Below are 57,671 nucleotides of genomic sequence, written 5' to 3' on the forward strand. Positions count from 1 at the left end.
TTCGGGATGAAAGGAAGCGATCCCGTTTTCGGTGGCCATCCACAAAGTTCCGTTTCGATCGGGTACGATGGTGAATAGCATGTCGCTGGGCAAGCCGTCGTTTTTGGTCCATACCCTGAATGCCATGCTGTCGGCAGTATCGATGTTGTATTTGACCATGGCCAGGCCACCACCCAGCGACGACAACCACACCTGTCCGTTGGTGTCGGGATAAATCCAGAATAGGTCGTTACTGTGTAAGCCGGTGGTATTCGAGCTGTTATAAAAAGAAAAATTGAAGGGCTGCGTCCCGGTTTCTTTGAGCAACAGCATGCCGCCGGTTGTACCGGCCCACAATGAACCATTATGGTCGCATACCACATGGCGCACTCTTTTTGCCTTTTCATCGTCGATGTGATACAAGCCGTTACCCGGATGATGAAATTTACTTCCATCTTTAAGGTTGAGTCCACCGCCATAAGTGCCAATCCAAATTCGATTTTGCAGATCTTCGGTGATTGAATAAATGTTGTTGCTCGAAATGGAAAACGCCTTGTTGCTTTCATGGGTATAATGAACAACATCAAATTCGAGTTCCCCCTTTGGAGTAAGTTGAAAAAGTCCGTTTCCTTTTGTTCCCAGATAAATCATTCCCCTGCTGTCCTCAAACAGGGCATAAATGCGTCCAATTGCTTGATTGTTGAGGGTGTTGATCCGCTTTAACAGCTTAAAATAACGATCGAAAATGAATAATTCCTGATTTTTGCTTGCCATCCACAGCTTGCCGTTCCGGTCTTCGAGCAGGGCGCGCACTTCGTTGGCAATGCTGAAATTTGATCTCGACTCGGGCTGAATCAGGCGGAAGCGCTGATCAACAAAGGTTATTTTATCGATGCCTTTAAAATAAGTGCTCAGCCAGAGTACCCCGTCGGGATCTTTGTAAAAGCAATTCACAAAATTGGAGATTTTGCTTTGAGGGTCATTGGGCCGGTTGTAAAAATAAAGCAGCTCATCGCTGGCTTCATCGTAATAGCCAAAACCGCCACCTTTCAATGTCAACCAAACCACCGATTGGGCATCCTCCATGATTCCGCACTGAGCTGTAGTCCGCACGTCGGGGTGAACGGCCAGTTCCTGTGTATAGCGGCGATGGATTCCGGTATTCAAATCGATTTTTGAAATCCCGGCGGTATTGGTTTCAACCCACAGTCGCCTTTGTGAGTCGGCAAACATCTTTAAAACCACCTCCATTTCGGCAAACTGAAATTGACTTGTAAGCTTGGCCTCTTTTTCATTGTAAACAAAAATGCCCGACCCGCGTGTGCCAATATAAATTTCACTTCCTGAACTTCCATCGATGCTTGAAACAGCATGATCCGAAACTTCCAGCAATTCGGCAGCATCTGTTTCGGGCTTGTAGGTAATCAGACGGCCATTGTCTGTTCCAAAATAGCAAGATGCAGGCGATGCATAAAATGCAGTGATCCGGTTTTGCTGAAAAAGCAAGCGGGATAAATTCTTGCTTTCTTTCCGGTAATAAGCATCGGAGCTTTCATCGTAGGCAAGACAATGCATGCCTTTGTTGCTGCTGATCCAAACATTGCCAAAATGATCAGGACTGACCCCGTAAACATGCTTTCCAATCAAAGCCTCTGGCAGATTGTCGTTGATGCTGATTGTTTTAAACTGATTGCTCAAGGTATCGGTAACAATTCTGAAAACCCCTTTTTTATTCGTTGCAATCCAAACATCGCCGCTATTCAGCGGAAAAACGCCCACCACTGCATTGTTGGTCAACGAATCGTTGATGGCAGGCAAGGGTTCAAACTGTTCACTTTTACGGTTCAACCTGAAGGTTTTCGCATCGTAGGTGAGCACCCAGATATTGCCATGAAGGTCTTCCCAAAATTTTTCAATACGGTTGGAGCTGCCGCTTTCTGCTGTTGCATCCGATGGTTTAAACGTTTTGAATTCATTTCCATCGTAACGGTTGATCCCATCCCAGGTGGCAAACCACATGAAGCCACGGCCATCTTTTAACATGGCGGATACACTGCCGTGTGAAAGCCCGTCGTCGGTCGACAGGTGGTCGAATACACAGTCGTGCCAGGCTGCTTTTAACTGGCTTGTTAAAAGTATAAAAATTACCACCCAAAATATTCGAACTTTCATCATGAAGCAAGTGACCCGTTTACAACAAAAGTAAGCATTTGACAACAATAAAAACCGGTAAATATTTCCCGAATAGCGAGCCAAAGGCCAAATGTAAGTGCAAGAACACGACACCTGCTATCCATGCAAAACACAGATTAGCAGGCCTGAATCGTCGTTTTATGAACTTGTTGTTCACTTACCCGCTCAACTTTGATTCATTCGGTAATAATTACCTGTTCTGCGGTAAATTTTCCAGGCCGCTTGTTGCCGGCTCCACTAAATTTACCACTCAATGACTAACACACAATTAAATACATTACTATGAAACAAATCAGTACAATCTTATTCATGGCCATCATGCTGGCATTTACCAGTGTAAGTGCTCAGATGGCCGGCACCTACTCGTACGACTTCAGAGATGGTACCATCATCAGTAAGGGGCAGAGCGACGATGGCAAGCTCAGCCTGACGGGAAACTACAGCCACCACGGAGATAAATATGGCCTGAACATGAAAGTAGACGGCACCATCGACATTGTGGTCGATGGCAGCAGTACGCTTCAATTTCTGGGCTCCGCTTATTCGTCACTCAACATGGTGGGGACCGCCGCCACCGAAGGAGACCTCGGAACACAAAATACGAAAGTGGCCAATGACCTGAGCGACACCTACAATTTTGTTTATTCGGGTGGAGAAGCCACGCTTCATTTCAAAACCATTGCCGGATCGGGCAACGATTTGTATCTCCCCCTGATCGACATCATTCCCGCACAGGACGGAAGCCTGGCAACAGCAGCCGAAAAAGACATTATTTATTCCTTCGATTTGCGGAATGGAAGCATAATTCCCAACGAAACCAGCCTGAACGGCAATTACACCATTGAAAAGGGCTTGTTTAAAATTGAAAGCGGATCGAGCAATGCCTACGGTTACAATGGCGATCAGCACGGATCAATTCTTAAAACCGGAAACCAGATTACCTTACAGCTGGCTGGCAACTCCTACATAAAAATAGGCGGCTGTCAGTATTCTAACGGAAGCATCAGCGTGAGTGCCGAAAACGGGGCATTTGATGTAAACAGTCAGCCGTCGCAAACTGCTGAATGCTATCACAACGATGGCTCAAGCATCGACTTTCTGTATGCAGGCGATGCAGGATCGGTTGTACTGACCTTCGAAGGTACCACCTACATCCCGCTCATCGAAATTGTTCCTGTTCCCTTTGAAGTAACATTCGAAGCGTGGGTGCAAAAAACAGGAACCATCAGTATTAATGAAACGGTCATTAGCTATACTGCCGGCGAAAAATCGACCGACAATCCGACAGTAAGTGTAAGCGAAGGCACCGTGATCAGCTCGACTCCCGAAAGCGCATCCCTACGCATTGATCTTGCGGGCCAGGCACTTTCGGCTTACAGCCCAACCGTGTCGGGTGATATTGCAAAGGCTGAAATCTCGGGCGATTCGATCTTTCTGACTTTTAACGACGAAAGCACAAAGCCTGCACACTATTTACTGCTCGTTGCCGACAACAGCCAAACGGTGAAGGCTGAAGCAGGAAAGACCTATATATACAATTTTGCCGATGGCAGCGTGCTTCCTCAAACCAGCTACAAAAGCCTGCGCTACACCACTTTTGTAAGCAGTGACGGCCTGCTCACCTTGAACAGCAATACCGACAACGAAGCGGGTCAATATGGTTATCACGACGCTTCGCATGGTGCCGTGTTCTTTTCCGGAAATTCAATGGACATTGTTGTTGCAGGCAATGCCACCATCAGTTTTATCACCTGCACCTACGGTTCGGCTGTTGATGCTATTTTCGAAATAAGTGATGCTTCAGGCAAGGTGCTCGGATCGGCAGCTGCACAGAATATTGGCGGCAACGACGGTGCAGCCAGTAGTTTTTCGTACACCGGGAATGCCGGTGTACTTACCGCCACTTTAAAGAGTGCCGAATTTCCAACAGCTGAAATTTACATCCACGGTGTGACCATCGAAAATGCAGCTGAAATTATTTCGTCAAATGGTAAGGCCGATGTTTGGGACTTTGGCGCAGAACAACTGGACACCAGCCTATACAATAACCTGCTCGATGAAGCAGCCATCAATGCCTGGTACGATGAAGCCGTGACGAAGGGTAGCAGCGGAAATAACCTTCCTTCGTTCACAGCCGGTGTGTTGAGCTGGGTTGGAGGCGGAAACGACCGCCTGCGCACCTCCAATACCAAGCTGACCCGCTACGACGAGAATCTCTCGGGTGTTGAAGGATATACCGGAAGAATCTATGTGAACTCGGCAGCCAATTCGGGCCGGTTCATGAGTCTTACCCTCAGTGAAGACGATGAGCTCACCGTGATGGCGCTTTCTCAGTCGGCCGGAGGAAAACTGACCTTCGAATATGTGCCTGATCCTTCATCCCAAACCGATGTGCTGGATCTTCCCGGCGAGCTCACCGAACTCCAATATGTGGCCAAACAGGCAGGAACCTATCACATTTACGACAGTCAGGACAAACCCAGCTATTATCGCATCTATCGTCGCGATGCACGATACATTGCACTTTCGGGAAGTATTGATGTGAGCAATGCAGCAGGTATACCCGACAACTACAATGTGGTTTTCACCAACCAGGCTGGAAAAAGCTGGAAAGCCACCATGAGCGGCAATAACTACAGCCTAAAACTTCCATTGGGATTCAGTTATGAACTGAGTCTCGAAAATGCCAATGGTTACATTATCAGCAATGAAAACACACTGAGCATCGATGAGAACACCAATAAGCACGATGTTGTCATTCAAAAAGTAGCACTTTATACTGTTAGCGGTTCAATTAAAGGACTCGACGGACATCTTGGAGCACTCACGATGGAATTTGTTCCCGACCCGGCTGCCAACAAGCTCTTTGTGCCTCAGCCACAAATCGACGCCGAAAATGCAAGTTATACCGTTCAGCTTGAAGCCAACTGCACCTATACCGTTGAGGCCTTTGGTGTCAACGACTTTTTCCTTCCTGTAAATACCATCGAGATTGAGGAGGCCGATGCGACCATCGATCTGACTTTCGAAGCTAAACCTGTGTATGCTGTTTCAATCGAAGCCAATGGTTTAAATGAAGAGCAAAAAGCGAAGCTGGGATTAACTTTTACCCATCTCAACGAAGAAGCCTATCAGTATACTTTTGCCAACATCACAGACATTGCCCTGCGCGACGGTGTTTACAGCATTGCTTACAGCGGGCTCGACGAGTATCCTGTGAAGCTTGGTTTGAGTTCCAACCTGACCGTGGCCGGAGCTGCCACCTCCAAAACACTTCAATTTGAAGCCATCCGGAAATGGAGTTTTGATGACAAGGTAATCGAAAACGGCAGCGCCGCCTACAATGGACTACTATTTAGCGGATCGGTAAAGAATGAAGTAGCCAAGGGGCACCTTGCTGCCGGTGGAGGATCGACCATCCGGGTTCCGGTGAATGCAGGCGATAAGATGAGAGTAACTTTCTACTATTCGGCCGATTTCACCATCAACGAGACCGATCATTACAGCACTTCAAGCGGAAGCACCAGCACGCTCGAATATGCCGAATACACCTATGCCGGAGCCGACAAGGGCTACATCAGCATTGCTTTCGGAGCCGATGCAGGCACCTCGTACCTTACCGAGATCATGGTGGACGAAGCCGTTGCCTATCAGGCCGAGCTGTATGTTGGAAACGACAAAGCTTATCAAAGCATCAATGCAGCCCTCGATGCCGTGCGGAAGATGGTGCGCACAAACAACGAAAGGGTCAGCATCCTTATCGATCCGGGCAATTACGAGGAAATGCTGGTCATTGATGTCCCCAATGTAAGTTTGAAGAATGCATCGGATTCACCAGGCATTGCCCTGAAAAACAAAGGAGTCGATATTGACGAACAGGCCGTTCGTATCACTTCGTACTATGGCCATGGTTATAGCTATTACAGTATGGCTGACAATCAGAAATGGGATGCCGACGTACTCAGGGTGAACAAGGAGAATGGTTATCTTTCGTATGAAAACAAAGGATCAGGTACTACCAACGGTTCGTTCTGGAATGCCACCGTTGTTGTCAGTGCCGAAGGTTTCGAGGCCGATCATATCATCTTTGAAAATTCATTCAATCAATACATTTCGAAAAAGGAAAGTGAAGATGTGGTGGTGATGTGGGAATCGGGTAACAAGGGCGAACGCCCGGTGGATGTTGGTAATACCAGCGTTCAGAACAAAAGCTTTGTAGAGCGTGCAGCCGCCATTGCCATTACCAACAATGTCGATAAAGTGGTACTCAATCAATGCCGTGTTGTTGGCCGTCAGGACAGTTTCTTTGGAGGCTATAACAGCCGCGTGGTAGTGTATAAAGGCGCCATGATGGGTGGAACCGATTATTTGTTTGGCGGAATGAATGCCGTTTTCTACAAAAGTGACCTGGTGATGAATACCAGCGACGACAGCAACGACCGTAGTTACATTACCGCTGCACAGCAAGGCGAAGGTCGTGGCTATCTGATGTACGAATGCCGGGTAACATCGGCTGAACCCGAAACGGAAACGGCTTCAGTTTATCGTTCAAAACCAGGTTACTTTGGCCGTCCGTGGCAGGCTAGCACCAGCGAAGTGGTTTTCTACAATACCCAAATCGAAAGCTCGAACTATCCGGGTTACGAAGATCAGTCGCTGATCATGCCCATTGGCTGGCTCAGTTCACTGGGAGGTGAATCAACAAAGATGTACGAGTATGGTACCACCGAAGTTTCAGGCGAAGACAACCAGACGGCGAGGGCTTCATGGGCAACGCTGCTTGAGGAAGCAAAACTGAACGATGGCACCGAAATCACCACTTTCAACTTTACAAAAGGAAACGACAACTGGGACCCGCTACCCGCACTGATCGAGGCCGACAAAACAGGGACTCCCTTTGTTCCGTTTTCAAATACGATTAAAGTGTATGCCTTTGGTGAAAAGGTGCATGTAAGCAATGTTAAATCGGAATGCAGCATCCATATCTACAACATGAGCGGCCGGCTGGTTTATTCAGGCAAAAGCAAAGAGGACACACAAATAAGCCTTGAACAAGGACTGTGGATTGTGAAGGTGCAGGACAACAAGGGCATAAAAGCCGTTAAGCTGAGTACCAGCCATTGAGTTTAACTGCTTCATTAGGTGAAGAAAATACTTCATAAGTTGAAGGCCGATTGAATAGTTAGTTCATAGAAGGATAAGGGTACCGGCTTATGGTACCCTTATTTACTTTATCTCTGCTTAATATTGACTATTAATTTTTTATAAATTGTGCATTTTGAAAAATTAATTTATCTTTGCGCCGCTAAAAGCGGGCGTGGCGGAATTGGTAGACGCGCTAGACTTAGGATCTAGTGTCTTTGACGTGGGGGTTCGAGTCCCTTCGCCCGCACACCAACAAAACCTAACCGTTTGGAACCATGTTTAGGATCCGGACGGTTTTGAATTTATTAGAGAAAAAGGAAGCCAATTTAGCTTCAACAACAAAAATTTTAACTTGCTAGTTATATGAATATTACCAGGGAAAACATCGATGAGCTGAACGGAATCATTCGCGTTTCCATCGAAAAAGCTGATTACGAATCCAAGGTAGACGAAGTCCTGAACGACTATCGTAAAAAGGCCAACATGCCAGGTTTCCGTCCCGGAAAAATACCGCTGGGCCTTGTAAAAAAGATGTACGGCAAAGCCGCCTTGGTTGAAGAGGTAAACAAACTTCTTAGCAGCGAACTTTCGAAATACCTTGTCGAAGAAAAACTGAACATCCTTGGAGAACCACTTCCCAACGAAGAACTACAAAAGGACATCGACTGGGAAAAGGATGCCGATTTCGAATTTGTATTCGACATTGGTTTTGCCCCCGAGGCCAAAGTAAGCCTCGACAAACGAAGCAAATATACCCAGTATAAAATTGCCGTTTCCGACGAAATGATCAACGAACAGGTGGAGGCTTACACCAATCGTTTTGGTGAAAGCAAGGCAGCCGATACAGTGAGCGATAAGGGAACCGTAAGAGGCGACATTGTTCAGCTCGACGAAAACGGAAACGAAAAGGAAGACGGTCACAAAGTGGACATGGCACTCATTTCGATTGAAGTGATCAAAGACGAAGAGATCAAAAAGAACTTTGTTGGTAAAAAAGCCGACGACGAAGTGGTTTTCGACATCCGCAAGGCCTATCCCAACGACACAGAGCTTTCTTATCTTCTGAACATCGAGAAGGAGAATGCAGCCGAAATCAGCGGAGATTACAAAATCACCATTAAGGAGATCAATCAATTCGAGCCCGCTGAGATCAACGAAGAACTTTTCAAAAAGATTTATGGTGACGATACCGAAATCAAGGATGAAAAAGCCCTGCGTGAGAAGGTTCGGGGAGAGATCACCGATGCTTACGTACCCTCGTCGGACTATAAATTTGCACTCGATGCCCGCGACACCCTTGTAGCCAAGGCAAAAATGGATTTTCCCGAAGCATTCCTTAAGCGCTGGCTCAAGGCTACCAACAAGGAGCTGAGCGAAGAGCAAATCGAGAAAGACTTCGAGCACTTCCTGGCCGACCTCAAGTGGCAGATTATCAAAGACGACCTCATTAAAGAGAACGATCTGAAGGTTGATGAAGCCGAGGTCAACGAGCTGGCCATTGAAGTAGCTGCTGCCCAATTCCGTCAATACGGCATGTTCGATGTTCCTGAAGAACACCTGCAGGGTTTTGCCCAGCAAATGTTAAGCAAGGAAGAAGACCGTAACCGTTTGTTCAGCAAAAAAATGGAAGACAAGATCATGGAAGTGATCAAGTCGAAAGTGAATGTTGAAGAAAAAGAAGTAGCGAAAGAAGAATTCGACCAACTTTTTGAATAGACAAAAAGCAAAATACAATTTATATGAAAGAGACTGCCCTGTACGGGTGGTCTTTTTTGTTTCTTAGCTTAAATGGGGTGCTATGGCTGTCAGATCATGTCCCTCCGCTGTCAGCTTCGTTACCGGCTATGCCGGATGATGTCCCTCCGCTGTCAGCTTCATTGACCGCTGTGCCGGATGACGTCCCTTCTCTGCCGGGTTTGTTTCTAAGCCTGCCGGATAAAGTCCCCTTTCTGCCGGATGAAGTCCCCACGCTGTCAGCTTCGTTCCCCGCTTTTCAGCATGAAGTCCCCACTTTGTCAAATTCATTACTAATTCTGCCGGAGCGGATCCCCACTTTGTCGGCTTTGCTTCTATTGCTGTCGGATGAAGACCCCACGCTGATGTATTGCTTTCGGGCTTTGGCGGATATTGCAATTTTTTTGTCGGATGAGAATGTGTAGTTTCGGTTTACGGAATGGGTCTTAGGTAAACGCGGGATAACCGCAGAGGACACAGAGGAAACCACAAAGGACTCGAAGGAAAGCACGAAGGACACGAAGAAAAATACGAAGGATGTGGGCGTATGACTGAGAGTGGTGATTCATCGCTGGTAAATAACGAAGCATCGTAGCCAGGCGGAATTGGAACTACTTTCGCGCTCTTTTGCGTGGCGGGGGCAAACTTAGGCTGGCAATTACAGCAAAAGCCTTATTTTATGAATTAACCTTAGTAGTCCATAACAATACCAGAAGATTTAAGCTTATTAAGCAGTCAATATTTTTCTATATCCCGCTGGTGCGGAACACAGCGGGATTTTATCGCCATCGGCTCAAAGCGCAGCAGCCACTGCGAATTTGGGGCATATCCTGATAATCGGGTGTCGTTCTATTCGGGGCTTGTTTCGGTTCCACTTGTCTTCGTGCTTGTTCCAAGATTGGAAAGTACTTTTGCAAAGGTAAACTGTTCTTTTTTTAATGGTTCGTACTGGTAGTAGCTGGATGCTTTCTTGCAAATTCCAATGATCTCGTCGTAAATGAGTTCAAACGCATCGGCCAGCTCTTTTGTGATTTCTTTGCTTGCTCCCTTTAATGCTTCCTGGCTTACATTGGCTTGTTTAAAGCTGTCGGCATATCCAATGATCTTATCGAGCAGGCTTGGGTTGATGCCTTTTGCCGTGATTTCCTGACGCAAGGTTTCGGTCATGTTGGTTTTGAACTGATAAAGCAGTTGGATGAGCGCTTCCTGATTGTCTTTTTGTACATCACGCAGGTGTTTTGTAAAACCGAGCGTTTTTAGAATTTCGTCTCTTTGGGCTGTCTCTTTCTTAAAATCATCATCTATTTGTGTTTTAAAAAAGGAGACATCCCGTTTGGCCGGTACCTGAATGGCAATCAGGGAGGATGTTGCATCCCGCAGGCTTTTTTTGGCATCAATACCCAGATAGCTTTCAATTGCATCATCGATTTTGTTTCCTAAATCGTTTGCATACTGTTCTGTCCAATCGGTGCGGGTGGTTGAAAGTTCTGAAATGTTCGTTTTGAAACTTTCGGCGATGGTTTTAGATGCCATTAGCATCTCAACATCTTTACAATTGTAACTACGATTTTTAGTCATGGTGAATTAGTTTTTGATTTATTAATGAAAGATTAAATGTTTGAAAACAGGAAGTAATTTACGAAATGTATTTTAATAATGCATACAAAATTCTGTTAAAAAAATCATCAAAAAACTTCATAAGTGTATTGATGTCAGGGTGCTGTAATTTACAGTTTATACCATGAAATCAAAAGCAAGCTGACTATAATTATGTATAATATACTGTTTCGCCTGTAATAAAAGGCAAAGGACGGCTTTGATTTGCCTGAAGAAATAAGCTATTGGACAGGAGATAAAAAAATAAGCTATATTTATACTTTTAATGGAACAAAAATGACAGCAAAAGTAGAAGATAATGGGACCATTACCGAAACTGCTTATTGTGGTCCGTTTGTGTATGATGCTTCAGGCAGCACACTCAGTTTAAAATACATTGTTACTCCCGAAGGCCGTGTTGTTAAAAACGGTAGCACATGGGATTTTGAGTACAAGCTTACCGACCACCTTGGCAATACCCGGGCAGTAATCCATAAAGGCAGCAACGGTTTGGCCGAGGTGATACAGGAATGGCATTATTATCCGTTTGGTATGGAGATGAGCGGCCTCACTGCTGGCACAAGTTCTAACAAATATTTATATAACGGCAAGGAGTTGCAAACCGATTTTGACCTTGATTGGTACGATTACGGTGCACGTTTTTACGACCCCGCTTTAGCCCGCTGGCACAGCATAGACCCGCTGGCAGAAGATTATTATTCACTTTCTACTTATAATTATGTTGCAAACAATCCTTTGAAATTTATTGACCCCAATGGTATGTCCATAGATAATTATGGGGTTCATCAAAATGGAAATGTTACTTTGTTAGAGGCGACAGAAGATAATTATGATGTATTGTATGCTGTTGATGAAAATGGACAAAAGCAAGATACGAACGGAGATAGTCAGGTGAGCGAATCTGATGGTCAAAAAGTCAATGATCAATCAATTTTACCACAATTAGCAGAAAACAGAGGTGGTAATAATGGACAATATGCAATAGGCAGCTCATTAGAAGACATTGGAAATATATTTCTTTTTGCTTCAAAGAACACCAATGTGGAATTTGGTTTTTCTTCATTCAAGCAAAATAAAAGTGATATTTACATTGTAAATACTAATCACACCATTGATCATGTAAGTAAACCTTTTAAACTTGGATATAGCGAGTTTGATTTAAGGTACCATTTGCATTCTCATCCAGGAATGGAAGCTTATGGTGAATGGTATGATGGTACGAAAGGTGGATCCTCAGGAGATATGTCAAAGCTTGGAGTATATTATAATAATTGGATTGCTAAAGGTAATAATCCCAGTGCATTTCCAAAACATGGGGTATTCCATAAATCAACCAGTACTATTTATTATTATACGCCCTGGAAAGAGAGTATAAAAGGACATACTTTTAAATAATTTTGAATTATGAGAATGTCACTTATATTCATAGCAGTATTGCTTGCGAGCTGCATGTCAACAAATAAAGTTACAACAACAGCAAGCCCCAAAGATTATTATCCAATTAACAATAATCTTCAGACTGAAATCTCTTCATTTAGTGATTTTATTGATCGCTTAACTGCAGAAAATTTTTTTTTAGATTCAAACATTATATCTGTTGAATTTAAAAAAGATAAAGGAGAATGTTTTGTTGTGATTGGAACTACGGATATATACAATTCTGAGTTAATGGAAGGTTATATTTTATTCGGAAATAAAATGGTAGTATTTTATGAATCCGATAATGCTTGTGCATCTGACTTAGTAAATTTTAATAAACTTAAACATAGGCTTTTGGATGGATATAATGATCAAAATTCAAAAGAAGCTCAAAATATCTTTGATCCATTTGGCAGAAAATTTAAAATCAAGAAGGACAACTCCTTAGAATTAGTATATGAAGGTTTCTATTAATCTATTACAAAGAAAAAGCCCGGCAAGATGCCAGGGCTTTTATTTTAACCTCATACTAATCGGAATGTTGGCAGCGGCTGCTGCGGTTTTACCTAAGGGTGATTCCGCTACCCGGAACTTCACATTCGTTTGTTTTCGATTGTAAACCGCGTCTTTGAATTTGTAAATCCATGTCCGCACCGCTGGTAAAGTTATAGCTGCCGCTGTTTTTCGGCTGCAATTATCCGATAGACAAAGCGGTCAAACCCAAATTAATGTATACTTTTGGCTGAACGTTCTTTGAGTACAGGCAGTTGTTGAACCGGGAAGCAGTGCCGGATATGCCAATGTATTGCAGAAACCAACTATTTTCAGCATGAAATCCAGGGTGTAACCCAATGGCAATATCAGTATTTTCTAAAAGACCTTCCGATAACTATCGGAATGGGCAATACCCGTGTAACGTTTAGTGTTGATCATTATACCAAAAATGCTTATGTTACTCAAACTTGTCAATATTATCCATTTGGCATGGCATTTAATAAAAATGACTATTATCCGGGCATCGATAATTACAACGTGAACCGTAACTTGTATAATGGTAAAGAACTCCAGGACGATAATCTAGATGGTGTAAGTTTGAATTGGTATGATTACGGGGCAAGGTTCTATGACCCCTTAATCGGTAGGTTCCATACGCAAGATGCTTTTGCAGAGAAATATTATGATTTTTCTCCATATCAATACGGTGCGAATAATCCAATTGCTAATGTTGACATAAATGGAGATTCAATTTGGTTCACACAAACAGACAATGCTTACACCATGCATGTTTCTGGAAAACTTATTAATATGTCTGACAATAATGTCAACATGGGAAAGGCTTTAAAAGGGATTATATCTCAATTACAATCAACTTTTTCTGGTGAAGTAGATGGAATGACTTTTAACACAGAGGTTGATTTATCAGTTGCTGAAACTATGGATGATGTTTCAGAAAGCGACCATCTTTTTGTACTATCTGAAATAACCAATGATAAAATTGGAGGAGCTGCAAATGACTTTGGAGGCAAAGTTGCCTTTCTGGATGCAGATTACTTTACTGGTCCTTTTGATGCAACAATAGGGAATGTAGGAGAAAAGTTGGCAGCACATGAGTTCGGACATTTGTTAAACTTAAGACATTTTGACGGGAATACGAATATTATGAGAACAAAAGAACAAAGCGGATGGTATTCGTTTGCAACAAGAACTACATCAAGACAATTAAACCAGACAATGGGAAGTTACAATGCAGGTGCACTCAATCAAGGAAGTCCATTTGGGATTATGGGATTACCTAATACAGGGAAGGTATCAAGCATCATACGCCTAAGACAAATAGAGCAAAAAAGAAGAAAAACATTCAACTTCCCCGGTATTAATTAAATCGAAAAATCATGAAGCGGTTAAAAAAAATCATATATGTAATACTTTTGGCTATAGTATTGTATCTGATAGGGTTTGAGGTTTTTTATTATGTCAAAAATAAGGGGAACGTTATATTTTACGTAAGCAATCAATCTGCTCTAGTTGATACAGTTGACATAAGAGTTATCGTGGATGGGAAAGAGGTTGTAAATGGCACATTCATAGCAGGTAATCTACATAACTTTGAAAAACATACTATTAAGCTACGCCCTTTTAGTACACATGGAATTGAGGTATACTCTGATAAATTGCATGTAAAAACAAAAAATGAATTTAGGTTCTATTTTGTAACCTGGGTATCAATTAATTTTTGGGATGAAAAGCAGAAAAATATACCAATATATTGGTTCTCAGTAAGCAGGAGTTTACGACCTTTGATATTTATGTGAACATATGGTGTCAAATAATAAAGAAGCCCGGCAATTGCCGGGCTTTGCTTTTTATAAAAAGATGTTTTAATGTACCAGTTTTTGCCCTGCTCTTCTGGATATGCAGAATGATGGCAAGCGGCTGGTGGCGATTTACCTAAGGGTGATCTTCGATTGCAATCGCCTCCTACAGGCACGGGATTTTCAATCCCGTAATTAAATATTTTCCTTATTTTTACATTCATGAAAACCCTATAAGGGAAGAAATAGTGCCAAATCCGGTTGATTATTTGTACAGTTCAGCACGTGATTGCGCAGGAGAGAAGGGGTTGGTTGATATAGAGCTTGCTTAATGTAAAAGGATTATAAATCCTAAGCCAAGAAGCGCGGTATTTACTTTTTTACAGAGCAAAATATATATCAGATTTAAAGGCCGAGACAACAACATATTAGCAACGAATGATAGTTGTGAACTATTTACCATAGAAAAACAAATCGGAAGTAGATTCATAATTGAATAAAAATATGTTTTTGTGAAAAAAGGAAAAACCTTCCGAATTAGGAGGTTTTTCCTTTTTTATGGAATCAGCTTAATAAGTTCCGTGATTTCTTTATCGGAAAGGTTTTCAATGTCGGATTTATCGTAAATGGCAAGCAGGGAAACGGTATCATCCTTAAAAAGCACATGGGTTATAATGCGTGAACCGCCCGATTTGCCTTTGCCCTTGCTGGCAATGGCCATGCGTATTTTATAACAGTTGTGGCCAATGGAAGTCCCTTTTTCCGGTTCTTCTTTCAATTCAGAGATAAGCGTTTGCAGTTCCTTTTTGAGCGACGGGAATTTTTTCACCAGTCGTTTGGCCTGGCGTTCAAAAACGGATATGGTCTTAACCTTAAAGCTCATTGAGAAAATCTTCGGCGTTGCGGGCTTGTAACTTGCCGTTCATCACCAGTTTCATTTCTTCAACAGCCTCGGCTAACTCAGCCATAAATTGTTTTTTATTCCTTAAGCGGTCGAGCTCTTCAAGGTCTTTTTGAATCTTTTCCCAATCTTCTATGGGGAGCTGCACTGCATTTTTATGCCCTTTTTTATCTGTAATATACTGTAAGTTCATCGTGCTTGTTTTTAATGTGTTGCATAAGCCTTGCGGGTCTTGAAATCCCTGATCAGAGCATCAATGACCATGAACACTTGTTTCTTTTCATCCGCAGGCAGTGTCGAAACATCCTGTACTCTGCGGAGTGTATCCTTGTCCAGTTCAAAATCTGATTTACCAACCATGTAGTCGATCGACACTTCGAGTGCATCGGCAATTTTTATAATCACCTCGATCGAAGGTTTTACTTCGTCCCGTTCATATCGTCCGATAATATCGCCCGATGTTCCCGCTTTCTTCCCAAGCTCGCTTTGTGAAAAACCTTTGGCCTTCCTTAAAGCGGTAATATGTTGTCCCAGCGTCATACCTATGTGTCTTTAAAACGACTTAATTAATATGTTTTGTGCAAAAATAGCTGATAAATAGGTCAGAAACAAGCCTTATGCTTCTTTAAATTCTCTGATCTGTATTTTAGATTTGTGATAGATATATCAGAAAATAATTATTTGGGAATATTTATCAACTATGAAGATTCCCGACATTAAGGCAAGTTTAAGCATCCAAACTGTACTCCAACTGCGAAAATATTAAGTACAGCTTGCACCACTTGTTCCAGTCGGTTCGAAAAACAAAGCCGGAGACCGGTAGTGCAAAACAGATAAGGGCAAGTGTGATCACTTACAGGCTAAAAACTACAAAATCCGGCATGTTCTATACATAGCCGACCATGAACAAGTAAGCAGCACCGAAAGGTGCCAGTTGAACAACCTGGACAAGCTGCAGGAAAAGATTGAGAAGAGACATCCGTTAAACCACAAACAAAACTAAATATTAATCGTTATTTTTGTATTGCATAAAAGATGGAAGTCATGAGTTTAGAAGCAAGGAAAATTAATCTTATTAACTGGATATCATCAGTGCAAGAGACAGATATTATTGATAAGATAGAAAAGATACAAAATGAAAAAACGGATTGGTGGGATACCATCAACAGAGAAGACAGGCAGGCAATAGAAGAAGGGCTTGAACAGCTTGACAAGGGGGAATTTTTAACCCGTTCCCAGGTTAGAAACAGGATTAAAGAGAAATTTAACTTTTAGAGTATGCCTTATCCTGTCCGCTATTCCACCCGGTCTTCCGAGGAATACGAAGAAATCCTTGATTACGTTTTTAATAAATTTGGTGCAGCCGTGGCAGCCAAAGTTGATATGTGTTTTGAAAAAGTAATTGACCAAATTGCGATAAACCCCAATCTTTATCCTTACTCAGATAAGAAAGAAAATCTGAGGCGTTGTGTTATCAGTTCACAAACAACATTATATTATCGTTTTAACGGAACGAATATCGAGTTGGCCAGTTTTAGGGGAAATAGGATGAACCCGGCAACGCTCGGCTTATGAATTATCAGCTGGTATTTCAACTTGGGGCAATCAGTATACAGGTAATATTTCGGCCATTAAATGGAACACTGTTAATGAAAAATAAGGGGCTATGGATTTTCATACGACGATGCTAACCGTTTTAAATCAAGCTCGTATGCCGAAGGTAGTGCATTAAATAAAAATAACAATTTATTTGTTGAGCGCGTTTTTGAGTATGATAATAATGGAAACATAAAACGCATGGTAAGGAATTACGATGGAGTGACAGTCGATTACCTGTGGTTCACTTATAACACTAAATCGAATCAGATCAAAAGCATTAGCGATGGTGGAATTAATGAACCAGATTTTGACGATTACCTACGCAGATCAGTGTCGGATTATAGTTATGATAGTAATGGTAACATGCGTTTTGACCCTGGTAAAAATGCCACAATATATTACAATCACCTGAACCTGCCACAAATTGTTAACTTACCCTACTACAATAAAATATTTTATCATTACGATGCAAGCGGTAATAAATTAGCACAACACATCGATAGCGATAATAGCGATAATATGATAACCCGCCAATACACAGCCAACGCGATGTATACCGATGGCGATGTTTCGTTTTTATATTCCGACGAAGGCCGTGTGGTACCGCATGAAATCCAGGGTGTAACCCAATGGCAATATCAGTATTTTCTAAAAGACCTTCCGATAACTATCGGAATGGGCAATACCCGTGTAACGTTTAGTGTTGATCATTATACCAAAAATGCTTATGTTACTCAAACTTGTCAATATTATCCATTTGGCATGGCATTTAATAAAAATGACTATTATCCGGGCATCGATAATTACAACGTGAACCGTAACTTGTATAATGGTAAATTGAAGCGTAGCGGAAATCCCGATCCTTCGGGAGAACTCCAGGACGATAATCTCGATGGTGTAAGTTTGAACTGGTACGATTACGGGGCCAGAATGTATGACGCAGCTTTAGGGCGTTTTCATACAGTCGATGCGTATGCCGAGAAATATCTGAATTTATCTCCTTATCAATATGGAGCCAACAACCCTATATGCAATGTTGACATAAATGGAGATAGCATATGGTTTACAACGCAGTACGATGACAACCATGAACTTATTGGTGTTACCATGAATATTACAGGTAAGGTCATTAATACTTCTGAAAAGAATGTTAACATGGAGGTTTTTGCAAACACTGTTAATGCTCAAATGGCAGAATCTTATAGCGGAGAGTTTGATGGAGTCAAATTTAGTACCGTTTCTAACTTTGAAGTTGCAGAATCAACTGAAGATATTAGTAGTAGTGATCATGTCATTGCAGTTGCTGATTTTGATGATGTTGGTAGATCTGAGTCTAGTGATGGTTCTTCTATAGATTATAAAGGATATTCTCCTGTTTCATATGGTAAACTGTCATTTGTTGATTCTGATCATTTTTTGTTTGGTATACCTGCTCCAACATTTTCTGCAGCAAGAACCGCTACACATGAAATGGGGCATAACCTTATGGGGTCTGGTCATGTTGACGGCTCAAGCAATATGTCATGGTGGAATCGCTATAGTAATTTAATGAATCAAGGTGGCAATGGAGTTAGTGTCACATCTGGTCAACTGGGATCTATCTACAATAATAGGAAGATTCTTAATCAAGGGACAACAATTAATTATGGTAGGATATTTAATCCAAGGGTTAAAATTCTTAATATACCATACCCAAAAGGAAGAAAATAGTATATTATGAGAAAGAGAATAAAGTTATTATTGTTTTTTGGTCTTCTTATTCTGATGCTATTTGCTATTTACAGAGGATATTTTTCAGCGCATAATACTTATGTATATGTATGCAATGAGAATGATGCATCTTATGACAGTATCGACTTTGTTGTTCTTGTCGATGATTTAGAAATATTGCAAGACACGTTGTCCGACAATTCTGATTGGCATTTGGGGAAAATATATCCAATAAAATTATCTCCTGGTCATCATAATATTTGCATTAACTCACAGAGCCTTGAATATAGTAACTGCAAAAGAGTATTTACTTTTTTACAGAGCAAAATATATATCAGATTTAAAGGCCGAGACAAGAACATATTAGCAACGAATGATAGTTGTGAACTATTTACCATAGAAAAACAAATCGGAAGTAGATTCATAATTGAATAAAAATATGTTTTTGTGAAAAAAGGAAAAACCTCCCGAATTAGGAGGTTTTTCCTTTTTTATGGAATCAGCTTAATAAGTTCCGTGATTTCTTTATCGGAAAGGTTTTCAATGTCGGATTTATCGTAAATGGCAAGCAGGTAAACGGTATCATCCTTAAAAAGCACATGGGTTATAATGCGTGAACCGCCCGATTTGCCTTTGCCCTTGCTGGCAATGGCCATGCGTATTTTATATCAGTTGTGGCCAATGGAAGTCCCTTTTTCCGGTTCTTCTTTCAATTCAGAGATAAGCGTTTGCAGTTCCTTTTTGAGCGACGGGAATTTTTTCACCAGTCGTTTGGCCTGGCGTTCAAAAACGGATATGGTCTTAACCTTAAAGCTCATTGAGAAAATCTTCGGCGTTGCGGGCTTGTAACTTGCCGTTCATCACCAGTTTCATTTCTTCAACAGCCTCGGCTAACTCAGCCATAAATTGTTTTTTATTCCTTAAGCGGTCGAGCTCTTCAAGGTCTTTTTGAATCTTTTCCCAGTCTTCTATGGGGAGCTGCACTGCATTTTTATGCCCTTTTTTATCTGTAATATACTGTAAGTTCATCGTGCTTGTTTTTAATGTGTTGCATAAGCCTTGCGGGTCTTGAAATCCCTGATCAGAGCATCAATGACCATGAACACTTGTTTCTTTTCATCCGCAGGCAGTGTCGAAACATCCTGTACTCTGCGGAGTGTATCCTTGTCCAGTTCAAAATCTGATTTACCAACCATGTAGTCGATCGACACTTCGAGCGCATCGGCAATTTTTATAATCACCTCGATCGAAGGTTTTACTTCGTCCCGTTCATATCGTCCGATAATATCGCCCGATGTTCCCGCTTTCTTCCCAAGCTCGCTTTGTGAAAAACCTTTGGCTTTCCTTAAAGCGGTAATATGTTGTCCCAGCGTCATACCTATGTGTCTTTAAAACGACTTAATTAATATGTTTTGTGCAAAAATAGCTGATAAATAGGTCAGAAACAAGCCTTATGCTTCTTTAAATTCTCTGATCTGTATTTTAGATTTGTGATAGATATATCAGAAAATAATTATTTGGGAATATTTATCAACTATGAAGATTCCCGACATTAAGGCAAGTTTAAGCATCCAAACTGTACTCCAACTGCGAAAATATTAAGTACAGTTTGCACCACTTGTTCCAGTCGGTCCGAAAAAACAAAGCCGGAGAGCGGGAGTGCAAAATAAATCAGGGCAAGTGTGATCACTTACTGGCTAAAAACTTACAACCTCAGACAAGTACAATATTTTGCAGGCTATAAATATGTAAGCAGCACCGAACGTTACCAGTTTAATAATTTGGATGAGCTGCAGGAAAAAATCGAAAAGTTACATCCATTGAATAACGCGGACTGAATACATCACGCAGTGCGTGGCGAATTAGAAACAAACTTGGTATCACAATTTGTGATTCTAAAACAAGGAAAAGGAAATTACTATTTCTGAAACCATAAAATCAAATGTAATGGCAGAAAACAAGGAAAACCAAATAATGTTACCTGACGAGGTAATCACCAGTAAGATCTACTTCATCCGAGGTGAAAAAGTAATGCTTGACCGGGATTTAGCGGAACTTTATGGTGTTGAAACCAAATACCTGAAACGTCAGGTCAGAAGAAACATATTACGATTCCCGGAAGATTTTATGTTTGAATTGACGCAGGAAGAACTTCAAATTTGGAGGAGCCAATTTGGCACCTCCAATCCAGAAAAGATGGGTTTGCGTTATCCTCCTTTTGCATTTACTGAAACCGGAGTTGCTCAATTATCAGGGGTTTTGAATAGCGAAAAAGCAATTTTGATCAACAACCAGATCATGATTTTATAAAAATGCGATCCATGCTTATGGATACACTAACCTTGAAACTGGACATTGAAGAGATCAAAAAGAAACTTACCAACCAGGACAAAAACATCGAACTGGTTTTTAATTATCTGGACGAATTAATGGAGAAACAAGAGAACCCAAAACCCAGAAAAGGATCGGCTTCCTACGGGACGACGAAGGATAAGCACACAAACCCTACACACCCCAGCACAGCCCGCCCCTCTGCATAAATTTATTGTCATGTTTTTTGCAGTTTCCCCAGGCGCCACGCTGGCAAAAAAACACGCCATTAAATTTTATGCCCCAAGCTATTGTAACATAGTGCGTTATTATAGGACCAAAACACCTTTAGCGGTGTAACCGAATCAATCATTTTGTACTATGATCGCACTATATTAAATAGCCACACGCCCCCGCCCGCAACCACATCAGCCAACATACACGTCCGACTCCACCTTCGTTTGAGCGAAGCGGCAACGAGAGGTAAGCAGCAACTCGTCTTTGACGAGAGGGATATAAGGAATAAGAATAAAAGTTCATTTATAATTATTCTCCAACCAGCTAGTCAGGATGTTCGTTTGAAGCTGCTGCTGCGTTTTTACCTATGGGTGATTCCGCTACCCGGAACTTCACATTCGTTTGTCTTCGATTGTATACCGCGGCTTTCCAATAGTGGATTGGTACCTCCATGTTCTTTTATGTGCTTGTATGTTTCTGTTTACAGCTTTCCCAGTTGGTTCGAAAAACAAAGCCGGAGAGCGGGAGCTCAAAACAAATCCGTGCAAGCGTGATCACTTTCTGGCTGAAAACTTACAACCTCAGACAAGTACAATATTTTGCAGGCTATAAATATGTAAGCAGCACCGAACGTTACCAGTTTAATAATTTGGATGAGCTGCAGGAAAAAATCGAAAAGTTACATCCATTGAATAACGCGGACTGAATACATCAAGCAGTGCGTGGCGAATTAGAAACAAACTTGGTATCACAATTTGTGATTCTAAAACAAGGAAAAAGAAATTACTATTTTTGAAATTATAAAATCAAAAACAATGACAGAAGGAAAAAACGAAAGCCAGATTATCATCACAGATGAAATGGTAATGACCAAAATATTTTTTATACGTGGACAAAAGGTAATGCTTGACCGAGACTTGGCCGAACTTTATGACGTAAAACCAACAAGGTTGCGTGAGCAGGTCAAAAGGAATATTGAAAAGTTTCCTGCTCATTTTATGTTCCATCTGTCAGAAACAGAAACAAATGCTATGGTGTCGCAAAATGCGATACCTTCCAAACAGCACTTAGGCGGTTCTCTTCCATATGTGTTTACAGAACATGGAGTTTTACAACTGGCCAATGTTTTAAGAAGCGAAAGGGCAACGCAAATGAGTATTAGGATAATCGAGGTCTTTGTAAAAATGCGTGAAATGCTCACCGACACGTTAAGCCTGAAACTGGATATTGAAGAGATCAAACAGAAGCTTGTTAACCAGGATAAAAACATCGAACTGGTCTTTTACTACCTGGATGAATTAATGGAGAAACAGGAAAATACAAAGCCCAGAAAAAGAATAGGTTTTATACGAGACGACGAAGAATAAACACACAGCCCTCCCTTCCGCATAAATTTACTTTCATGTTTTTGTTTACACCTTTTCCAGTCGGTCCGAAAAACAAAGCCGGAGGCCGGTAGCGCAAAGCAGATAAGGGCAAGTGTGATCACTTACAGGCTGAAAACTACAAAATCCGGCACGTTCTATACATGGCCGGCCATAAACAGGTAAGCAGCACAGAACGGTACCAGCTGAACAATTTGGATAAGCTGCAGGAAAAGATTGAGAAGAGACATCCATTAAACCACATCCCAAATGAATTTTAATCGTTATTTTTGTAAATGATAAAACAATGGAAGTTATGAATTTACAAACTAAAAAACTGGAATTGGTCCAGTTGATATTAAATACAGACAGACCGGCATTATTGGATAAAGTCAGTCAATTACTAAAACAAGAAAAAGAGGGTGAATGGTTGGAGGAAATACCCGAAGCAGTACAGGAGTCTATCGATATAGCATTAAAGCAAGCAGATAATGGCGAGCTGATCCCGCATCAGGATGTTATGAAAGAAGCAAGGGCAAAGTATCGTGAATGACCATATTGATTAAACGGACTCACTACTTGAAAGTATAGCTGAAAATCCTCAGATGTTTGTTGAATCCACCAGAAAAAAGAATGTACGCAAGGGGTTTGTGACAAAACACAACAGCTTGTTTTACAAGATAGGACCCCGAAAGGAAGAAGTAATACTGTTGACATTCTGGGACAAGCGAAAAGACCCGAAGAAACTCCCTTATTAATTATACAACCCAGCAACGCATTAATTAACAGCTGTTTATCGAAGTGTAGCGAGAGGTAAGCAACAACTCGTCTTTTGACGAGAGGGATATAAGGAATAAGAATAAAAGTTCATTTATAAACTATTGATATTTTGAGCATTGGAGGTGTTTAGTTCAATCCAGATGGCTATTGTGACTGCAATGTAGAGCGTTTGCAAGCAACGCTTAATTGAAAGCTAAGTGTTAAGGCCAGGCTTTATTTTATCATTTTCAAATAATGATCCGCTGTCATAACGGGCAATTTTGAAAGTTTAAAATCTTTAAGGTTTCTGGTAATTATAATATCTTGTTTATTTTCGATTGCAGAGAAATATTGGATTGCATCCTCAAAGTCCTTAAAATCAGAATTCAATGACAAATCAATTATCTTATCATCGATCGGCAAGACTTTAACCAGGAGTTTGAATTTTCTTAATATCTCTTTTGCTGTTTTTGAGTCCAGATCTCTTGAAAGCAGGTAATATATATTTGCAAAAGTTAAAGATGAAACTGAAAGTTGGACTTTTTTATTATCAGCGAATGTAAATAGCTTACTCGCCGGGGCATAAAATTCATGTCGTTTTGTTAAAAGATCGACAACTATATTTGTATCAACCAAAACTTTATCCATTATTTATATTTGTCAGATAAGTAGTCGGTATAATCTTTTTTATAATTTGAATCAAGCGGTTTGATCACACCAGATATACTTTCAACAAGTGGAGAAACTGCATCGTCTTTCTCTTGTTTGTTTGTCAAGGCTTGTAAATAGTTTTCAATCATTTTCGAAAGGCTGGTCTCTCGCTCTTTTGCGTATCTTTTAGCGCTTTCAATTGTTGATTTGTTTATTTTCAAAGTCAATTTAGTGTCCATCTTTTCATCTTTTTGTCCGTACAAATATATTAATATCATACGTCTTTGACAAGTGTTTTAGCCTGGCGTTCAACTTGTTTTTATTGCTCGCTTCGCCGTCTTTTTTGAATTTTTTTTGTTCAGCACAGTGTTGTCGGTAGCATACATTTAGTGAAGCTTTTAATGTAAAGTGGTGATGGTATTCTTCCATTTTCCTTAAGCAGTACAGAGCGGTACCAGTTGAACAACCTGGACAAGCTGCAGGAGAAGATTGAAAAGTTACACCCTTTGAATCAATATTAGAAATATGAACCAATAAATTAAAACCAGATGAATAGAAATATCGTTACTTTTGTGGAGAACATAAACAGATAAGTCATGGATGTTATTGAGTTAAGAACGGACTTGCACAATATGATCGATAAGATTACAGATAGTAATGTTTTACATGCAATAAAAACGTTATTGTCAGATAAGTCTGTATCGCAGGAAGACTGGTGGGACACGATAAGCGAAGAAGAGCGAAAAGGGATCGAACAGGGACTTGCTGAGGCTGAAAGAGGAGAAGTTATCCCACACGAGGAAGTAAGGGCAAAATATGACAAATGGCTATAAAGATCCTCTGGTCAAAACATGCGGAACAAGGCTATGACAATATTGTAAAATACCTTGAAAATGAATGGACAGATAAAGAAGTAGGAAGGTTTATCAGGGAAACAAACCGTTTCTTTGAACTACTAAAGCACAACCCCAAAATGCTGGAACAAAGCCAAAGTCGCAAAAACCTTTATCGTGGTCCGATTAACAGTTTGACGATGTTGACTTACAGCTACCAACCGAAAAAGAAGGAAATCACACTGGTAAACATCCGAAATACCAGGAGAAAGCCATTGAAATAAACTTCACCATCCCGAGTACATCCGACACAGCCCTCCCCTCTGCAAAAATATACTATCCTGTTTTTTACTTATTTTTTCTACCTTTGCCCTTTAATTGTAATTGCAGAAAAAGAAGTATCAACTCCAAATTAGGATAACGATGGATCACAAAAACGAATTTCAAAAATACGCCACAGGGCACAGGGGAATCAGCAGTTTGTCGCTCGACAAATACATCAGCTCGGCCTATGGCAGCTACATTTCGCCCACCATTATCGAGGAGCGTCAGCTCAATATTGCCACCATGGACGTGTTTTCACGACTCATGATGGACCGCATCATCTTTTTGGGTGTTCCCATCGACGACTATGTGGCCAATATCATCCAGGCTCAGTTGCTCTTCCTCGATTCAACCGACCCGGGTAAGGACATCCAGATTTATTTCAATACGCCCGGCGGATCGGTACATGCAGGACTGGGAATATACGACACCATGCAGTTCATCAGTTCCGACGTGGCCACCATCTGCACCGGAATGGCTGCCTCGATGGGAGCCGTGCTGTTGACCGCCGGTGCCAAAGGCAAACGTTCGGCGCTGACCCACTCGCGTGTAATGATTCACCAGCCAATGGGCGGCGCACAGGGACAGGCCAGCGACATCGAAATCACGGCCCGTGAAATCATGAAGTTGAAAAAAGAACTTTATGAGATCATTGCCAAACATTCGGGCAAAGAGTATGAAAAAGTTGAAAGTGATTCTGATCGCGATTACTGGATGACCGCTGCCGAAGCAAAAGAATATGGAATGATTGACCAGGTGCTGGTCAGCAATAAAAAATAAGAAAGGATAAGAATGGACAAGTGTTCGTTTTGTGGAAGAAAAAAAGATGAGGTAGAATTGCTGATTGCCGGAATGGATGGTCATATTTGCGACCGCTGTATCGAGCAGGCTCATGCCATCATTGAAGAAGAACTGAAGAGCAAAGGTTCCTTCGACATCCGGTCGATCGAGCTACTTAAGCCCCGGGAAATCAAAGCATTTCTCGATAAATACGTCATCGGGCAGGATCATGCAAAAAAGATCCTTTCGGTGGCCGTTTACAACCATTACAAACGATTGGGACAAAAAGTAGATGATGATGAGACCGAAATTGAAAAGTCGAACATCATTCTTGTAGGTCCTACCGGTACCGGTAAAACTTTGCTGGCGCGTACCATTGCAAAAATGTTGCATGTGCCCTTCACCATCGTCGATGCCACCGTACTGACCGAAGCCGGTTATGTGGGCGAGGACATTGAAAGCCTGCTCACCCGACTGCTGCAGGCAGCCGATTACAACGTGGAAGCAGCCGAGCGGGGCATTGTTTTCATCGACGAAATTGACAAGATTGCCCGCAAAGGCGATAATCCTTCGATTACCCGTGATGTTTCGGGCGAAGGAGTCCAGCAGGGCCTGCTGAAGCTGCTCGAAGGTTCTATTGTAAATGTTCCGCCTCAGGGAGGTCGTAAACACCCCGAACAAAAAATGATTCCGGTGAATACCAAGAACATTCTCTTTGTATGTGGCGGAGCTTTTGATGGCATCGAGCGTAAAATTGCCCAGCGGATGAATACGCAGGTAGTTGGCTTCAATGCCGCTGAAAAAACAAGGTCGGTCGATCGTAACAACCTGATGCAGTACATTGCACCCATGGATCTGAAATCATTCGGACTGATTCCCGAGATCATTGGCCGATTGCCCGTGCTTACCTATCTCGATCCGCTCGATCCTGATGCCCTGCGCCGCATTCTTACCGAACCCAAGAATGCCATCATTAAGCAGTACAGCAAGTTGTTTAAGCTCGACGACATTGAATTGAGTTTCTCCGACGAAGCACTCGACTATATTGTACAAATTGCGGTTGAATTCAAGCTGGGAGCCCGCGGATTACGTTCCATCTGTGAAACCATCATGGTAGATGCCATGTTTGACCTGCCTTCGAAAAACGAGAAGACCTTCACCATTTCAGAACAGTTTGCCCGTGAGAAAATCGACAAGGCAGGAATGGCCTTGTTGAAAGCCAGCTGACAAAATAAAAAAGAATAAAGAAAGCCGGACCAGTGTGTTCGGCTTTTTTATTAGCAAATGTCCACACTTACAAACCAATTTTCCACTTTTCTTCAAGGAGCTGAAACTATCTTTGCGCACAAGCAAGCTCAATATTCTAAAAAATCATAAGAACGATGCCGGTAAAATTCAGAATAGCTCAAAAATTAAAGATCCTTTTTTTCGGTACCATCACTTTGCTGTTTGTTAGCGTCGGGCTGGCGCAACCACCAGCACACGACCCTTCGGCGATGATTCAGAACGTCGATGGTCGTTACTGGGTTTTTACCACCGGCAACGGGGTTTCAGCTCTTTCGGCTTCCGATAAGGAATGGAACAACTGGCGTTTTGAGAAACCGGTATTCCCGAATGCCCATCCATCGTGGATCAACAGCATTGTTAGCGACTTTGAAGGTCATTTCTGGGCTCCCGATGTGATCAGGATGAATGGTGCCTTTTACATCTATTATTCGGCTTCGTCGTGGGGAACTACGCGATCGGCCATTGGTGTGGCACGCACCACCGATCTGAGCAAGCCCTTCACCGATCTGGGAAAGGTGATCAGCTCCAATGGCAGCTCTTCGGAACGTAATGCCATCGACCCTGCGCTGTTTCGCGACAACGATGGCAGGGTATGGATGAGCTATGGTTCTTTTTTTGGAGGCATCGGGGTGGTTGAAATTGATACGCTGACAGGAAAAACAAAAGGATCGGTGACCACCATCGCAGGAGGAAACCATCAGGACATCGAGGCCCCCTACATCACCCGGAACGGCGATTATTACTATTTGTTTGTCAACCGCGGTGCCTGTTGCAAGGGGCTCGAAAGCACCTACTATATGATGGTTGCCCGCTCAAGCAATGTTAAAGGGCCCTACAGTGGCTGGAAAACTTTTCTCCGAAGCGAAGATCGTTTTCACGGGCCGGGTCATGTTGGTCTGGGCGAAGGCGTGTTCACCTACCACTTTTACGACCGCGAAAGCAACGGGGCTGCCCGCATGTCGGTCAGTTCAATCAGCTGGGTCGACGGTTGGCCGGTAGCAGGTACGCCACAGGCCTGGGATCAGGCCGAAGGAGCATCCATCGACGAAGGATTTTACCGTTTGAATGTTCAACACAGCAACATGGCGCTCGAAGTGGCCAACAACAATCCTTACGAAGGAGCCAATGTACAGCAGGGCACTCCCGCAGATGAAGACGGACAGGTATGGTTCCTCGACAAAGTAGCCGACAACTGGTACAAAATTTCACCCAAGGCCAATACCCGTCTGGCACTCGATGTTCACAATGTTTCGACACGCGACGGTGCCAACATCATGCTTTGGTCTTACTGGGGAGGAGAAGGGCAGCAATGGAAATTTGAAGCTGTACGCGATGACTACTATCACATTGTTGCACGCAACAGTCGCAAATGCCTCCAGGTGGTCAGTGCATTAAGTGCCGATCGGGCCAATGTTGAACAGTTTCAGTGTGATGAGCAGGCCGAAAACCAGCTCTTTAAACTAAGCGATCCTACACTTACAGACAAAGAAGCCTTTGAGCAGCTTTCGGGATTACTGGCAGTTCCCAATCCTGCCAGCTCGCACATCTCGATTGTTGGCAGCGACACGTTCAACGGTGATTTCGAACTTTCGGTTTACAATACAATGGGACAAAAAGTAATGCATTTGCCCTCGTTGTCGCAGCATAAAAACTACATCAACATTGAAAGACTTCCTGCAGGTATCTATACCATCGAAGCCATTCAGGATCAACATGTTCAAACACTTCGGTTTATTAAGCAATAAATATTCAGTACAGGCAGTATGCTTGTTTACAGGCGTTTCCGGATTGAAGATCTGTTAAATCTCTGTCAAAGCTGGTAATTCTCAAAGCTCAATTCTGAATTCCAGCTACACATCACTTATCTTTGCAAACAATTTTAAGCCGTTCATGTTTAGCTTTGGTGCCAAGGCATAAAAACATGCCGGCACTTAGTTGTACATTAACGAACCGATCCATTCCACAGGGAATGGTATTAACAGCGAAATCATGACAAAAGACATCCGCAAAGAGTTAGAGAAACGTGTATTGGTGCTCGACGGGGCGATGGGGTCGATGATCCAGACCTATCGTCTAAGCGAAGCCGATTACCGGGGAAAGCAGTTTGAAAACCATCCATCGGATCTGAAAGGCAACAACGACTTACTGAGTATTACCCGGCCCGACATCATCGCCGAAATTCATGCCCAGTACTTTGAAGCCGGTGCCGACATCATCGAAACCAACACTTTTAATGCCACCAGCATATCGCAGGCCGATTACGGACTCGAGGATCAGGCCTACGAAATTAATGTGGCAGCTGCCCGTCTGGCGGTTGAAGTAGCCCAACGATACAGCAGCCCTGAACAGCCCCGCTTTGTAGCCGGGTCAATCGGGCCCACCAACAAGACCTGTTCAATGAGTCCCGACGTGAACGATCCGGGCTACCGCGCCATTTCGTTCGACGAATTGAAGCAGGCATACAAATCGCAGGTTGAAGGCCTGCTCGATGGTGGTGTCGATCTGCTGATGGTTGAAACCATCTTTGACACCCTCAACGGGAAAGCGGCCCTCATGGCCATCGACGAAGTATGTGAAAGCCGTGCGCTTAAAATACCAGTCATGATTTCGGGAACCATTGTCGATGCCAGTGGACGAACGCTTTCGGGGCAAACCGTCGAAGCCTTTCTCAATTCACTGGCCCACGTTCATCCGCTTTCGATTGGGCTCAACTGTTCACTGGGGGCCGACGACATGCGCCCCCATGTTGAAAGGCTGGCAGCCAATGCACCTTTTTACATCAGTGCCCACCCCAATGCCGGGCTTCCCAACCAGTTTGGCGAATACGACGAAACGCCGGCCATCATGGCAAAGCAAATCGAGGCTTTTCTTAATAAAAGCACGGTAAACATCATTGGAGGCTGCTGTGGAACCACGCCCGATCATGTGCGTGAGTTTGCCAGAATGGCTAAAGCAGCCCAACCTCATCAGCTCAATAAAACAAAGAACGAAACCCGTCTGAGCGGACTCGAACCACTGGCAATCAACAAGGCGTCGAATTTTGTAAACATAGGTGAGCGCTGCAATGTGGCCGGCTCCCGCAAATTTGCCAGGTTAATACGGGATGAAAAGTACGAGGAAGCCCTTTCGATCGCCCGCGACCAGGTGGAAGGCGGCGCCCAGATCATCGACGTGAACATGGACGATGCCATGCTCGATGCCAAAAAAGAAATGGTCACCTTCCTGCACATGATCATGAGTGAGCCCGATATTTCGAGGCTGCCGGTCATGATCGATTCTTCCAAATTTGAAGTAATTGAAGCCGGACTGCAATGTCTTCAGGGAAAGTCGATAGTCAACTCCATCAGCCTGAAGGAAGGGGAAGAAGTTTTCAAAAAACAGGCGCGTACCATCATGCGCTACGGAGCTGCTGTGGTGGTCATGGCCTTCGATGAAAAGGGGCAGGCCGATAGTTTCCAGCGCCGCATCGACATTTGCCAACGTGCCTACAACATCCTGACAAAGGAGCTCAATTTTCCACCCGAGGACATCATTTTTGATCCCAATATTCTCACCATTGCCACCGGCATTGATGAACACAACAATTATGCGGTCGACTTCTTTGCCACCACCCGCTGGATCAAGGAAAACCTTCCGTTTGCCAAGGTAAGCGGCGGAATCAGCAATGTTTCGTTTTCGTTCAGGGGGAATAACACGGTACGCGAAGCCATGCATTCGGTATTTCTGTACCACGCCATTCGCGACGGACTCGACATGGGCATTGTGAACCCGGGCATGTTGCAGATATACGATGAAATTCCGGCCGAATTGCTCGAACTCGTGGAAGATGTTGTGCTCAACCGCCGCAGCGATGCTACCGAGCGCCTGGTCGATTATGCCGAAACCATCAAAGACCAAAACAATCAGCAGGTCAAAAAAGAAGACTGGCGCGAAAAGCCGGCTGAGGACAGAATTAAACATGCACTGGTAAAAGGAATTACCGATTATATTGAGCTCGATCTGGAGGAAATCATGCCAGCCTATTCGCCCACCCTCAACATCATTGAAGGGCCCCTGATGGATGGCATGAACATCGTGGGAGATTTGTTTGGTGATGGAAAAATGTTTCTTCCACAGGTCATCAAGTCGGCCAGGGTGATGAAAAAAGCAGTGGCTTACCTTCTGCCTTTTATTGAGGCCGAAAAAGACCCCAATGCAGCCCCCACACAACTGAAAAAAGTGCTGATGGCCACTGTGAAAGGCGACGTTCACGACATTGGAAAAAACATTGTTGGCGTGGTGCTTGCCTGCAACAACTTTGAGGTGATCGATCTGGGGGTGATGGTTCCTACCGAAAAAATTATTGAAACGGCACTGAAAGAAAAAGTGGATGTGATTGGCCTTAGCGGGCTCATCACCCCTTCGCTCGAAGAAATGGTAAGCTTTGCCCAGGTAATGCAGGAACGGGGACTCAGCCTGCCCATCATGATTGGCGGGGCCACCACGTCGAAATTGCATACGGCAGTGAAAATTGCACCACAATACGACCATCCGGTGGTTCATGTGAAGGATGCCTCGCTCAGTGCAGGGGTGGCCACCCGGCTTTCCAACAAAAACGAACAGTTTTTTGAGGACTTGAAAGCTGAATACGCCCGCCTGCGAGAAATCAATGCCGGAAGAAAAAGAAAAACCTACATCAGCCTGGATAAAGCACGTGAGAACAAATTCACCTGCGACTGGTCAAAAGTCCCAATTACTCAACCCACTTTCCTGGGTGTACGCAGCTTTACCAATTTTCCGCTCGAGGAAGTACGCGAATTCATCGACTGGACATTCTTTTTTATGGCCTGGGAAATGCGTGGAACCTTCCCCAAGATTCTTACCGATGAAAAGCAGGGTGAAGAAGCGCGTAAGTTGTTTGCCGACGCCAACAACCTGCTCGACGAAATTATCGAACGCCAGCTTTTCAGAGCAAATGGGGTGGTAGGTTTCTGGCCTGCCAACTCAGTGGGCGACGACATTGAACTGTACGAGGATGAAAGCCGGAGCAAAGTAATTGGAACCTTTCATCATTTGCGGCAACAAATGGAGCCCAAGCCCGGCAAGCCCAACTATTGCCTGAGTGATTATGTTGCGCCAAAGGACAGCGGCATTGCCGATTATGTTGGTGGCTTTGCCGTAACAGCCGGCATTGGCATGGCCAAATGGGTTGAAGAAGCCAAGGAAGAAGGAAACGATTACCGTTCGATTTTACTGCAAACCCTCAGCGACCGACTTGCCGAGGCCTTTGCCGAAGTGATGCACACCAGGGTAAGGACACAACATTGGGCCTATGCTCCCGATGAAATGCTGAGTAAGGAGGAAATCTGGAAAATGAAATACAGCGGCATACGTCCGGCTCTGGGCTATCCCGCCTGCCCTGAACACACCGAGAAGGGTGAACTGTTCAGATTACTGCAGGCCACCGACCGTACCGGCATTGCACTCACCGAAAACTTTGCCATGTACCCCACGGCATCGGTCAGCGGACAGTACTTTGCCCACCCCGATTCATTCTACTTTGGGGTAGACAAAATAGGACGCGACCAGGTAGAGGATTATGCACGTCGAAAAAATATGCCGGTGGAGGAAGTCGAACGCTTTTTGAATGCTGATTTAAACTACAAATAAAAGAAACGGGGCTGAAGAAAGGCCCCGTTGCTTTTTATAAAAATTGTATTGTTTTCTAATTCCTGATCAGTCTGATGATCTTTTCCGCTTGCGGAGTATTTATTTTTAATAGGTAGATTCCCGGCTTCAAGCCCGATACGTTCACACTGTTTTGCAAGCCGCTTTGCTGCAATACCTGCCGGCCACTCAGGTCAAATAGGGTCATGCGGGCTGATGACAGCTCGCTTTCGGATGCCCGGAAATGCAGGAGATCGTGAACCGGATTGGGATAAATGTGAAGGGAAGCCGACACGGACCGGTCGTCAATTGCATTGAAACCGGTAATTTCCTCGCCGCGTTGAAATACCCATTGCTGGTCGAGGCTGTTGTTGCTCATGTTGATGTAGCTGATTACTTCGGCACCGTTGGCAGTATCGCCCGCCACGTTGTCGAACACAAAGCCCGAATGTGTGTTCACAATGCCATACGTGTCGTTGTAGCCTACAGGCACAATGGTCCATTGTTGCCGTTGATCCAGGCTGTCGTGCGGAACGACCTCCAGCCGCATTCCCTTTCCGGCGTCGCTGATGGCCTCGTTCGTCGAACGATTCACAAAACGGTAGTTTTCGTTGCCAACCGGTACTATTTCCCAGTGTTGCCGGTAGCGATCTTCAAGAACTTCCCATAAATTGACCAAGCCGTGTTCCTCCTCGTCGATGTCGAGCACGCTGCCTGTTTTGGCGTTGGCAATGGTGTAATAATAATTTTCGGGTACAAAGGGAGCGGTCGGAATCACCACCATGTTTTGGCTGAGGAAGTCTACCCTTTCACTCACATAATCCTTTAAAAATTCAACATAGCCGTCGTAAGTTGAAAATAAGCCCCATTCGAGGTACACCCTTGAACTGAGTACGTCCCATTGTTCGAAGTTGAGCTTTTGTGACAAGGTCAGCTCTTCCACTGTCCGATCGATGTATTGTTGTATGGAATCTTCAATGCCCTCACTGAGTAGTTCTTTCCACCGTGCCTTTACACTCCGCTGAAACCATTCGTCGGTCCACAGACGATTAATCCATGTTTTTGGATTGTGGGCTGCAGTTCGCATGAGCCTGTAAGTAGCATCTCCCAGCCGGTTGTCATTGTTAAAGGCGATGTCGTAGTCCCACAGTGGCCCCCAGAAAATGCGGTCGTTGTTCCGCCGTTTGTACACATAGGTACTCCAGAAACAATCGGGATTGCCCGTGAGCTCAGATGCAATGTACCAGTCGATGAGGGTGGTGCTGTCGGTATAAGCGCGGTAGCCGGTTTTAGGATCGCGGTAATTTTCGGAAAACAAGACATCCTCGAAAAGCTGCAGATGGTTTTTAATGTACTGTAGTTGTTGTGTGTTGAGCTCATCGTCATCGGGATATTTCAACGACACCTTGATGCGTTTGGAGGTTTCGAACCAAACCGCTTCGCGGGTAGCAAAGCCATCGAGCTCAAGCAGATAACCTCCCGAAATTTCGGGCAGACTAACAGCATCATCATCCTGTTTCTCAACAGGAACCCTGTTTTTAGCCACCTCCAGTTGATCGGTGAGCATGTAATTCCCGATATAGTCTCCGTTCAGAACCACATCGACAAAACGAAAGGCCGGCGTGTATTCGAACTTCATCCACTCACTGATTTTGAAAGCGACCGCATTGCGAATGAGGGTTTTGTCGGCATGATTGGCCAAGAGTACCCAGTCGCGATTTTTGGCCGGCATGCCCAGCAATTGCGCCTCTTCGTTGAGTTTGATCCGGTAGGGTTTCTTGGCAAAATTCCAGGTCGAATTTCCCCTGCCCCGAATCTGTAATTCCATATTTTGTGTAGCATATTGCCCCGAGGAAGTAGAAATTCGCAGGGTGCCTTCAATGTATTCCCTGTTGATTGTTTGACTGTTGATTGTTTCAATGTAGAGGGTCGGCAGGTTCGTTAGTGCGCGTTGCGCCTCCGATTTTTCCACCAGAAAGAACAGGCAAATAAAAAGTAAAAAGCATTGCAATTTCATTGAGTCGGTCCGTTTTTGGGTCATATGGCTTAAGTCGTTCGATTACAAAAGCCGAAATTATAGCTTTCGAAGGGGAAAGACCGACAATTAAAATCCTTTCTCTATTTCATATTAAAAAAACTATGCAACAAATTTGACATTGGAGCCAGGTGCAATGGATTGCATTCCTAATTAAAGGGCAGTTGGAATGCAACCTAAACCCTTTTCGCTCCATTGCTTAGCTACTGAATCAGTTGTTTGCTTTTCATTACATGCAGCATGGCATCCACAATCTGATCGTCGGTGAGCGTGGCATGGTTGAACACCATGTCGTAATCGTTGTCGTCGACGTGGCGGCCTGCAATGTGTTCGATGTAAAGCATGCGCTGGCGGTCGATTTCGAGTACGTAATCACGGGCATCGGCGTAACTCATGCTACTCAGGTTCATGATGCGCCTGATTCGCCATTCGAGCGGCGCCTGAATTTTTACGCTCAGGCGGGCTTCAATTCCCGAGGTAATGATGTTGGCCGCACGGCCAACAATTACGCAGCGGCCTTCTCCGGCCAGCTGGGTGATTACATCTTTTACCGTGTCGATCACCCTTTGGTCGTCGGCATCGTATACTTTTTCGGTCGAGAAGGCCATGGTCACGTCGTGCAGGTGGGTGCGCACCTCTTTCAGAAAAACATTCTTCACCTCGTCGGGACTCATTTCGAGCTCAACGGCAGCATGCTCAATTACTTCCTTGTTTACAAATTTCCATTCGGACGACTGCTTGCTTCCCTTTTGGTATCCATATCCTGAAAGGATTTTCGAAAGTTTCATGGCGATGTAATTGGTAGAGCAGCCGGTTTCGCGCGAAATGGTCACTACCGGGCCAGGCTGATCGATCATCGTGTGTCGCCGGGCATCCGACATTTCAACAAAATCTTTTAAGAAGTTCTTCATAGGTATCGATTTATTTTGTCTGCTTTAAGTATTGAAACAAAAATACAACAATGAAAGGCTAAGTCACATTATTACCGGTAAAATCATAGCTCCTGTCGATTCCGAAATTTTTTTATTTTACTTTTTGCCTGGCTTTTTTCATCATTGAAAAGGTGAATAATATGTTGCTCAAGTCTTTAGAGGAAGCACCAGGGCGATCAGGCTCATTGTTATTGTTGAATTTCTATCAAGCTCACCTTCAGAATTTGTGTACAAATGAGAAAGTACAAAAGCGACTTTGAACACTTTTTAGTTCTGAAGCGGTGCTTTTACCAAAACGCCATTGGTGTAGGTATAAAAGTTATAAGTTACATTCAGGTGATCGTTTTTAAAACTGATGTCGGGAATAAGGAGCAAAGAGGCACCATCGATTTCAACGACCGAGGGGGTTGTTTCCAGGATTTTCTCATTGATGCTCAGTTGTTTCAGTGTGTGTTCGGCTTCAATTTGTTTTGTGTGGCGCTTATTTTCCAAAAGATTGAATAGGAGAACACTGGCAACAATTGCAAGGCTAATAATAATACTTGCTGATAGGATGCCGGTATTTTTTTTCATAAGAAAGGTGTTTGAGGTTTTAAACTATGGCTAACATAATAAAAAATGACGAGGACACGATCCTCGTGCTTATTTTTTTATACCGGAACTTATAATAGCTCACTGATTAGTCTGGTTTTTTGTTCCCTGTATTCACTTTTTGACATTTTCCCTTCGTACTTTTGCTGGTACAAGGCGACCAGCTGAGCAATGCATTCAGACCATCCCTGCTGAAGTTCACCAATCGCTTTCATGCCTTTGTATTCCTTGCGGCTGATTGCCCTGAATTGTCGCAGTAATTTCAAAAAAAGCCGCTGCTGAAAAAACCACGCCTGCTTTTGCTAAAAACCACGCCTGCTTTTGCTAAAAACCACGCTTGATTTTGGGCAAAACCATGCGTGATATTGAGCAAAACCACGCTTGATCTTGAGTGAAACCACACTAGGTTTTGGGTAAAACCACGCCTGCTTTTTACCATCCATGCCCAATCGGCAGCCGGAGGAATCATTTTGTTTAATAGCTACTGTTCAATTAAGATTCTACTTAACAAAAAAAATCCATTTTTAAGCGAAGTAGAAAGAAGTTCTTGTCTGGGTTTAAAGAAGTGATGATCGTGAAAGCAGAAGCTGAGCACACGGGCCGGGCGGAGGCGGAAAGCGCCGCGCGCCGGCGGCCCATGTTGAGCCGGCAGGGCAGGAGCGACCGGAGGGAGCTCCCTGCCCGCCGTGCGAAACAGGGACGCAGGAGGGCGGACTTGCAGCCGCAGACCGAACAGCCCGCCGGGTTATTCACCGTCAAAACCCGACGTTGGTTCGCTGTTGCGTGTTGTTGATTGATTAATGAAGGAAGGACTGATGAAAGCTCTTTGTTATTTCGGGAGGAAAATGTATTTTTCTCTGCTTAATGAAAGACCCATCAGTAGAATCAAACACGACAACGATTTATGAAACTTTTTACATTGAAACGGAAAATGGTGCTTCTGGCTGTTTTTACTATTTTTGCGGCCATGAACAGTTATAGCCAGAACGACCGATCGGCCATTGCCGACCAGTACAAGTGGGATTTGACCGATATCTACCCCTCGGAAGAAGCGTGGCGCGAAGCCAAAGACGAAATCAGTAAGGAACTCGACAAGGTGGAACAGTTCAAAGGAACGCTCACCCGCTCGGCGTCGGAGCTGCTAAAAGCGCTTGAGTTTAACTCAACGATTTCGAAAGAAGCGACCAAGCTTTACATTTATGCGAGCATGAATTCGGATCTCGACACCCGGGTAATGAAATACAACGGAATGCAACAGGAACTGTCGCAAATGTTCTCGAACTTTGGTGCTAAGGCGGCTTTTATGGAGCCCGAAATTCTGACTGCCAGCTGGGAGCTCATCGAAGGTTTTATAAAGGAAGAACCTAAACTGGAGGTTTACCGCATGGGACTTGAAAACATGTTCCGCACCAAGAAACACACCCTGAGTGAAGCCGAAGAGCGCATCATGGCACTTTCGGGAATGGTGGCCGGTGCTCCGTCGTCGGTTTACAGTACCTTTTCGAATGCCGAAATGCCCGAGCCCGAAGTGACCTTGTCGGACGGTGAGAAGGTGAAACTGAACAGCGCCAGCTATGGTAAATACCGTGCAGCAGCCAATCGGGCCGACCGCGAGATTGTATTCGATGCCTATTGGGCCAACTATGCCAGGTTCAGGGCCACCTTTGGTGAAACGCTTTACGGAAGTGTAAAATCGCACATCTTCAATGCACGTGCAAGGCATTACGAGTCGGCCCTTGAGGCAGCCTTGTATCCTAAAAACATCCCAACCGATGTGTATCATTCACTGGTTGAAAACGTGAACAAGAGCCTGCCCGCATTTCACCGCTACCTGAAAATCAAGCAGCGCATGATGGGAGTCGATACTTTGAAGTACCTCGACCTGTACGCTCCGGCTGTGAAGGATGTTGATCTGAAATACTCGTACGACGAGGCGGTTGATCTCATTCTGGAAGCACTGAAACCGCTGGGCGACGAATATGTTTCGGTGGTTAAGAAAGCCGTTGACGAACGCTGGATTGATGTATATCCAACACCAGGCAAACGTTCGGGAGCCTACTCAAACGGAGCCTTTTACGACGGACACCCTTATATTTTGCTCAACTACACCGACCTGTACAACGACGTAAGCACCATGGCCCACGAACTGGGACACACCATGCACAGTTACTTATCGAATAAAACCCAGCCTTACCCAACATCGGACTATGAAATCTTTGTTGCCGAAGTGGCATCGACTTTCAACGAGGTGCTGCTGTTTAACTACATGCTCGACCGGGTTGAGAACGACGATGTGAAGCTGTCGTTGCTGATGAACTGGCTCGACGGATTCAAGGGTACCTTGTTTCGCCAGACGCAGTTTGCCGAATTTGAACTGAAGATACACGAAGCCGTTGAGGCTGGCCAACCCATGACGGGCGACGATTTCTCGGCCATGTATTCCGACATTGTTCAACGCTATTACGGACACAACGAAGGAGTTTGCCACGTTGATGACTACATTGATATGGAATGGGCTTTCATTCCCCATTTCTACTACAACTTTTATGTATACCAGTACAGCACCTCGTTTACTGCCTCGATTTCGCTGGCCGAGAAGGTGATGAGCGGCGACAAAAAAGCACTGGAGAATTATCTGGCCTTCCTTTCGTCGGGTGGTTCGGATTATCCCATCGAGCTGCTGAAAAAGGCAGGTATCGACATGACCAGCCCCGAGCCTTTCGAAAAGACCATCGAGTCGATGAACAAGGTAATGGACGAAATTGAAAAGATATTGGATAAAAAATAGCAAGCCGCTGGTACAATAGGAATGCCCCTGGCAGCTTTTCAGCAAGCGGTCAGGGGTATTTTTTTAGCGATAAGGCCGAGAAAGGGATGCATACAAAGCGACTTCCAGATTGTAAGGAATCATTAAGTGATTATACGCTGCCTGGAAAAGTTGGTGAACCGGTCTATTTTATAAAGGCTGATACGGGGTTCATGAACCGAATTGGAAAATACGATGAAAGACCTCATGCCAGGCACTTGTTGTTCAATCCATTATTTTGACATGAATCGCTTTTCTAAACAAGACGGACAGCAGCATCAATACAATAAACAGCGCAAAAGGGAACAGCGCCAGTGATGCAGCATAAGGCGGCATGGCAACATGCAACAGGCGCAGTGTGGAATAGATGATGAGCAGCAGCGGGGCAATTACATAGAGCCAGCCAAGCACCGGGTTGGCAAAGGTTTCGATGCGTATGTTCTTTTCCTCATCAATGTCGAGCGAAATCTTCCGGGTCGATGTAAAGCTGTTTCTGATTTGCAGCTCGTGTTGGCCCGCTTCCACCTTGAAGCGATTGCTTTCGCCGTTTGAAAGGGTGCTTCGTTTTTTATTATCGATATAGATATGGAAACAGCAACTCAGGCCGGGAAAAAACTGTCGCTTCCGTTGAATCTTGATTACAGGCATAAATGTCGGTTTGCTTTGATAACAATGCAAATATAAAACGATCAAAAGTGAATTGCATCATCGGGCCGCCACTTTTAAATTAAAAGTTAAAGCCGGTTATTTAGATTCTTTTAAAAAAGAAACTTCACCATTGCTAATAATTTTTACTTTTGTAGCTGAAAAAAAGGAGCCAACAGGCAATATTTAGCAGAACAAGTAATCAACAACAATGGCAAAAAACAAGAAAAGCAGCGGATTTTGGTGGGGCCTGTTTTTGGGCTTAATCATAGCGGCTGGTGCGGTATATTATTATCAGAATCACTACAACAAATCGGACGTAAAACGAACAAGCCGTAAACTGGAAAAGAAAGCCGAAGAAGGGCTTGAAAAAACACGTGACGGCGTAAAGAAGTTGTTCGAAAAAGAATAAATCCGATTCGTGTATCCAACACCTTCTTTTTCTGAAAGAACAAGTTAAAACAAGCCAGTGAGTTGAAGAGGGCAACTGTTTTTTTTTTGGGAAAAGGCTGTGAATACAAAAAGCTAAGCGATTATCATAAAACAAACAGCCGTGAAAGTTATTGACATTATCAATCAGTCGGACAAGACCTTGTTTTCGTTTGAATTACTGCCTCCGTTAAAGGGCAGTGACGATGCGAAGCTGCACAAAACCATCGAAGAACTCATCGAGTTCGATCCACAATACATCAACATCACCACCCATCGCGACGAATACGTTTTTAAAACCCGCGAAGACGGACTGATAGAGAAGAAAGTCGTTCGCAAGCGTCCGGGCACGGTGGCCATTGCTGCTTCGATACAACACAAGTACGGAATTCCGGTGGTGCCTCACATTTTGTGTGGCGGCTTTACCCGGAGCGAAACCGAGCATGTATTGATCGACCTGCATTTTCTGGGCATTGAAAATGTACTGGCCCTGCGTGGCGATGGGTTGAAGAACGAGCCGGTTTTCAGGCCCGAAGCCGATGGCAATACTTATGCTTACCAGTTGGTTGAGCAGATTGCCGATTTGGGAAAAGGAAAATACCTCGATCCTGATTTGAAGAACAGTACGCCACTTGATTTCTGTATCGGTGTTGCCGGCTATCCCGAAAAGCATTTCGAGGCACCCAACCTGCACAGCGACATGGAAAACCTGAAGCGCAAGGTGGATGCAGGAGCCGAATACATTGTAACTCAAATGTTTTTCGACAATCAGAAGTACTACCACTTTGTAGATCGCTGTCGGGCTGCAGGAATTACGGTGCCCATTATACCGGGATTAAAACCCATCGCAGTGAAAAATCAGCTTACTGTTTTACCCAAGATTTTCAGCATTGATTTGCCACAGGATCTGGCCGATGAGCTGTCGCGTTGCAACAACAACGACGATGCCAAAAAGGTAGGAACCGAGTGGGCCATCCATCAGGCCAAAGACCTGATCAAAAACGGAGCGCCCAGTCTGCACGTTTATACCTATGGGCTGACCGACAATGTACGAGAGATTATGAAGGCCGTGTATTAACACCTACACCAGAAACCAGAAGCCGAAAAAATGGCAAATGGTGCCTCCCAGAATAAAAATATGAAATACACCATGCAGGTAGGGTTGTGAACGCCACATATAGAAAAACGGAGCCAGTGTGTAACTGGCACAACCGGCGAGCAAAAACCAGAGCGTTAGCTCCGGTGTATTCCGAATAACGGGAACGATGGCAATTACAATGGTCCAGCCCATTACCATGTACAAAATGGTAGAAACCAGCCGGTGCTTCGAACTGTAGAACCATACTTTAAAAACTACTCCGGCAATGGCCATGGCCCAGATCACACCAAAGATCGACCAGCCCCAGGCTCCACGAAGTGTGGTAAAGGTTAGCGGGGTATAGGTGGCTGCAATCAAAACATAGATGGACGAATGATCGAGTTTGTTCAGGAAATATTTTCGTCGTGGGTTGTAGGTGCTGTGAAACAAGGTTGAGGAAGTATAAAGCAGGATCATTCCTGCACCAAAAATGGCAAAAGAAACCACATGCCAGGCCGATCCGTGCAAGGCGCCTCTTACAATTAACAATACGGTGGCAGCCACTGCCAGGCCGATGCCGGCTCCGTGTGTGATGCTATTGAATATTTCATCGCCTTTGGTACGGCGTTTTAGTGCTGAGTTCATGGGCCTAAAGATAGTTGAAAAACGAAAATTGCTTATTCAATTCAGAAAAGAGTAAGTAGAATAAGTCAAAAAATAACATGTCTTTCGCTCAGTTTTTAATTGAAATTCTTCTAGTCAGTTCATCATTGATCCGCAGCAGGTACATCCCCGGCTGTATTCCGTCAAGTGAAAGCTGAAGCGAGTGAGGTCCGTTAAAATATTGCTGTAATACAACACGCCCGTCGACATCTGTCATCTCAAGCTTATTAATTTGCATCCCTGAGACATTGATATTGAGCTGCGATGCAGCCGGATTGGGAAATACTTCAATGTGCCGTGCAGTGGTTGATTTATTATTGCCGGTGGTTCCACCCTGTACCGTCACTTCATAAACTTTTTCACCCACCCCCTCGAGCGAGATGGTATAGTTAACCGGGCCTTTACTAAAGTCGACCGGACCTTTGGGGCTGATTGTTGTGCCCGGCAGCGCTACCAGCATTGGGTCGAATGCGCTGATATTTATCAGGAAGCCAACAGGCACTGTGATTTTTTGTGTTGCATTATCGATGACTACCTTGTTGACTTTGATGCCTGTGCCCGCTACATCGTATACCACTACATCATCGATATCGCACCAGCGGGTGGCAATACGGCGGGCTTCGGAATCCGTAATCGGAATTACCGTGCCATGGCGGGGCGTGAAGTTCATCGAAACTTGTTCGTCGACCACTGAGAAGTTCATCAAATCGGTGCTTTCGGTAAACTGATAGCTTCCCGAAGTGTACATGTCGTACATTAAAATAAAGCGATCGGAGTTAATGATCCGGAATACCGACGAACCTTCCACTGCGGCATCGGTCTGATCGAGATAACGGTCGTACAATTCATATCCGCCGGTAAGCTGGTCCGAAACAGCCTTTTTAATTCCCTTGCCCGAACCTTCTGTTTTGTGAAACAAGTGGTATTTTCCGTCGTGGAAAATAATGTCGCCATCGATACAGGCCGATTCATTGGGAGGAAAATAAAGTTGTTGTGGTTCGGTAATCAGCGTTGTAAAATCCTCGTCGGCATAAGCATAGTAAATCTTGTCGTAGTGTGCATCGGTGCCACGGTCGTCTTCGAACAGCATCGACCAGTACACCATGTATTTTCCTTCTTCTTCGTCGTAAATGGTTTGAGGCGCCCAGCAGCGGGTTACCGAAGCCATGTGAGGGAACATTTCGGCGATGTTCACCACCGAATGGGTCCAGTTCACCAGGTCGTCGGAGCGCAGAAACACCATGGCCTGGTTATCGTTCCATCCGTTTACAGCCACCTGTAAATCGGTGACCACCATGTAGAAATATCCATCGGCACCGCGAAGAATATGTGGATCGCGCACACCGCCGTTGATACTGATGGCTGCTGATGAAATGATGGGCTGATTTTTGTTTACCGCCCTGTAGTTGAAACCATCGTGACTCATGGCAAAGCGAATGGCCTCCTCCCGGTAGCCGTTTCCGGTAAAGTAGGCAAAAAGGTAGGCTGAAAAACTATCTGTTTCGGCAATCATGCTTTCCGAAGTGCTGCTCATGGGCTCCCAAGCGGAAGGATCATCTGAAAGCTGGTTCACTAGCAGGCTGTTTTCTCTTGCAGCTACAGGAGCTAATAGAAAATGCAAGCTGATAAGAAGAAAGGAGATGATCGAATACAAAGGATACTTCATGTTGAGTTATTTCAAAAATTTATTCGATGTAAAAATACAGCAGCCACAAAGCCTGTCGTTTCAATTTTTGCACAAAGAGTGATAAGAATACGACAAACAAACCAAGGAATTCGGCTTTTAAAGGTTTAAAAGAAAACTACTGAATTACTTCTGTACTTTCAAACCGACCTGCTCAAGATGGTGCCAAAAAGCAGGATACGATTTGGTAACCACCATTGGATCGTTGATTGTGATGTCTCCCTTACACAGTGCAAGAGGAGCAAAAGCGAGTGCCATGCGGTGATCGTGATAGGTGTCGATCTCAACCTTCGCTTTCAATTTTGCCTCGTCCAGCTTTCCGTCCCAGGCAAGCTCACCGTGTTTGGGTTCATATAGTGCGGCACCCAGTTTTGCCAGCTCGGCAATTAAAGCATTGATTCGGTCGGTTTCTTTGATCTTAAGGGTTTCGAGGCCCGAAAAATGAAAAGGAATGCCCTTGCATACACACATTACCGCAAAGGTTTGGGCGATGTCGGGGTTTTCAACGAAATTTTGAACATACTTTTTCGGCAACTCTTTTATCACCTTTGTCAGGCGCACTGCATTGGCTTCCTGCTTCGACACGATTCCAAAGTCTTCGAACCACGCTGCCTGCACACAATCGCCCTGTAAGCTTTGCAGTTCAAGCCCTTTAAGTACAATGTCGGCTTCGTCGGCCAATACAGCCAGCTGGTACCAGTACGAGGCGCCACTCCAGTCGGCCTCGACCGAATAGGGAATTGGACGATAAGCCTGCTCTTTGATGGTGAGTTTGTTGGCGTTCCATTTATAACTGATGCCGAAACGCTGCATCAATTTCAGGGTCAAATCGATGTACGATGCCGAGGTGATTTTATTTTTGAGTGTTAGTTGAAGGCCGCCTTCAATGGTGGGTGCAATCATCAGCAGTGCCGAAATGTACTGACTGCTTACACTGCCATCGAGTTCGAGTTGGCCGCCCTTGAGGTTCGACCCCCAAATACGCAGGGGCGGATAACCTTCATTGTTAATGTATTCGATTTTGGCACCCAGCTTATTGAGCGCATCTATCAGAATCTTTATCGGGCGCTGCTGCATGCGTTCGCTGCCCGTAAGTTCCCATTTGCCCACAATCTTCGACAGAAAGGCTGTTAAGAAACGCATGGCGGTTCCTGCATGCCCGATGTCAAAGCGGTCGGTATTTGAATTCAGCATCTGTTCGAGCACCTGTGTATCGTCGCTATCGCTCAAATTACTTACAGGAAACGGACTATAGGCAAGGGCATTGATAATGAGCACCCGGTTGCTGATGCTTTTAGAGGCTGGCAGGGTAATTTCGCCCTGTAGTTTTCCGACGGATGATGAGATGGTATATTGCACTTTGTTTTTGTTTTCAATTGTTGTTAAAGGTGAAGAGGATGCCCTGTAACAGTTTGTCTTCTTCAGGATGCTGCTGAGCGTGTGCAAAATTAAGAATATTTCGCAGAAATGACTGGATGCTGCAGTTACCGGCTGCCAGGATGCCAGTTGGAAAACAGCAGGAAATCAAGCCCGGGATTTATCAATAAAATTGCACTGATCACAAAAAGCAGGCGTTGTGTTTTTATACCACAATTCACGAAACTGCCTGAATCCTTTGCTGTTTAGTACGTCGATAACCCTTCCTTCGAAAACATTTCCGAAATGGAGCTCCTTGGGAAAGGGCTTGGCACAGCATGGAGTAACATAGCCATCCATGCAAATGTAAAAATGAGTCCACGGAAAGGGGCAATCCTGGAAACTACTTCCGGTTTTAAAGTTCCGGTTGCTGACGGTCACCGAAGGATGGGCCTTAATGGCTTCGTCGAGCTGCCCTGCCACCTGCAGAAATTCTTCCGACCGGTAAAACTGGTAGTAGCTGCTGTCGATATCGGTCACCGATGCCAGGTTGAAAAGCGAATAATCCATGTAATGAATTCCGGTATCAGCTGCATACTTAATCAGTTGAGGCATCTGAAAATAGTTTTCCTTTGTTAGCACCATGTTCAGCATGAGGGTGGTCGAAGTACCTTTGCAAAGTACTGCCAATGCCTTAAGGTTTTCATCCAACTGCTTAAACGAGGCATTCACCCTGATTGTTTCATAAACAGCATCGAGCCCGTCGATTGAAATCTGAATGGTATCAATTTTACCAATCAGCTTCGTGACTTTCTCAATAAAACCGGGCACCATGGCATTGGTCGAAACCGAAATGATGATCCCCTTATTCTTGTTTTTGATATAGTCAACCACTTCTTCAATTTCCTTATAAAGAAAGGTCTCACCCATGCCGGTTAGCCCGATTGAATCGAGATAAGGCCAGACTTCATCAATAATTTTACGGGCATTTTCGAGGGGCATAAAACCTTTATCCATGGCTTTGCCGTATGCATATTCACGCGGACAGGTGGTGCAACGCAGGTTGCAATGGTTTCCCAGTTCGAGCATGATGGTCGAAGGGTAGGCCACCCGGGTCGACTTCGAAAGCTTAAGGTAGAAGTGTTTCAGTTTGTTGGCTGAATAATACAGAAAATACTTTCCCCCGGGCAGATGCGACAGGCGGTACAAGGCTTTTTTAAATTTTCGTCGGTTCATGCTGCTTTAGTTTTTCTGTATCAGGCGGCTGTAGTAGTCGAGGGCTTCAAATATCAGGTCTTTTTCGCAATTGATGTTGATTTCCACCTTTCCGATTTCGGGCACCAGGGTGAAATTAATTCTTCCTGCTTCGTTCTTTTTGTCTTTGGTCATCTTCAGATACAGCGCTTCGTAGTCATCGTTTGTTATTTCAAACGGCCCGTAGGTGTTGATGATCCAGTTTGCAATTTCGTTGGCCTGCTCCATTAGGAAATCCGCCTTTTGGGCTGAAAGATAGAGTTCGACAATGAGTCCGTAGGCTACTGCATATCCGTGCAAAATCGGGCGTCCCTGATGCAGGGCAAGGCTTTCGAAGGCATGCGCTACCGTGTGCCCCAGGTTCAATGCCTTGCGGATGTTTTGCTCGGTGGGATCGTTTACCACAAAATATTCCTTGATGGCCACCGAACGGGCAATCATCCCGTTGAGTATTTCATAGTCGATGCTATCAAAGTCGAATGCCAGACACTCGTCCCAGTGTGCTTTGCTGTGAATTAGTCCGTGTTTCAGCATTTCGGCAAAGCCAGACAGAAAGTTTTTTTTGTCGATGCTTTGCAGAAACTGAGACGCAATGATCACCGTTTGCGGTTGATTAAAAACGCCTATCTCGTTTTTCAAACCGTTGAAATTAATGCCTGTTTTACCGCCAACCGAGGCATCGACCTGGGCAAGCAGGGTGGTTGGGATATTTACAAAGTGCAGGCCGCGCTTGAAGCACGATGCTGCAAATCCGCACAAGTCGCTGAGCATGCCTCCTCCCAGATTAATAAGCAGTGATTTTCGGTCGGCACCGTTTTCTTCCAGAAAATTCCAAACCGCAACTACCGAATCGAGGCTTTTGTTCTCTTCACCACTATGCAACTCCAATACCGGAATGACCCTGAAGAAGTCGTAAGCCTGAAGGAGGGGTAAACAGTGCTCCCGTGTGTGCTCATCGACCACCACATACACCTTGCCTTTCGGGTAGCTGGCAACGATTGTGCTCAATGCGGTTTCCAACTGATTTGTTACCCTGATGTCGTTTTCAAATACCGGTATATTCATTTTTAGCTTATTTTTATGAGCTCAAATTTAAAACAATTTGTTACTTTGTTGAAAGTATACTTTTTATGGCACCTAAAGAAAACATAAATTTCATTTTTCAACTCAACAATAAAAACCGCGCCACCAACTTCTTCGTGCTTTTTATTGCCAGTGGAATTGTGTTCTCTGGCGCAGGTTTTTACTTTGTTGCAACCGATAAAACCATCGAGTTAATCATTACAGTTCTTGTTGCCATTGTTTACTTTGTATTGTTCTCGAAATTCAAACCTGCTTTTTTCGAATTGCTGGTCAGTGACCAGCAGTTGCAACTGAATTACTATAGTGTTTCGAGTACCTTTCGCAACTACCGGTCGATCGAAATGCGACTCAATGAGCTGAAGGCTTTCAGTTTTGTAAAACTAAACGGCGGGCTTAATACCAGTTTGGTGCTTACGGTCGCTTCAAAATATGGCCTTGCTGATTATTCGCCGGTATCGGTTGCTATCTTAAACAAAGATGAACAGGAACAAATTCAGAAGGTACTTCAGCAAATCGTTGATAACAATGCCTGAATAAAGCAGGTAAATTAATACATAATAAACATGTCGTCGCTGCTACAATACCCCATTGCGCTTTCGATGCTTCCGCGAGTAGGTGCGGTAAATGGCAGGCGTTTGGTGGCCTATCTGGGAAGTGCCGAAGCGGTTTTCAAATGTACGCTTTCTCAGTTGAAGAACATTCCCGGAATCAGTGAGGGCATGATCAGCAATGTACTGAACAAGCGGCACGAAACCCTCGAAAAAGCAAAGCGCGAATTGGAGTTCATTCAGCGCCACGGCATTAAAACCAGCTTTTATCCCGACAAAGATTACCCGCGCAGACTTGCCCAGTGTGAAGATGCTCCGGTGGTGCTGTTTAGCAAAGGAGATATCAACCTGAATCATCAACGCATTATCAGCATTGTGGGTACGCGCAATGCCACTGAATACGGGCGTGAGCTCACCAATCATCTGCTTGAGGAGCTGGCGAAAAGCGGCATCGACCCCCTGGTAGTGAGTGGTTTGGCCTACGGTATTGATGTGGCAGCCCACAAGGCAGCATTGAAGAATCAGCTTTCGACCGCTGGCGTAATCGCCCACGGACTGGATAAAATGTATCCTGCAGTCCATGCATCGGTTGCACGTGAGATGTTGGCAAACAAGGGTGCCTTAATCAGCGACTTTCCCAGCAACACCAAAATCGACCCCGGCAATTTTTTGCGCCGTAACCGCATTATTGCCGGTTTGGCCGATTGTACCATTGTGGTTGAATCGGGCGAGAAGGGAGGAGCGCTGGTAACGGCCGATATAGCCAACTCATACAACCGCGATGTTTTTGCCTTTCCGGGCCGTACATCCGATCCCGCTTCTGCGGGGTGCAATGCACTGATCAAAAACAACAAGGCTGCAATGATCGAAAGCGCTGCCGACCTGATCGCTTTCATGGGCTGGGAACCGAGCCACATTCCATGGCAACAGCCACTGCTGGTTGAGTTGAACGCCGAAGAAGAAGGCATTGTTGCCTTATTGCGAAACAGCGAAGTGGCAACTACCGACTACATTGCCCGTTCGATTAATCTGCCGGTTCAAAAAATTAACAGTCTGTTGCTCGATCTCGAATTTAAGGGGCTGATAAAATCATTGCCAGGCAGCCGCTTTAAACTGCTGTTGAAATAAAAGTCAACTTCTTTCCATTTTATCATTTGTATTACCCTGCGAGCAATAGTTTCCTAAATGCTTCCTCATTTTATAAAACATCGGAATAATTTTTGTTAATTATGCAGCTTCAAAATTTCCATTGAATGAATGTAAATCACACCATACGACTCCTGTTTTTCATCAGTGTTTTCATCCTTTGTACCATTGAATTGAACGCTCAGAGAATAAGCGTTACCGACAAGCAGGGACAGCCGATTGAGAATGTGGTGGTAATTGGTGATGATTTTACATCGCATACCGATTCCACTGGCTACCTTTTGTTTTTTCCTGAGAATGGGAGCAGGTCTTTACTGCTGATTCACCCCAGTTACCAGCGCCGACAGATAGGCTGGGACGAGCTTGTTTCGAATGATTTTGTCGTTATTATGAACCAGCAATTAAGGCAACTCGGCGAAATAACAGTGAATGCCATGCGCCGGGAACAAACGGCCGATGAGCTGTCGCAAAAAATTGATGTGATCAGTCCTGCCCAATACCAGCTTTACCAGGCACAAACCAGTGCCGATTTGTTGCAGCATTCGGGCGAAGTTTTTATTCAGAAAAGCCAGATGGGCGGTGGAAGTCCGATGATAAGAGGTTTCTCGGCCAACCGCATTGTGCTGGTTGTTGATGGCATACGAATGAACAACGCCATTTACCGAAGTGGAAATTTGCACAATGTGCTTGCGCTCGATGCTTCGGCACTCGAGCAAAGTGAAGTGATTTACGGCCCGGGGTCTGTGATCTATGGAAGTGATGCCCTGGGAGGTGTTATTCATTTTCATACACTCAAACCTTTGTTAAGTACAAGGGCTTTTAACACTTCAGGGCAGATGATGACCCGCTTTTCGTCAGCCAATTTTGAAAAAACGGCCCACCTTGACTTGACGCTTTCGGGCAAAAAATGGGCTTCATCTACTTCGTTTACCTTCTCCGATTTCGATGATTTATTCATGGGAAAGCGGCAAAATGATGACTATCTGCGTAAGCATTATGTTGTTAGCATTCAGGGCATCGACAGCACGGTCGTTAATCCTCAACCCGAAAAACAGGTCGCATCGGGCTACAGCCAACTGAACCTGATACAAAAAATCAGGTATCGTCCGTCGGAGCAGGCCGATTTTGAATACGCCTTTCATTATTCAGGAAGTTCCGATATTCCGCGTTACGACCGCCTGCTTCAGTACAGTGGCGAAGAGCTGAAATATGCCCAATGGTATTACGGACCACAGCAATGGATGATGCACAGTGTAAAAGGAGAGTTTACGCCGACATCGGCGCTATTCAACCAACTAACAGTGCTGGCAGCCATTCAGGATTACACCGAAAGCCGCCACGACCGGCGTTTTGGTCAAAGCACCCTGAACAGCCGGCGAGAGCATGTCGACATTGTTAGTCTGAATGTTGATGCAACAAAGTTTTTTGCAGGCGATCATTCGTTGTTTTATGGTTTTGAAGGGATTTTCAACAAGATTCATTCAGCAGGTTCTGCGTTGGATATCACAAGCGGAACAGCAGAAGCACTGGCTCCGCGTTATCCCGACAATTCGGAATGGTGGAGCCTGGCTGCCTATTTATCATACAAACAGCTGTTGGGCGAACGTACGAGCATGCAGGCAGGAGCACGCTATAATCTGACCGGTATGCGCGGTGTTTTTGACCGGCAGTTTTATTCATTCCCCTTCGAGAAATTTGAAAATTCCGATGGAGCGACCACAGTCAATTTTGGCATGGTTTTCAATCCATGGCCTGCCCTGCGTTTCAATCTAAACACAGCCACCGGATTCAGAGCACCCAACATCGACGATGCCGCCAAGGTTTTCGATTCAGAACCGGGCAGTGTCATTGTGCCCAATCCGGAGCTGGAGCCTGAATATGCTTCATCGTTCGAAGCGGGCAGCCGGTGGCAGATCAGTCAGGGGCTAAGCGCCGGAATTACTATGTTTTATACGCGCCTCTTCAATGCCATGGTGCGTCGGGGTGGCACACTCAACGGAAGCGATTCGTTACTTTACGACGGCGAAATGAGTCGTATCAACATGCTCACCAATGCAAGCTGGGCCAACATAGGCGGCATTTCGGCCCATGCTAGCTATCAGCTACTATCGCGGTTTACCCTGAAAGGAAATATCAACTGGCAAAGCGGCAGCGACAGCGATGGTGAGCCGCTAAGGCATGTTGCACCCTTGTTTGCCGATGTGCATGCCATTGCAAAAACGGGATCCTGTGAACTTGATTTGTATGTTTTGGCCAATGGCCCAATAAGCTATGAAAAGCTTGCCCCCGACGAACGCGACAAAACCTACATGTATGCCCGCGACGAAAATGGCAATCCCTATTCGCCTTCATGGTGGACGCTAAACTTAAAGGGGCGTTATGTCTTTTCTGATTTTTTAGCGCTAAGTGCAGGAATCGAAAATCTGCTCAATGTGCGTTACCGCCCTTATTCATCGGGCATTGTGGCACCCGGACTCAATGCCATTATTTCGCTGAACATAAAGTGGTAAACAATTTCTTTTTTGTAAATTAATGGCCTTCTAAAATCAAAAGATGAAGGCGGTCGAAGAATTATATTTTCAACAAAAGGAAGCATGGCGAAAGTGGCTCAATGAAAACTTCATACAGCCCGATCCTGTTTGGCTTATCTTTTATAAAAAGCACACCGGTACAGCCACCCTGAGTTATGACGATGCAGTTGAGCAGGCACTTTGTTTCGGCTGGATTGATGGAACGGTTAAAAGCATCGACGACGAAAAATACCAGCGTAAGTTTTACCCACGTAAGAATATTCTGAACTGGTCGCCCACCAATCAAAACAGGGTCGATCATTTAATTTCCACAGGAGAAATGACAGAATACGGTCTGGTAAAAATTGGCTATCCAAAAATTGAAGGCAGGGTTCAATGGCCGTTAAAAATAGCAGAGAAAAAAACAGCAATGCCTGCAACGCTGCCTGCTGCTTACCTGCAACAGTTGAAACTTCAGAAAACGGCCTATCACTTTTTCATGGAATTATCACCAACGCAGCAAAAGCGTTATGTGGGCTGGATCATGCAGGCCAGGCAGGAAAACACACGTCAAAAGCGACTCGAAGAAGCCATTGAACTGCTTCAGAACAAAGTAAAAAACCTCATAAAATAATGACCATGCAAAACGAAGTACAGTTTAAAAGCAGAAATATGCTAATGGCAGTTGTATTTTTTTTAGCTGTTTGGCCACTGCATGCCCAGATCGATTTAAGCAAAAAAATTCCGGGCATCCAATACGAAGCATCCTATCATTTCACGTCAGCCATCGAAATGGAAATGATTTTCTTTAATAAGAAAGGCCAGCATCAAATGACCATTCCTTACACTTCTTACTATCGTGCCGACTTTGAGCATTTCTGTATAAAACACCAGCGGGGCAATACGGTATACCAAACCCTGTTCGACATGCCCAACAACAATTGTCTGATCATTTTGGGCGAAGGAGATCAGCTGATGGGTAGCGCAGCCGTAATGAAAAACAACGAAGGACGTGAGCTGAAAACACTGTCTCTGGAACGCACCGGAGAAGAAAAGGAAATTGCCGGCTACCGTTGTTTCCGCTACACCTTTGATGTGCCTGAATTTACCGGCGAACTTTGGGTAAGCACTGAACCTGATCTTCCCAATAAGTTGGGCGTGCTAAAAGCCAGTAAAATGGGAAAGTTCTATGAGCAGGTTCCTGTCGAAGGTTTTGTTCTGGAAATTACTTCGGTAACACCTAAAGGAAAAAAGACCGTTATGAAAACAACGGCCTTTCTTGATGCGATTGATTACCAGATAGCAATTCCTGACGATTTTGGCGCAGCAGTCAACAAAATCGACTATTTTGATTATTGATTAAAGTGCCTCGATTGCTGCATTTAAACGCTCATAAACTGTTTGTCCAAGTGTTGCAATTTCGGGTGTTTGCAAAGGTTCCATGGCAACCAGCGGATTGACGGCAAATACTTCCACTACCTTGTTTTCTTTTTGCTGAAGGCATACATTGCAGGGCAGTGCAACACCCACCATGTCGTTGGACTGTATCGCGCTGTGTGCAAATTTTGGATTACAGGCTCCCAGTATTTTATAAGGTCTGAAATCAACATCCAATTTATTCTTGAAAGTTGTCTGCATGTTGATTTCACTTACAATACCAAAACCTTGTTCACTCAATTTTTCTTTGACCAGTGCTTCTGCCTGTTCAAAACTCATATTTTTAATACTTTTCTTTATGTAAACTTCCATCTCTTTTAATTTAAATTTTCAAACAAAGTTATTGATAATGAAATGATTTGTTGGTGATCATTGTCACGAAGCTTCAGTCAGGTCTAAAATTGAGACATTTTTATCTTTAATCGTTCTAAATTAAGGTGTTATACCATTGTTAAAAGAAGATGCATTATTTTTACACGAGGGATTGTTTACTATTTTTACATCAAAACCATAAACAACATACCATGAGAATTAGCATGCTGATTTTGACCCTGGTGGTCATGAGCGGACGGAGTGCTTTTGCACAGGAACAAACTGCCTGGAGAGGTGGTTCCGACGGAGTTTACCAGGCTGAAAACCTGAAAAGGACCTGGAATGAAGGAGAACCTGTCATCGACTGGGTTTATGAAGATCTTGGACAGGGACACTCGTCTCCTGTTTTTGCACTTGGCCACATTTTTCTTTCTTCGATGATCGATTCAACCGGCTACATTACCATTCTGAATAATGAAGGCAAGGAGGTCAAACGCTATCCTTATGGAGTAGAATTTTTTGAAAGCTTTCCGGGAGCCCGGTCAACGCCGGTAATTGTGGGCGACTGGCTTTATATGTACAGTGGTAAAGGGGTAATCTATGCCTTTGATGCCATGACCGGAACACTGCGCTGGGAAAAACCAATTCTCGAAGAAACCGATGGTGAAAATATTAAATGGGGAGTCACCGAAACGCTGCTGGTCGACGGAGATGTAATTTACAGTTCTCCGGGTGGAAAAACCAACAATGTGGTGGCCCTCAACCGTAAAACAGGCGAAATGATCTGGTCCAGTCCGGGAGTTGGTGATCTGTCGGCCTATTGCACTCCACTGGTTGTCAATATGAATAACCGTAAATTATTGGTCACGATGATGGCCAGCCATATCATCGGTCTTGATGCTGCAAGTGGAGAATTACTCTGGAACTACGAACAACCCAACCAATGGAGCGTACACGCCAACACACCGGTATATGCCGATGGAATTCTGGCCTGCACCAGTGGTTATGGAAAAGGAACGGTGGGCCTGAAGCTATCTGACGACGGAGCAAAAGCAGAAAAAGCATGGTTTAATTCCGATTTCGACAGTCGCATGGGCGGTGTGGTCTACCTCGATGGCCATCTTTACGGATCGGGTGATAAAAACCGTGAATGGCGCTGCATCAACATGAAAACCGGTGAAGCACGCTGGGAATCGACCGAAGTTGGTAAGGGAGTCGTTATTGCTGCCGACAACTTACTTTTCTTATACAGCGAACGAGGAGAACTGGCTCTGGCCGAGGTATCAAGCGAAGCTTTTCGACTGAAAGGCCAGACAAAAGTGACGCATGGCTCGGCTCAGCACTGGGCCCATCCGGTCATTTTTAACAACAAACTCTACCTGCGACACGGTAATGCACTCATTTCCTATATCATCAAATAAAATCCCGCTGCCATGAAATACCTCATTGCCATCCTGCTCATGTTGTCTACCACTGCCTTGTTTGCTCAAACGGTACAATGGCGTGGCGAACAGCGCGACGGCATCTTTAGGCAGGAAACAAACCTTCTGAAAACCTGGACCGAAGAAGGACCCGAATTACTGTTGGAGGTAGAAGGTATTGGTAAAGGATGGTCATCGGCTGTAGTTGATAACAACAAAATTTATGTAACGGGAATGATCGATACGCTCGACTACCTGAGTTGCATCGACATGGAAGGCAACATGTTGTGGCAGACCGCCTGCGGACGATCGTGGAACCAGACTTTTCCCGACACCCGTTCAACACCCACCATTCGCGACAACAGGGCCTATGTGAGTACAGGAATGGGGGTAGTGGTTTGTATCGACACCGAAACAGGTGATATTGTCTGGAGCAATGATGCTTACAACAACAACGAGGGAAAGGTGAGCACCTGGGGCATTGCCGAATCCATCCTGCTGGTTGGAAACAAGGCCATTTTCACCACGGCTGGTGATCAAACCACCATGGTGGCACTCGATGTTGAAACAGGTCAGCAGTTGTGGCAAACAAAAAGCCTGAACGACGACCTGGCCTACGTGTCACCTATACTCATCAAGTACAATGGGAAACAACAGATCATCAACCTCACAGCCCGCTACCTCTTTGGCGTTAATCCCGATAATGGTGAAATGGAGTGGTCATATAACTATTACGAGATCGACGATTCAGAATGGGACAATGCAGGAGGAGTAATCAACTGTACCTCACCCATCTTTATCGATGGCGAGCTTTATGTTAGCACCGGTTACAATCACATAGGCGCAAAATTCAGAATGAATGAATCGCTGACGGCCATCGAGTTATTGTGGAAGGATGAAGCGCTCGACAACCACCACGGAGGCGTCGTTTTGCTCGACGGAGTAATCTATGGTTCGAACTGGGAAAACAACAGCCGTGGGAAATGGTGTGCCCTCGATTTTGAAACAGGTGAACTTTTCTACGAAGAAGCCTTTCGGAACAAGGGGAGCATTGTGGCGGCCGACAGCATGCTGTACATTTATACCGAACAACCCGGCTATGTTGGTCTGGTGAAGCCTACGCCCGAAAAGTTTGAACTGGTAAGCAGTTTCAGAATCACCAAAGGCAGTGGCCCCCACTGGGCACACCCTTACATTGATGATGGAAAACTCTACATCAGGCATGGCGAATACCTGATGGTCTACGATATCAAAGCATAAAGCAGAATAAGACAATGCTTCAGAAATTCTCAAAATATTTACCATTGTTAACAGGGCTGATCTTTGCAGCCCTACTGCTTTGGTATATCACTGCCGATCCTACAGAAAAACTAACAAGCAGCATTCCGGGTATGGACAACCGGGGCAAGGGTTCGGCCATTGCTGAGCTGATCAATATCGGGGAGTTTTTTGAGCGTTTTAAAAAGAAAGATTCTGATCTCAAAGAATCGTGGCCCCGCTTCAGAGGAGCTGATTTTGATAATATTTATAAAACCGACACCCGGCTTATCGACAATTTCAGCAATGGAGGAGGCGAAATTCTCTGGATGCATGAACTGGGTGAAGGACATGCCGGACCGGCCATTTATGAAGGGAAGGTATACCTGCTTAATTACGATGAAGAAGAGCGTGCCGATATGCTGCATTGTTACGACCTGAAGAGCGGTGAAGAACTCTGGCGCCGTTGGTACAAAGTATCTGTTAAACGAAACCACGGCATGAGCCGAACAGTTCCGGCAGTTACCGACGATTTCATATTGACCATGGGCCCCCGCTGTCACACCATGTGCCTTGAGCGCGAAAGCGGCGACCTGTTGTGGAGCATCGACATCGAAAGAGAATACGAAAGCGAAACACCGCTTTGGTACACGGGTCAGTGCCCGCTCATCGACAACGACAAAGCCATACTGGCCACAGGAGGAAAGGCCCTGATGATAGCCGTTGATTGCAAAAGCGGTGAAAAGCTTTGGGAAGTTCCCAATCCCGATAATTGGAAGATGTCCCATTCATCAGTCATGCCCTATACCTTTAATGGTAAAAAAATGTACCTGTATTGCTCCATTGGAGGACTTGTGGCCGTTTCGGCCGAAGGAAGCGACGAGGGACAGGTTCTGTTTAAGGATGCACGATGGGATACCAACGTCATTGCACCATCCCCGCTGGGCATGCCCGATGGAAAAATCTTCCTTACTGCTGGTTACGGTGCCGGTAGTATGATGCTTCAACTTAGCGAGAACAACGGCAACTATCAAACTGACGTTTTATACGAATACAAACCGGTAGCAGGCCTGGCCTGTGAGCAACAAACAGCAATTTATCATGATGGTCACCTGTTTGGTGTAATGCCCAAAGACGGAGGTGCCAACCGCAACCAAATGGTGTGTGTGCATCCGTCCGACCCAACCAGCATGATCTGGACCAGCGACAAGGAACTTCGTTTTGGTTTAGGTCCTTTTATTTGGGCCGACGGGAAATTCTACCTGTTGAACGACGATGGCACACTGCACATTATTGAAGCCAGCAGCAAAGCTTATCGTCACCTCGACAGCAAGGTGATTATCGAAGACGGACACGATGCCTGGGCCCCGCTGGCCATTGCCGACGGCTACATGGTGTTGCGCGATGCCGATAAGATGGTTTGCATCAACATCGGTCAGTAAACGCATCGCTGGTTTTTCACGAAGAGACGGAGATGACCGTACAGCGATGAAAGACAGTGTTTTTATAATTGATAAATAAGGTTAGAAAGAATTAAAGTTGAATAAAAGAAATTAAATCATAAACGAACCCCGCAGAATCTTTCCTTCAGGTAGAGATTTAAAGGGGGCAGGGGGCTTATTATGAAATACATTAAGTACTTTCTCATTTTTCTGGCGCTGCTGATTGTGGCAGTGATTGTGTT

At 44.5% G+C, this 57,671-nt stretch carries 56 protein-coding genes and 1 tRNA gene (2 of these 57 running past the window's edge); 33 read left to right on the top strand and 24 right to left on the bottom strand.

Annotation, left to right across the window (positions count from 1 at the left end):
- Window positions 1-2,154, bottom strand: partial view of a hybrid sensor histidine kinase/response regulator transcription factor gene (locus FHS86_RS02585; protein ID WP_429410818.1) — the beginning only. 2,178 nt of this gene lie to the left of the window's left edge; only the first 2,154 of its 4,332 coding nucleotides appear in the window; the start codon lies at window positions 2,152-2,154; the stop codon falls past the left edge of the window.
- Window positions 2,155-2,454: 300 nt separating this feature from the next.
- Between FHS86_RS02585 and FHS86_RS02590 the strand changes: the two genes are divergently transcribed.
- From FHS86_RS02590 to FHS86_RS02605, 4 genes are all read left to right on the top strand, one after another.
- Window positions 2,455-7,296, top strand: coding sequence for a pectinesterase family protein (locus FHS86_RS02590; RefSeq protein ID WP_429410821.1), 4,842 nt, complete (start codon window positions 2,455-2,457; stop codon window positions 7,294-7,296).
- A gap of 187 nt (window positions 7,297-7,483) precedes the next feature.
- A tRNA-Leu gene (locus FHS86_RS02595) sits at window positions 7,484-7,564 on the top strand.
- Between the two features lie 116 nt (window positions 7,565-7,680).
- Window positions 7,681-9,033 (top strand): trigger factor, encoded by a 1,353-nt coding sequence (gene tig / locus FHS86_RS02600; protein ID WP_429410822.1) that lies wholly within the window; start codon window positions 7,681-7,683, stop codon window positions 9,031-9,033.
- Window positions 9,034-9,056: 23 nt separating this feature from the next.
- Window positions 9,057-9,476, top strand: coding sequence for a hypothetical protein (locus FHS86_RS02605; protein WP_429410825.1), 420 nt, complete (start codon window positions 9,057-9,059; stop codon window positions 9,474-9,476).
- 424 nt (window positions 9,477-9,900) lie between these two features.
- Here the strand turns inward: FHS86_RS02605 and FHS86_RS02610 are convergent, their stop codons facing one another.
- Window positions 9,901-10,629: a BTB/POZ domain-containing protein gene (locus FHS86_RS02610; protein WP_429410827.1), complete on the bottom strand. Its 729-nt coding sequence runs from the start codon at window positions 10,627-10,629 to the stop codon at window positions 9,901-9,903.
- A gap of 243 nt (window positions 10,630-10,872) precedes the next feature.
- On the opposite strand from FHS86_RS02610, the gene FHS86_RS02615 reads away from it, so the two are divergent.
- The 3 genes from FHS86_RS02615 (at window position 10,873) to FHS86_RS02625 (ending at window position 13,968) form a co-directional block, all read left to right on the top strand.
- On the top strand, window positions 10,873-12,063 hold the full coding sequence (locus FHS86_RS02615) for an RHS repeat-associated core domain-containing protein (RefSeq protein WP_429410829.1): 1,191 nt from the start codon (window positions 10,873-10,875) through the stop codon (window positions 12,061-12,063).
- A gap of 9 nt (window positions 12,064-12,072) precedes the next feature.
- On the top strand, window positions 12,073-12,561 hold the full coding sequence (locus tag FHS86_RS02620) for a hypothetical protein (protein ID WP_429410830.1): 489 nt from the start codon (window positions 12,073-12,075) through the stop codon (window positions 12,559-12,561).
- Between the two features lie 423 nt (window positions 12,562-12,984).
- Entirely contained in the window at window positions 12,985-13,968 is a 984-nt protein-coding gene (locus FHS86_RS02625; protein WP_429410832.1) for an RHS repeat-associated core domain-containing protein, read from the top strand.
- A gap of 322 nt (window positions 13,969-14,290) precedes the next feature.
- On the opposite strand, the gene FHS86_RS02630 is transcribed toward FHS86_RS02625, so the two are convergent.
- From FHS86_RS02630 to FHS86_RS02645, 4 genes are all read right to left on the bottom strand, one after another.
- Window positions 14,291-14,623, bottom strand: coding sequence for a hypothetical protein (locus tag FHS86_RS02630; protein ID WP_429410833.1), 333 nt, complete (start codon window positions 14,621-14,623; stop codon window positions 14,291-14,293).
- A 332-nt stretch (window positions 14,624-14,955) separates the two neighbouring features.
- Window positions 14,956-15,282, bottom strand: a complete 327-nt coding sequence (locus FHS86_RS02635; RefSeq protein WP_429410835.1) for a type II toxin-antitoxin system RelE/ParE family toxin — start codon at window positions 15,280-15,282, stop codon at window positions 14,956-14,958.
- The gene (locus tag FHS86_RS02640) at window positions 15,272-15,493 is read right to left on the bottom strand and encodes a hypothetical protein (RefSeq protein WP_429410837.1); all 222 of its coding nucleotides are present in this window, start codon (window positions 15,491-15,493) and stop codon (window positions 15,272-15,274) included. The genes FHS86_RS02635 and FHS86_RS02640 overlap by 11 nt, the downstream gene beginning before the upstream one ends.
- A gap of 11 nt (window positions 15,494-15,504) precedes the next feature.
- Window positions 15,505-15,840, bottom strand: a complete 336-nt coding sequence (locus tag FHS86_RS02645; RefSeq protein WP_429410838.1) for a helix-turn-helix domain-containing protein — start codon at window positions 15,838-15,840, stop codon at window positions 15,505-15,507.
- A 504-nt stretch (window positions 15,841-16,344) separates the two neighbouring features.
- Between FHS86_RS02645 and FHS86_RS02650 the strand changes: the two genes are divergently transcribed.
- The 4 genes from FHS86_RS02650 (at window position 16,345) to FHS86_RS02665 (ending at window position 19,044) form a co-directional block, all read left to right on the top strand.
- On the top strand, window positions 16,345-16,575 hold the full coding sequence (locus tag FHS86_RS02650) for a hypothetical protein (RefSeq protein ID WP_429410840.1): 231 nt from the start codon (window positions 16,345-16,347) through the stop codon (window positions 16,573-16,575).
- A 3-nt stretch (window positions 16,576-16,578) separates the two neighbouring features.
- Entirely contained in the window at window positions 16,579-16,875 is a 297-nt protein-coding gene (locus tag FHS86_RS02655; RefSeq protein ID WP_429410843.1) for a type II toxin-antitoxin system RelE/ParE family toxin, read from the top strand.
- A 222-nt stretch (window positions 16,876-17,097) separates the two neighbouring features.
- Entirely contained in the window at window positions 17,098-18,609 is a 1,512-nt protein-coding gene (locus FHS86_RS02660; protein WP_429410846.1) for an RHS repeat domain-containing protein, read from the top strand.
- A 6-nt stretch (window positions 18,610-18,615) separates the two neighbouring features.
- Entirely contained in the window at window positions 18,616-19,044 is a 429-nt protein-coding gene (locus tag FHS86_RS02665; protein ID WP_429410849.1) for a hypothetical protein, read from the top strand.
- A 56-nt stretch (window positions 19,045-19,100) separates the two neighbouring features.
- On the opposite strand, the gene FHS86_RS02670 is transcribed toward FHS86_RS02665, so the two are convergent.
- The 4 genes from FHS86_RS02670 to FHS86_RS02685 are packed head-to-tail and all read right to left on the bottom strand — an operon-like array spanning window position 19,101 to window position 19,985.
- Entirely contained in the window at window positions 19,101-19,265 is a 165-nt protein-coding gene (locus FHS86_RS02670) for a type II toxin-antitoxin system RelE/ParE family toxin (protein ID WP_429410851.1), read from the bottom strand.
- A gap of 12 nt (window positions 19,266-19,277) precedes the next feature.
- Window positions 19,278-19,427 carry a hypothetical protein gene (locus tag FHS86_RS02675; RefSeq protein ID WP_429410853.1) on the bottom strand — a complete coding sequence of 50 codons (150 nt, stop codon included), beginning with the start codon at window positions 19,425-19,427 and terminating at the stop codon, window positions 19,278-19,280.
- Window positions 19,417-19,638 carry a hypothetical protein gene (locus tag FHS86_RS02680; protein WP_429410837.1) on the bottom strand — a complete coding sequence of 74 codons (222 nt, stop codon included), beginning with the start codon at window positions 19,636-19,638 and terminating at the stop codon, window positions 19,417-19,419. Before FHS86_RS02680 ends, FHS86_RS02675 begins: the two co-directional genes overlap by 11 nt.
- An 11-nt stretch (window positions 19,639-19,649) precedes the next feature.
- Window positions 19,650-19,985 (bottom strand): helix-turn-helix domain-containing protein, encoded by a 336-nt coding sequence (locus FHS86_RS02685; RefSeq protein WP_429410838.1) that lies wholly within the window; start codon window positions 19,983-19,985, stop codon window positions 19,650-19,652.
- Between the two features lie 571 nt (window positions 19,986-20,556).
- Here FHS86_RS02685 and FHS86_RS02690 point away from each other — a divergent pair.
- The 4 genes from FHS86_RS02690 to FHS86_RS02705 all read left to right on the top strand — a co-directional run bounded on the left by FHS86_RS02690 (window position 20,557) and on the right by FHS86_RS02705 (window position 23,073).
- Window positions 20,557-20,919 (top strand): ORF6N domain-containing protein, encoded by a 363-nt coding sequence (locus tag FHS86_RS02690; protein ID WP_429410856.1) that lies wholly within the window; start codon window positions 20,557-20,559, stop codon window positions 20,917-20,919.
- Between the two features lie 17 nt (window positions 20,920-20,936).
- Window positions 20,937-21,149, top strand: a complete 213-nt coding sequence (locus FHS86_RS02695) for a hypothetical protein (protein ID WP_429410858.1) — start codon at window positions 20,937-20,939, stop codon at window positions 21,147-21,149.
- Between the two features lie 822 nt (window positions 21,150-21,971).
- The gene (locus FHS86_RS02700) at window positions 21,972-22,523 is read left to right on the top strand and encodes an ORF6N domain-containing protein (protein WP_429410860.1); all 552 of its coding nucleotides are present in this window, start codon (window positions 21,972-21,974) and stop codon (window positions 22,521-22,523) included.
- 313 nt (window positions 22,524-22,836) lie between these two features.
- Window positions 22,837-23,073: a hypothetical protein gene (locus tag FHS86_RS02705; RefSeq protein WP_429410863.1), complete on the top strand. Its 237-nt coding sequence runs from the start codon at window positions 22,837-22,839 to the stop codon at window positions 23,071-23,073.
- 440 nt (window positions 23,074-23,513) lie between these two features.
- Here FHS86_RS02705 and FHS86_RS02710 read toward each other — a convergent pair whose 3' ends face one another.
- Both FHS86_RS02710 and FHS86_RS02715 read right to left on the bottom strand, forming a co-directional pair.
- Entirely contained in the window at window positions 23,514-23,927 is a 414-nt protein-coding gene (locus FHS86_RS02710; RefSeq protein WP_429410865.1) for a type II toxin-antitoxin system VapC family toxin, read from the bottom strand.
- A complete protein-coding gene (locus FHS86_RS02715; protein ID WP_429410868.1) occupies window positions 23,927-24,169 on the bottom strand; it encodes a DUF6364 family protein in 243 nt (80 codons plus the stop codon). The genes FHS86_RS02710 and FHS86_RS02715 overlap by 1 nt, the downstream gene beginning before the upstream one ends.
- A 357-nt stretch (window positions 24,170-24,526) precedes the next feature.
- Between FHS86_RS02715 and FHS86_RS02720 the strand changes: the two genes are divergently transcribed.
- From FHS86_RS02720 to metH, 6 genes are all read left to right on the top strand, one after another.
- Window positions 24,527-24,763, top strand: coding sequence for a hypothetical protein (locus FHS86_RS02720; RefSeq protein ID WP_429410870.1), 237 nt, complete (start codon window positions 24,527-24,529; stop codon window positions 24,761-24,763).
- Window positions 24,754-25,047, top strand: coding sequence for a type II toxin-antitoxin system RelE/ParE family toxin (locus tag FHS86_RS02725; protein WP_429410872.1), 294 nt, complete (start codon window positions 24,754-24,756; stop codon window positions 25,045-25,047). The genes FHS86_RS02720 and FHS86_RS02725 overlap by 10 nt, the downstream gene beginning before the upstream one ends.
- 139 nt (window positions 25,048-25,186) lie before the next feature.
- Window positions 25,187-25,867: an ATP-dependent Clp endopeptidase proteolytic subunit ClpP gene (gene clpP, locus FHS86_RS02730; protein ID WP_429410874.1), complete on the top strand. Its 681-nt coding sequence runs from the start codon at window positions 25,187-25,189 to the stop codon at window positions 25,865-25,867.
- Between the two features lie 12 nt (window positions 25,868-25,879).
- Window positions 25,880-27,094: an ATP-dependent Clp protease ATP-binding subunit ClpX gene (gene clpX / locus FHS86_RS02735; RefSeq protein WP_429410876.1), complete on the top strand. Its 1,215-nt coding sequence runs from the start codon at window positions 25,880-25,882 to the stop codon at window positions 27,092-27,094.
- Between the two features lie 155 nt (window positions 27,095-27,249).
- Entirely contained in the window at window positions 27,250-28,899 is a 1,650-nt protein-coding gene (locus tag FHS86_RS02740; protein WP_429410878.1) for a family 43 glycosylhydrolase, read from the top strand.
- A gap of 244 nt (window positions 28,900-29,143) precedes the next feature.
- The gene (gene metH, locus FHS86_RS02745; RefSeq protein ID WP_429410880.1) at window positions 29,144-32,803 is read left to right on the top strand and encodes a methionine synthase; all 3,660 of its coding nucleotides are present in this window, start codon (window positions 29,144-29,146) and stop codon (window positions 32,801-32,803) included.
- A 55-nt stretch (window positions 32,804-32,858) separates the two neighbouring features.
- On the opposite strand, the gene FHS86_RS02750 is transcribed toward metH, so the two are convergent.
- The 5 genes from FHS86_RS02750 to FHS86_RS02770 form a co-directional block, all read right to left on the bottom strand.
- Window positions 32,859-34,841 (bottom strand): CotH kinase family protein, encoded by a 1,983-nt coding sequence (locus tag FHS86_RS02750; protein WP_429410883.1) that lies wholly within the window; start codon window positions 34,839-34,841, stop codon window positions 32,859-32,861.
- Between the two features lie 197 nt (window positions 34,842-35,038).
- Window positions 35,039-35,746, bottom strand: a complete 708-nt coding sequence (locus FHS86_RS02755) for a cytidylate kinase-like family protein (protein ID WP_429410885.1) — start codon at window positions 35,744-35,746, stop codon at window positions 35,039-35,041.
- A 288-nt stretch (window positions 35,747-36,034) separates the two neighbouring features.
- The gene (locus FHS86_RS02760) at window positions 36,035-36,340 is read right to left on the bottom strand and encodes a hypothetical protein (RefSeq protein WP_429410888.1); all 306 of its coding nucleotides are present in this window, start codon (window positions 36,338-36,340) and stop codon (window positions 36,035-36,037) included.
- 89 nt (window positions 36,341-36,429) lie between these two features.
- Window positions 36,430-36,624 (bottom strand): hypothetical protein, encoded by a 195-nt coding sequence (locus FHS86_RS02765; RefSeq protein ID WP_429410890.1) that lies wholly within the window; start codon window positions 36,622-36,624, stop codon window positions 36,430-36,432.
- Window positions 36,621-36,827, bottom strand: coding sequence for a hypothetical protein (locus FHS86_RS02770; RefSeq protein WP_429410892.1), 207 nt, complete (start codon window positions 36,825-36,827; stop codon window positions 36,621-36,623). Before FHS86_RS02770 ends, FHS86_RS02765 begins: the two co-directional genes overlap by 4 nt.
- A gap of 435 nt (window positions 36,828-37,262) precedes the next feature.
- Here FHS86_RS02770 and pepF point away from each other — a divergent pair, with 435 nt between their 5' ends.
- Complete coding sequence (gene pepF / locus FHS86_RS02775; RefSeq protein WP_429410895.1) at window positions 37,263-39,146, top strand: oligoendopeptidase F; 1,884 nt, start codon at window positions 37,263-37,265, stop codon at window positions 39,144-39,146.
- 243 nt (window positions 39,147-39,389) lie between these two features.
- On the opposite strand, the gene FHS86_RS02780 is transcribed toward pepF, so the two are convergent.
- Window positions 39,390-39,812: a hypothetical protein gene (locus tag FHS86_RS02780; RefSeq protein WP_429410897.1), complete on the bottom strand. Its 423-nt coding sequence runs from the start codon at window positions 39,810-39,812 to the stop codon at window positions 39,390-39,392.
- A 208-nt stretch (window positions 39,813-40,020) separates the two neighbouring features.
- Between FHS86_RS02780 and FHS86_RS02785 the strand changes: the two genes are divergently transcribed.
- Entirely contained in the window at window positions 40,021-40,221 is a 201-nt protein-coding gene (locus FHS86_RS02785; protein ID WP_429410899.1) for a hypothetical protein, read from the top strand.
- Between the two features lie 141 nt (window positions 40,222-40,362).
- Window positions 40,363-41,316: a methylenetetrahydrofolate reductase [NAD(P)H] gene (gene metF / locus FHS86_RS02790; protein ID WP_429410902.1), complete on the top strand. Its 954-nt coding sequence runs from the start codon at window positions 40,363-40,365 to the stop codon at window positions 41,314-41,316.
- A gap of 3 nt (window positions 41,317-41,319) precedes the next feature.
- Here metF and trhA read toward each other — a convergent pair whose 3' ends face one another.
- The 5 genes from trhA to aroB form a co-directional block, all read right to left on the bottom strand.
- A complete protein-coding gene (gene trhA / locus FHS86_RS02795; RefSeq protein WP_429410904.1) occupies window positions 41,320-41,961 on the bottom strand; it encodes a PAQR family membrane homeostasis protein TrhA in 642 nt (213 codons plus the stop codon).
- Between the two features lie 88 nt (window positions 41,962-42,049).
- On the bottom strand, window positions 42,050-43,645 hold the full coding sequence (locus FHS86_RS02800; protein WP_429410906.1) for a T9SS type A sorting domain-containing protein: 1,596 nt from the start codon (window positions 43,643-43,645) through the stop codon (window positions 42,050-42,052).
- 144 nt (window positions 43,646-43,789) lie between these two features.
- Window positions 43,790-45,022 (bottom strand): 3-phosphoshikimate 1-carboxyvinyltransferase, encoded by a 1,233-nt coding sequence (locus tag FHS86_RS02805; RefSeq protein ID WP_429410908.1) that lies wholly within the window; start codon window positions 45,020-45,022, stop codon window positions 43,790-43,792.
- Between the two features lie 165 nt (window positions 45,023-45,187).
- Entirely contained in the window at window positions 45,188-46,255 is a 1,068-nt protein-coding gene (locus FHS86_RS02810; RefSeq protein ID WP_429410910.1) for a radical SAM protein, read from the bottom strand.
- 6 nt (window positions 46,256-46,261) lie between these two features.
- Window positions 46,262-47,338, bottom strand: coding sequence for a 3-dehydroquinate synthase (aroB, locus tag FHS86_RS02815; protein ID WP_429410912.1), 1,077 nt, complete (start codon window positions 47,336-47,338; stop codon window positions 46,262-46,264).
- 65 nt (window positions 47,339-47,403) lie between these two features.
- On the opposite strand from aroB, the gene FHS86_RS02820 reads away from it, so the two are divergent.
- From FHS86_RS02820 to FHS86_RS02840, 5 genes are all read left to right on the top strand, one after another.
- Window positions 47,404-47,889 (top strand): hypothetical protein, encoded by a 486-nt coding sequence (locus tag FHS86_RS02820; protein WP_429410915.1) that lies wholly within the window; start codon window positions 47,404-47,406, stop codon window positions 47,887-47,889.
- A 30-nt stretch (window positions 47,890-47,919) separates the two neighbouring features.
- Entirely contained in the window at window positions 47,920-49,032 is a 1,113-nt protein-coding gene (dprA, locus tag FHS86_RS02825) for a DNA-processing protein DprA (RefSeq protein ID WP_429410918.1), read from the top strand.
- 125 nt (window positions 49,033-49,157) lie between these two features.
- Window positions 49,158-51,560, top strand: coding sequence for a TonB-dependent receptor (locus FHS86_RS02830; RefSeq protein ID WP_429410920.1), 2,403 nt, complete (start codon window positions 49,158-49,160; stop codon window positions 51,558-51,560).
- Window positions 51,561-51,603: 43 nt separating this feature from the next.
- Entirely contained in the window at window positions 51,604-52,194 is a 591-nt protein-coding gene (locus FHS86_RS02835; protein ID WP_429410922.1) for a YdeI/OmpD-associated family protein, read from the top strand.
- 5 nt (window positions 52,195-52,199) lie between these two features.
- The gene (locus FHS86_RS02840; RefSeq protein ID WP_429410924.1) at window positions 52,200-52,919 is read left to right on the top strand and encodes a DUF4412 domain-containing protein; all 720 of its coding nucleotides are present in this window, start codon (window positions 52,200-52,202) and stop codon (window positions 52,917-52,919) included.
- Here FHS86_RS02840 and FHS86_RS02845 read toward each other — a convergent pair whose 3' ends face one another.
- Complete coding sequence (locus FHS86_RS02845) at window positions 52,920-53,309, bottom strand: DUF302 domain-containing protein (protein WP_429410926.1); 390 nt, start codon at window positions 53,307-53,309, stop codon at window positions 52,920-52,922.
- 212 nt (window positions 53,310-53,521) lie between these two features.
- Between FHS86_RS02845 and FHS86_RS02850 the strand changes: the two genes are divergently transcribed.
- The 4 genes from FHS86_RS02850 to FHS86_RS02865 form a co-directional block, all read left to right on the top strand.
- Window positions 53,522-54,730: a PQQ-binding-like beta-propeller repeat protein gene (locus FHS86_RS02850; protein ID WP_429410928.1), complete on the top strand. Its 1,209-nt coding sequence runs from the start codon at window positions 53,522-53,524 to the stop codon at window positions 54,728-54,730.
- A gap of 12 nt (window positions 54,731-54,742) precedes the next feature.
- Entirely contained in the window at window positions 54,743-55,990 is a 1,248-nt protein-coding gene (locus FHS86_RS02855) for a PQQ-binding-like beta-propeller repeat protein (RefSeq protein WP_429410930.1), read from the top strand.
- Window positions 55,991-56,004: 14 nt separating this feature from the next.
- On the top strand, window positions 56,005-57,429 hold the full coding sequence (locus FHS86_RS02860; protein ID WP_429410932.1) for an outer membrane protein assembly factor BamB family protein: 1,425 nt from the start codon (window positions 56,005-56,007) through the stop codon (window positions 57,427-57,429).
- Between the two features lie 180 nt (window positions 57,430-57,609).
- Window positions 57,610-57,671, top strand: the beginning of a protein-coding gene (locus FHS86_RS02865) for an NHL repeat-containing protein (protein WP_429410934.1). It continues 895 nt past the right edge of the window; only the first 62 of its 957 coding nucleotides appear in the window; it begins with the start codon at window positions 57,610-57,612; the stop codon falls past the right edge of the window.

This window comes from Roseimarinus sediminis (genome assembly GCF_050433125.1).
Classification (GTDB): domain Bacteria; phylum Bacteroidota; class Bacteroidia; order Bacteroidales; family Prolixibacteraceae; genus Roseimarinus; species Roseimarinus sediminis.

What these genes read in the sequence shown, in the direction of transcription:
- FHS86_RS02605 (WP_429410825.1), top strand. Translation starts at nt 9,057, where the DNA reads ATGAAAGAGACTGCCCTGTACGGGTGGTCTTTTTTGTTTCTTAGCTTA.
- tig (WP_429410822.1), top strand. Translation starts at nt 7,681, where the DNA reads ATGAATATTACCAGGGAAAACATCGATGAGCTGAACGGAATCATTCGC.
- FHS86_RS02625 (WP_429410832.1), top strand. Translation starts at nt 12,985, where the DNA reads ATGGGCAATACCCGTGTAACGTTTAGTGTTGATCATTATACCAAAAAT.
- FHS86_RS02820 (WP_429410915.1), top strand. Translation starts at nt 47,404, where the DNA reads ATGGCACCTAAAGAAAACATAAATTTCATTTTTCAACTCAACAATAAA.
- FHS86_RS02725 (WP_429410872.1), top strand. Translation starts at nt 24,754, where the DNA reads ATGGCTATAAAGATCCTCTGGTCAAAACATGCGGAACAAGGCTATGAC.
- FHS86_RS02690 (WP_429410856.1), top strand. Translation starts at nt 20,557, where the DNA reads ATGGCAGAAAACAAGGAAAACCAAATAATGTTACCTGACGAGGTAATC.
- FHS86_RS02810 (WP_429410910.1), bottom strand. Translation starts at nt 46,255, where the DNA reads ATGAACCGACGAAAATTTAAAAAAGCCTTGTACCGCCTGTCGCATCTG.
- FHS86_RS02720 (WP_429410870.1), top strand. Translation starts at nt 24,527, where the DNA reads ATGGATGTTATTGAGTTAAGAACGGACTTGCACAATATGATCGATAAG.
- FHS86_RS02650 (WP_429410840.1), top strand. Translation starts at nt 16,345, where the DNA reads ATGAGTTTAGAAGCAAGGAAAATTAATCTTATTAACTGGATATCATCA.
- FHS86_RS02670 (WP_429410851.1), bottom strand. Translation starts at nt 19,265, where the DNA reads ATGGCCATTGCCAGCAAGGGCAAAGGCAAATCGGGCGGTTCACGCATT.
- FHS86_RS02590 (WP_429410821.1), top strand. Translation starts at nt 2,455, where the DNA reads ATGAAACAAATCAGTACAATCTTATTCATGGCCATCATGCTGGCATTT.
- FHS86_RS02685 (WP_429410838.1), bottom strand. Translation starts at nt 19,985, where the DNA reads ATGACGCTGGGACAACATATTACCGCTTTAAGGAAAGCCAAAGGTTTT.
- FHS86_RS02850 (WP_429410928.1), top strand. Translation starts at nt 53,522, where the DNA reads ATGAGAATTAGCATGCTGATTTTGACCCTGGTGGTCATGAGCGGACGG.
- trhA (WP_429410904.1), bottom strand. Translation starts at nt 41,961, where the DNA reads ATGAACTCAGCACTAAAACGCCGTACCAAAGGCGATGAAATATTCAAT.
- FHS86_RS02740 (WP_429410878.1), top strand. Translation starts at nt 27,250, where the DNA reads ATGCCGGTAAAATTCAGAATAGCTCAAAAATTAAAGATCCTTTTTTTC.
- FHS86_RS02860 (WP_429410932.1), top strand. Translation starts at nt 56,005, where the DNA reads ATGCTTCAGAAATTCTCAAAATATTTACCATTGTTAACAGGGCTGATC.
- FHS86_RS02785 (WP_429410899.1), top strand. Translation starts at nt 40,021, where the DNA reads ATGGCAAAAAACAAGAAAAGCAGCGGATTTTGGTGGGGCCTGTTTTTG.
- FHS86_RS02665 (WP_429410849.1), top strand. Translation starts at nt 18,616, where the DNA reads ATGAGAAAGAGAATAAAGTTATTATTGTTTTTTGGTCTTCTTATTCTG.
- FHS86_RS02695 (WP_429410858.1), top strand. Translation starts at nt 20,937, where the DNA reads ATGGATACACTAACCTTGAAACTGGACATTGAAGAGATCAAAAAGAAA.
- FHS86_RS02705 (WP_429410863.1), top strand. Translation starts at nt 22,837, where the DNA reads ATGAATTTACAAACTAAAAAACTGGAATTGGTCCAGTTGATATTAAAT.
- FHS86_RS02655 (WP_429410843.1), top strand. Translation starts at nt 16,579, where the DNA reads ATGCCTTATCCTGTCCGCTATTCCACCCGGTCTTCCGAGGAATACGAA.
- dprA (WP_429410918.1), top strand. Translation starts at nt 47,920, where the DNA reads ATGTCGTCGCTGCTACAATACCCCATTGCGCTTTCGATGCTTCCGCGA.
- FHS86_RS02780 (WP_429410897.1), bottom strand. Translation starts at nt 39,812, where the DNA reads ATGCCTGTAATCAAGATTCAACGGAAGCGACAGTTTTTTCCCGGCCTG.
- FHS86_RS02830 (WP_429410920.1), top strand. Translation starts at nt 49,158, where the DNA reads ATGAATGTAAATCACACCATACGACTCCTGTTTTTCATCAGTGTTTTC.
- FHS86_RS02855 (WP_429410930.1), top strand. Translation starts at nt 54,743, where the DNA reads ATGAAATACCTCATTGCCATCCTGCTCATGTTGTCTACCACTGCCTTG.
- FHS86_RS02700 (WP_429410860.1), top strand. Translation starts at nt 21,972, where the DNA reads ATGACAGAAGGAAAAAACGAAAGCCAGATTATCATCACAGATGAAATG.
- FHS86_RS02840 (WP_429410924.1), top strand. Translation starts at nt 52,200, where the DNA reads ATGCAAAACGAAGTACAGTTTAAAAGCAGAAATATGCTAATGGCAGTT.
- clpP (WP_429410874.1), top strand. Translation starts at nt 25,187, where the DNA reads ATGGATCACAAAAACGAATTTCAAAAATACGCCACAGGGCACAGGGGA.
- FHS86_RS02635 (WP_429410835.1), bottom strand. Translation starts at nt 15,282, where the DNA reads ATGAGCTTTAAGGTTAAGACCATATCCGTTTTTGAACGCCAGGCCAAA.
- FHS86_RS02680 (WP_429410837.1), bottom strand. Translation starts at nt 19,638, where the DNA reads ATGAACTTACAGTATATTACAGATAAAAAAGGGCATAAAAATGCAGTG.
- FHS86_RS02755 (WP_429410885.1), bottom strand. Translation starts at nt 35,746, where the DNA reads ATGAAGAACTTCTTAAAAGATTTTGTTGAAATGTCGGATGCCCGGCGA.
- FHS86_RS02715 (WP_429410868.1), bottom strand. Translation starts at nt 24,169, where the DNA reads ATGGACACTAAATTGACTTTGAAAATAAACAAATCAACAATTGAAAGC.
- FHS86_RS02800 (WP_429410906.1), bottom strand. Translation starts at nt 43,645, where the DNA reads ATGAAGTATCCTTTGTATTCGATCATCTCCTTTCTTCTTATCAGCTTG.
- FHS86_RS02610 (WP_429410827.1), bottom strand. Translation starts at nt 10,629, where the DNA reads ATGACTAAAAATCGTAGTTACAATTGTAAAGATGTTGAGATGCTAATG.
- FHS86_RS02660 (WP_429410846.1), top strand. Translation starts at nt 17,098, where the DNA reads ATGGTAAGGAATTACGATGGAGTGACAGTCGATTACCTGTGGTTCACT.
- FHS86_RS02640 (WP_429410837.1), bottom strand. Translation starts at nt 15,493, where the DNA reads ATGAACTTACAGTATATTACAGATAAAAAAGGGCATAAAAATGCAGTG.
- FHS86_RS02645 (WP_429410838.1), bottom strand. Translation starts at nt 15,840, where the DNA reads ATGACGCTGGGACAACATATTACCGCTTTAAGGAAGGCCAAAGGTTTT.
- FHS86_RS02710 (WP_429410865.1), bottom strand. Translation starts at nt 23,927, where the DNA reads ATGGATAAAGTTTTGGTTGATACAAATATAGTTGTCGATCTTTTAACA.
- clpX (WP_429410876.1), top strand. Translation starts at nt 25,880, where the DNA reads ATGGACAAGTGTTCGTTTTGTGGAAGAAAAAAAGATGAGGTAGAATTG.
- FHS86_RS02835 (WP_429410922.1), top strand. Translation starts at nt 51,604, where the DNA reads ATGAAGGCGGTCGAAGAATTATATTTTCAACAAAAGGAAGCATGGCGA.
- FHS86_RS02770 (WP_429410892.1), bottom strand. Translation starts at nt 36,827, where the DNA reads ATGATTCCTCCGGCTGCCGATTGGGCATGGATGGTAAAAAGCAGGCGT.
- FHS86_RS02760 (WP_429410888.1), bottom strand. Translation starts at nt 36,340, where the DNA reads ATGAAAAAAAATACCGGCATCCTATCAGCAAGTATTATTATTAGCCTT.
- aroB (WP_429410912.1), bottom strand. Translation starts at nt 47,338, where the DNA reads ATGAATATACCGGTATTTGAAAACGACATCAGGGTAACAAATCAGTTG.
- FHS86_RS02750 (WP_429410883.1), bottom strand. Translation starts at nt 34,841, where the DNA reads ATGACCCAAAAACGGACCGACTCAATGAAATTGCAATGCTTTTTACTT.
- pepF (WP_429410895.1), top strand. Translation starts at nt 37,263, where the DNA reads ATGAAACTTTTTACATTGAAACGGAAAATGGTGCTTCTGGCTGTTTTT.
- FHS86_RS02620 (WP_429410830.1), top strand. Translation starts at nt 12,073, where the DNA reads ATGAGAATGTCACTTATATTCATAGCAGTATTGCTTGCGAGCTGCATG.
- FHS86_RS02630 (WP_429410833.1), bottom strand. Translation starts at nt 14,623, where the DNA reads ATGAATGTAAAAATAAGGAAAATATTTAATTACGGGATTGAAAATCCC.
- FHS86_RS02845 (WP_429410926.1), bottom strand. Translation starts at nt 53,309, where the DNA reads ATGGAAGTTTACATAAAGAAAAGTATTAAAAATATGAGTTTTGAACAG.
- FHS86_RS02675 (WP_429410853.1), bottom strand. Translation starts at nt 19,427, where the DNA reads ATGAGCTTTAAGGTTAAGACCATATCCGTTTTTGAACGCCAGGCCAAA.
- metH (WP_429410880.1), top strand. Translation starts at nt 29,144, where the DNA reads ATGACAAAAGACATCCGCAAAGAGTTAGAGAAACGTGTATTGGTGCTC.